Here is a 57,671-nt window from a genome sequence, read left to right on the forward strand (position 1 = left end):
AGTCTGGACCGTGTCTCAGTTCCAGTGTGGCTGGTCATCCTCTCAGACCAGCTAGGGATCGTCGCCTAGGTGAGCCATTACCCCACCTACTAGCTAATCCCACCTGGGCACATCCGATGGTGTGAGGCCCGAAGGTCCCCCACTTTGGTCCGAAGACGTTATGCGGTATTAGCTACCGTTTCCAGTAGTTATCCCCCTCCATCGGGCAGTTTCCCAGGCATTACTCACCCGTCCGCCACTCGTCACCCAAGGAGCAAGCTCCTCTGTGCTACCGTTCGACTTGCATGTGTTAGGCCTGCCGCCAGCGTTCAATCTGAGCCATGATCAAACTCTTCAATTAAAAGTTCGATTTGCTGCAACAAGTGCAGCGATGCTCAAGTGTAAAACGTCATAATGAATTTCATTATGTGTTCACTCTTAAGACTTGATATTTTTTTGTCACCCGGAGGTGACTGATATCAATCCTGCGAGTGCCCACACAGATTGTCTGATAAATTGTTAAAGAGCGGTGCAATCAGTGCCGAAGCTTCCTGTTGCGAGGTGGCGTATATTACGCTTTCCTCCTTCGGAGTCAACTTCTTTTTGAGAAGTTTTTTCCGGCGGTTCAGATGCTTCCTGAACCTCCTGAGCCGCTGGCCGTAAGCCGTTGTGCCGTCTCAGTGGTTGCGCATTATAGGCAGTTCTCGACGGGTGACAAGGGCTAATTTGCGATAATTTGACTGTTTGCTGCAATCCCCAGCAAAACCCCTGCTTATACCCGCTTATGCACAAACTTATCCACATTCGTCGTATGACCACAATTTTGACGAGCATCGCGCAATCGTTTTCGCTACAATGCCCGCGCGTAACGGAAGCCCCTTCAGGGGCGTTACATGAACCTTACTCTCTGTTTTCTTCCTATATAGAAGAAAGAGAAAGTCTAAGCTTCATATAACGCTCTTTATATGCGATCCAAAGCCAAGGGATAAATCATGCAACAACGTCGTCCTATACGCCGCGCGCTGCTCAGCGTGTCTGATAAAGCCGGTATCCTCGAATTCGCTCAGGCGCTTTCTCAACGTGGCGTCGAGCTGCTCTCCACTGGCGGCACTGCACGCATGCTGGCAGATGCCGGCCTGCCTGTTACTGAAGTGTCTGACTACACCGGTTTCCCGGAAATGATGGATGGACGCGTCAAAACGCTGCACCCGAAAGTGCATGGTGGCATTTTAGGACGCCGCGGTCAGGATGATGCCATCATGGCTGAACACAGCATCTCACCGATTGATATGGTCGTCGTTAACCTCTATCCATTTGCCGAAACCGTTGCCCGTGAAGGTTGTTCGCTGGAAGATGCGGTTGAGAACATCGATATCGGTGGCCCAACCATGGTGCGCTCCGCCGCCAAGAACCACAAAGACGTGGCGATTGTGGTCAAGAGCAGTGACTATCAGGCCATCGTTGCCGAACTGGATGCCAACGATAACTCCCTGACGCTGTCCACACGTTTCGATCTGGCGATTAAAGCCTTCGAACACACCGCCGCCTATGACAGCATGATCGCCAACTACTTCGGTAGCCTGGTTCCTGCTTATCACGGTGACTCCACTGAACCTTCCGGTCGCTTCCCTCGGACTCTTAATCTGAACTTCATTAAGAAGCAGGATATGCGTTACGGTGAGAACAGCCATCAGGATGCTGCCTTCTATATAGAAGAGAATGTTAGCGAGGCTTCTGTCGCAACAGCACAGCAGGTCCAGGGCAAGGCACTCTCTTATAACAACATCGCCGATACCGATGCGGCGCTGGAGTGTGTGAAAGAGTTTGACCAGCCAGCCTGCGTCATCGTCAAGCATGCTAACCCCTGTGGCGTAGCAGTTGGCGGTTCAATTCTTGATGCCTACGAGCGCGCCTACAAAACTGACCCGACGTCTGCTTTCGGCGGCATTATTGCTTTCAACCGCGAGCTGGACGAAACCACTGCGCAGGCCATTATCAGCCGCCAGTTCGTTGAAGTGATTATCGCCCCTTCTGCGACTGAAGCCGCACTGAAAGTGACTGCCGCGAAACAGAACGTGCGTGTACTGACGTGCGGCCAGTGGCAGCAGCGTCAGGCCGGTCTGGACTTCAAACGTGTTAACGGTGGCTTGTTAGTACAGGATCGTGACCTCGGAATGGTAAACGAAAGCCAGCTGCGCGTGGTTAGCCAGCGTCAGCCTACCGAGCAGGAACTGCGTGATGCGCTGTTCTGCTGGAAAGTGGCGAAGTTCGTCAAGTCCAACGCCATCGTCTATGCACGTGACAATATGACCATCGGCATAGGCGCTGGCCAGATGAGCCGCGTTTACTCCGCCAAAATTGCCGGTATCAAAGCCGCCGATGAAGGTCTGGAAGTCAACGGCTCGTCTATGGCCTCCGATGCATTCTTCCCGTTCCGCGATGGGATCGATGCCGCTGCTGCGGTTGGCATCACCTGCGTGATCCAACCGGGTGGATCGATTCGTGATGATGAAGTGATCGCTGCCGCTGACGAACACGGCATTGCGATGATCTTCACCGACATGCGCCACTTCCGCCATTAATTACGGAGCTTCAGATGAAAATTTTAGTGATTGGTAATGGCGGCCGCGAACATGCGCTGGCCTGGAAAGCCGCTCAGTCTCCACTGGCTGATACCGTTTTTGTTGCTCCTGGTAATGCGGGCACCGCGCTGGAGCCTGCGTTACAAAACGTGGCGATCAGCCCGACAGATATTCCTGCCCTGCTGGCTTTTGCCCGCGATGAGAAGATCGATCTGACTATCGTTGGCCCGGAAGCACCGCTGGTCATCGGCGTAGTAGATGCGTTTCGCGCAGCCGGCCTGAAGATCTTTGGCCCAACCCAGGCCGCTGCACAGCTGGAAGGATCTAAAGCGTTCACGAAGGACTTCCTGGCACGCCACAAGATCCCAACCGGCGAATACCAGAACTTTACCGAGGTGGAGCCTGCTCTGGCTTACGTTCGTCTGAAAGGCGCACCGATTGTCATCAAGGCCGATGGTCTGGCGGCAGGTAAAGGTGTGATTGTGGCCATGACGTTGCAGGAAGCCGAAGACGCCATTCAGGATATGCTGGCAGGCAACGCTTTTGGCGATGCGGGTCACCGTATTGTGGTGGAAGAGTTCCTCGACGGCGAAGAAGCCAGCTTTATCGTGATGGTCGATGGCGAGAACGTGCTGCCAATGGCCACCAGCCAGGATCATAAACGCGTTGGTGATGGTGATACCGGGCCGAATACCGGTGGCATGGGCGCTTACTCTCCAGCCCCCGTGGTCACAGATGAAATCCACCAGCGTGTGATGGACGAAGTGATCTGGCCAACCGTACGCGGAATGGCGGGTGAAGGGAATGTTTATACCGGCTTCCTGTATGCAGGCCTGATGATCGATAAAAGTGGTCAGCCGAAAGTGATCGAATTCAACTGCCGCTTTGGCGATCCAGAAACTCAACCGATCATGCTGCGTCTGCAATCCGATCTGGTCGATCTTTGCCTGGCGGCCGTTGATGGCAAACTGAATGAAAAAGATTCAGTCTGGGATCCCCGTCCATCACTGGGTGTGGTGCTGGCCGCTGGCGGCTACCCGGGAGATTACGTTAACGGTGAGCAGATCCATGGCCTGCCTCTGGAAGAAGTGGCGGATGGCAAAGTGTTCCATGCTGGCACCACACTGCTGGACGAGCTGGTCGTGACCAATGGTGGCCGCGTTCTCTGCGTTACTGCGTTGGGCGAAGACGTTGCTGCAGCACAGAAACGTGCTTATGAGCTTGCCAAACCGATCTCATGGAAAGGGAGCTTCTGCCGTAAAGATATCGGTTACCGCGCGATAGACCGTAAATAACGCATCGAAGCGGATCGTCGATCCGCTTTGACCGATTCAGCATCAAGGCGATCAACGATCGCCTTTTTTATGCTTAAAATCCCTCTTCTTTCGGTTCCGTCTTGCAGAAGTCACTGGCAGACACCAACAGCAGCTGCGTGCCTGCCGGAGCCTCCAGCCAGGCGATACTCACCGGGCCGGACGTGTCTCGCTGCTGACGGGCGATACGACCCAGCTCAGTCTGATCCAGCTCAGGTCGCACTGTTTTCCCCTGACAGGTGGTGATTGTGCCATCCTGTTGCCAGCTACCCTGCCTGAGCAATACATTCCCTGAGAGCAAATCATCACTGATTTTTAGCATCCGCTGGGCATCAAACTGATACAGCGCAATCTCATCCGCAGAGAGGGCTTCGCGCCGCCCGGACAACTGGCGTTGCATAAAGCTCAGGCTGCCGTCCTGGTCAAAGCGCAGCGTCACATCGTCAGGCTTATCACCGATAACATGACGTTCTACCGAAACCAGCTTGCCCTGCTGCCAGAGATAGTCGCTGGTTTCCGTAGCGGCACCATTAAACGGGGTATATACCGTCATCAGATGTGAAACCTGCTCGTGCTGGTTCTTACGCCAGATGCGCACCGTACCCCGATCGGCAAGATAGCCGCTGGCGGTAAAGTCCGGCAGATCAGAATGCGAACTACAGCCTGCTAACAGAATTAGCATGCCAAGAGAGAGTCGTTGGACTACAGAAGTCAGTTTCATGCGAAAAGAGTATCACAACAGCGGTAAAGCAGAAGAAACCGTTAGCGGGTAAACGGAGGTTTATCGAGATATGGCGGAGGAGCAGCAGGCAGTGAAAGGATACGGAATGATCCACGCAGGGGGAGAGATAAACAAAAGGGGCGAATTCGCCCCCCTGTTTAAACTCTTCACCGTCAGACGATTACTTAACAGCGTCTTTCAGTGCTTTACCAGATACAAATGCCGGTACGTTTGCAGCGGCAATTTTGATCTCATTACCAGTCTGCGGGTTGCGGCCAGTACGCTCAGCACGGTGGTTAACTTTAAAGGTACCAAAACCAACCAGTTGTACAGCATCACCGTCTTTCAGAGACTCAGTAATCGCAGCCAGGGTGGATTCCAGAGCAGCTTTAGCCTGGGTCTTAGACAGGTCCGCTTTGTCCGCAATTACATCAATCAGTTGAGTCTTGTTCATAAGTTATCCTTACAGTGTATTTATCGCTTGCTAAGCATCAAGTGCGAGGGAAAAACCAGATTCTGGCACTCTCCTGCATACACGCACCGATAGCCACATTTTTCAGCCCCCCAAATGTAGACCAGACTGGGGGCGAATGTGAAGCCCAAAGGCGCTACAAATCAGGCCTGAAGTCACGTTTTGTCGCCTTACTGCTGAAAATTTATACCGATGTTACTAATACCGGATTCACGCAGGTCGGATCGTAACCCTTTTATCAGCTCCAGGTCCCTGTCCTCGCAGGCGGCGAGCAGGCGGAATATCTCCCACTGGATGTCCCATTCCTCTTCAACGGCAGGATTCACCTTCAGCTCTTCTTCGGTCATTTCGCGACCTGCCTGGGTCATTTCCAGCATTGCCACCGTCGTAATTGACGTCTCGCTCACGGCAATAGCATGGACCAGCGTTTCACCGCTCAAACGAGAATGCAGCAACTCGCTGAGCGCCACACAGGCATCAATTGCCGGGTAAACGCCATACAGATCGTAGTCGTCGGCTGAAGGGATCGCTTCTTCCAGTTTTTCCAGCTGGCTGTCAAAGTTCACTTTCGCGTCTTTCACCACCAGGGTTTCCCATAAAAGATCGAGAATACGGCGGTAAAGCTGGCCATCACCAAAACCGGTTTGCTGGCAAAATGCACGGTAGTTGGGCACCATGCGTTCACACAGACAAGCCATAAAAGTAACGTGCTGCCAGCTTTCCAGCTTTTCCAGCCGCAGATGAATCGGGTTACGTAACATATCGGGATCTCAGAATTAATGCACTTGCCGCAGTGTACCTGAAAAGCCACAGGGCAGCACGGTTAACCCCGGGACAGCGCGGTAAAAGCCGTGCGGCGCGAGGCAACAGCATCCGCCCAGCGCGTAGGCTCAGGCAGACGATAGCCCTGTAAACAACGCTGCACCCAGTCAAGTGCTGTTGCATGGCTTACGCGGTGTCCGGGAGAGATAAACAGAGGATTACAGCGAGCCTTGCTGCGCAGCACAAAGCCCAGCAACTCATCGTGGTCCATCAGAGGCTGGCAACTGCCCGGTTCTGCTGCCGGGGGGGCGAATTTTCCACACAGGCGTTTTTTCGCCACGCCAATGGTAGGGACGTCGACCAGTAGGCCAAAGTGGCTGGCCACACCAAGACGACGAGGATGAGCCACTCCGTGTCCATCAACGAATAACAGGTCGGGATGATTGGACAGTTGTTTCCACGCCGCTTGCAGAGCAGGTGTTTCACGAAATGACAGGAAACCGGGAATATAGGGCATCGTCGTAGCAACACGCGCCACCTGATGCTCAATAACCTGAAGTGAGGGATATTCCAGAATCACCAGGGCGGCGCGTGTCACCGCACCACTCTGTTCAAACCCCACATCTGCGCCACCAATCAGGCGGGGAGGCATTACATCAAAGTCATCCTGACATCTCACGTCCGCTGCACGCTGACGCTGCTCGTCACGTAATGCTGCAATATCCATATTTCCCCCTAACTGATTACTCCTGGTGGTAAGGACGTGAGAGCTTGTGCACTGCCTCGACGAACACACCGGCGTTTTCTGGTGGTACATCCTGATGAATACCGTGGCCAAGGTTGAACACATGCCCTTCGCCCTGACCAAAGCCCTCAAGAATGCCCGCCACTTCCTGCTCAATACGCTCAGGAGCGGCATACAACATCGATGGGTCCATATTGCCCTGCAACGCGACCTTATGGCCCACACGGCGACGTGCGTCGGCAATATCCGTTGTCCAGTCAAGGCCCAGCGCATCACAACCTGTTGCGGCCATCGCTTCCAGCCATTGCCCGCCACCTTTAGTAAACAAGGTAACGGGTACACGGCGCCCCTCATTTTCATGCAGCAAACCATCAACGATTTTGTGCATGTAGTGGAGCGAAAACTCCAGGTAGTCGCGTCCGGTCAATACGCCGCCCCAGGTGTCAAAAATCATCACTGACTGGGCACCTGCGCGGATCTGAGCATTGAGATACAGCGTGACACTGTCGGCCAGCTTATCCAGCATCAGATGCAGCGTTTTCGGCTCGGCGTACATCATCTTTTTCAGTTTGGTAAACGCTTTGCTGCTGCCGCCTTCCACCATATAGGTTGCCAGCGTCCACGGGCTGCCAGAAAACCCGATCAGCGGCACGTCGCCGTTGAGGTTTTTGCGGATGGTACGTACCGCATTCATCACATAACCCAGCTCCTGCTCCGGGTCAGGAACAGGCAATTTTTCAACGTCAGCGCGGCAGGTGACAGGAGAGGAAAAACGTGGGCCTTCACCTGCTTCAAAATACAGTCCCAGTCCCATCGCATCGGGAATGGTCAGGATATCGGAGAACAGGATCGCCGCATCCAGCGCATAACGCCGCAGAGGTTGCAGCGTAACTTCACAGGCCAGTTCCGCGTTTTTACACAGCGACATAAAGTCACCAGCTACAGCGCGAGTTGCTTTGTACTCCGGCAGATAACGTCCGGCCTGACGCATCATCCATACCGGGGTAACATCCACTGGCTGGCGCAGCAATGCGCGCAGATATCGATCGTTCTTCAGTTCACTCATCACGAGACTCTCTCACCATACAGGCTGCTAGTGTAACATTTATTGGAATTGACGATGATCGACCACTCGAAAAATTGAGCTAACCAGGCACACCCGCCCCTGAATGCATCGTGAACAACGACAGGGGAAAGATGAAATTTAGCGAAATAACAACAGCTTTCCCTTACTTTTAATTGCCAGCCGCCACATTTCTTCCTGGTGAACTATCGATTTTTCCCTGCGTGTTTTCAACAGCGATAAGAGAAGGTGAACTGTCGCCCATAGTGACCATCCGTTTTTTTTCTTTCTTCTCCACCGGCAACTGTGGCTCTTCAATCTGATGAGAATTTCCTATAAATACCCCACCTTTCTCAATGGAGAACTCGGTGGCGAACACTTCACCTTCAATCCTGCCACGCGACATAATAACAACCGTCCTGGCATAACAGCTTCCTTTCAGCAGACCATTGACCACCAGCTTAACGGACTTTACTGTTCCGACAACCTGACCTTCCTTACCAATCTGCGTCATTTTCTGGCTGGTCAGGTCCCCTTCAACAACACCATTGATTGAAATATTGTTTTCGTTGGTCATTTCGCCCCGTAATACAGTACCAATAGAGATCACTGTTTCTTTCGTATTACTGTCATCATACGAAGGAGCAAGGGGTGATACATTTTGTTCCAGCTTGACCTGTGAAGATAAATTCTCATTTGACTGAGGCTCTGCCTTGCGATTGAAATTAAACACGTTTTTAATCGTCCTTTTATTGTATAGAAAGGGGATAGCTAGCAGCATAATCAGGCACACCATAACACCCAGAGAAATTAATAAGGTCGTTCTTATTGATAGCGCAAAGGCAAGTATACTTATGCTCCAGCAAGACCAGATTCCCCACAGATAACATTGTTTTTTCGTCTCAGACATTGTATTCACTCACAACGTACGGAACCTCATGCACAAGACTCAGCCGCTGACGTCATTATTAAGCTGAGGACGTGATCGCGTCATCGTTAACCAGAAAGTCATTTCTGGAAAGCAGCACCGAATTAAATAAATGTGAATAGAAGAAAACACCAGTAAAATTAACGGGTGGAATATCACTTTTTAAGCATTTTTAATGAAACCACTCTTTATTATGATAAGCGGCGCAGTTTATGGCATGGAATGATATTTGAATTCACTGCAAATATAAAGTCGTGTTTGTTTATATTATTTAAATAAAGCAATAACTCTCCTGACTCAAAAAATGAACCAGGAGAATATATCGCTAAAAAACCTTTATCAGAAAAAAACATTAAAAACAGTATTATTCGGCTTCTGCGCGACATATTGCGACAGTGTCTTCAATCAGCCTGCGAGCCACCGTTCCTGCTGGAGGTAACTGCGGCAACGCATCGTAACGATACCACCCCGCAGACAGCAGTTCTTTTGGATCAATATTGATATCACCGCCAGCATAGTCGGCCATAAACGCCATCATCAGTGACTGGGGGAAAGGCCAGGGTTGAGAAGAGACATAGCGCAGATTCTTCACACGGATGCTGCTTTCCTCCATCACTTCACGTGCTACCGTTTGCTCAAGGGTTTCGCCCACCTCGACAAAGCCAGCCAGTACCGTGAAAATCCCGTTACGGTGCCGCGTATGCTGCGCCAGCAAAATCTCTTCGCCCCGGCGGATCGCCACGATAATGCAAGGTGCAATTTGCGGATAGTAACGCTGCCGGCAATGCCCGCAGAGACACGCCCATTCGGTTTTGCTGGGGTGCATTTCATGGCCACAGTAGCCACACCAACGGTGTGAACGATAGAATTCTGATAACTGAATACCGCGTCCGGCAAGTTGGAACAGGCCCGTATCTTGATCGAGCAACTGGCGTAGCGATCCCATATCCTGAGGATACGTACCGCGGATCAGCCACACTTTCTCGCCCTGCCACTCTCCAATCGGCGCCCCTGATCGCCCTGTCAGGCCCAATGAGCCCGCATCACCATGCGGCAGCTCACCTTTTGGTAACCAAATTTTATGTTCCTGGCTGACAACCCACCAGCCAGCGTCTACGCTTAAAATTTCCTGTTCCATCATTTTGCTCATCATCCTCAGCTTAAAGACTGGATTGAGGTCAGACGTTAAAATATAACATTCACGGAGTTGAACATGCTTAACCAGTTAGAAGTCCTCACCGCGCGCGTCGGCGGATGCAGTGAGCTGGTAGACTTCTGCCTGCGCTCCCGCAAGCAGTTGCTGGTTACCTATTACCAAATGGCTGGCATTAAGCCTAACAAGGAAACGCTGACGACGCTCGATGAAAACGCGCTGGATACATTCTGCCAGCATCTGGTGGACTACCTTTCCACCGGTCATTTCACCGTCTACGAACGTTTTATCAAGGAACTGGAAGGGACCGAGCAACTGGCGAAAGCGTCGTTAATCTACCCCTCTTTAAAAGCCAATACCGATCAGATAATGGAGATTTATGATTCGCATCTGGAAACAGCCATCGATGATGATAACTGCGTTGAATTTCAGCGGGCATTATCGGTAGTCGGTGAAGCGCTGGAGGCTCGATTTACGTTGGAGGATAAATTCATCAAGCTGGCTCTAGAAAAAAATGATGATAATCAAAGCGCTGCCAACTCGTGCTCGCTTGCTCGCCCTGCCTGATTCGTTATCAGAATGTGAACTTCTTGTAGTTTCCAAAAAGCCCCTTTATGCTTGAGGGGTAAGGGCGAGGCATGCCTCACCCTTACGTTGACTGAAAAACCAGTCGATATCTTGTCGGAGTGCCCCAGGGCTGAGACCGTTAATTCGGGATCCGCGGAACCTGATCAGGTTAGTACCTGCGAAGGGAACAAGAGTAAATCAGCTATTACGGTGTGATACCGTATTTTGTCACATCGTTCTCATTACTCCCGCCTCCAGGCAAGCAAACTTCCGCATTATTATCAGGAACTTGCTATGTCTACCGTTGAAAAACCTTTCATTGAGAAAAAAAACAGCCGCCGGGAACAGCGTGCAGAAGCACAGCAGTTTATCGACTCCCTGCAGGGCACTGCCTTCCCCAATTCAAAACGCATTTACCTGACCGGCTCGCAGCCGGATATCCGTGTGCCGATGCGCGAAATTCAACTGAGCCCGACCACCGTGGGCGGTAGCAAAGACGAACCGCTGCTGGAAGCGAATGAACCGATACCGGTCTACGATACAGCGGGTCCCTACGGCGATCCGGCGGCGGCGATTGATGTTCACAAAGGGCTAAATCCGCTGCGCAGCACCTGGATCATCAAACGGGGTGATACCGAACAGATCGCTGAACTCAGCTCTACCTACACCCAGCAACGCCTCGAAGATGAAGGGCTGGATCATCTGCGTTTTGATAATTTGCCACGTCCGCGCCGGGCGCTGGAAGGCCGCTGTGTCACTCAGATGCACTATGCCCGGCTGGGCATGATCACCCCGGAAATGGAATTTATCGCTCTCCGTGAAAATATGGGACGAGAACGCATTCGCGGCGAGGTGCTGCTGCAACAGCATCCTGGTCACAGCTTTGGTGCACAGTTGCCTGAAAATATCACTGCTGAGTTCGTTCGCCAGGAGGTTGCTGCAGGACGCGCGATTATCCCGGCCAATATTAATCACCCGGAATCGGAGCCGATGATTATCGGTCGCAACTTTCTGGTGAAAATTAACGCCAATATCGGCAATTCCGCGGTCAGCTCTTCCATCGAAGAAGAGGTGGAAAAACTGGTGTGGTCAGCCCGCTGGGGGGCAGATACGGTGATGGACCTTTCCACCGGGCGTTATATTCACGAAACCCGCGAGTGGATCCTGCGTAACAGCCCGGTGCCGATTGGCACGGTGCCCATCTATCAGGCGCTGGAAAAAGTGAACGGTGTGGCAGAGGACCTCAACTGGGAAATTTTCCGCGACACACTGCTGGAACAAGCTGAACAGGGCGTTGATTACTTTACTATTCATGCGGGTGTGCTGCTGCGCTATGTACCGATGACCGCCAAACGCCTGACCGGTATCGTTTCGCGCGGCGGCTCAATTATGGCGAAATGGTGCCTGTCTCACCATAAAGAGAGTTTCCTCTATCAGCATTTCCGCGACATCTGTGAAATCTGCGCCGCCTACGATGTTTCGCTGTCGCTGGGCGATGGCCTGCGCCCGGGTTCCATTCAGGATGCCAACGATGAAGCACAGTTCGCAGAATTACGCACGTTGGGCGAACTGACCAAAATTGCCTGGGAATATGACGTCCAGGTGATGATTGAAGGCCCTGGGCATGTGCCCATGCAGATGATTCGCGTCAATATGACGGAACAGCTTGAGCACTGTCACGAAGCCCCGTTTTATACGCTGGGGCCCCTGACGACAGATATTGCTCCGGGTTATGACCACTTCACTTCCGGTATTGGCGCCGCCATGATCGGCTGGTTTGGCTGCGCGATGTTATGTTACGTGACACCCAAAGAACACCTCGGCCTGCCGAACAAAGAGGATGTCAAACAGGGATTGATTACCTATAAAATCGCAGCCCATGCCGCCGACCTGGCGAAAGGCCATCCCGGAGCACAGATTCGTGATAACGCCATGTCGAAAGCGCGTTTCGAATTCCGCTGGGAAGATCAGTTTAATCTCGCCCTCGATCCGCACACTGCCCGTGCATATCACGATGAAACCCTGCCGCAGGAATCCGGCAAAGTGGCACACTTCTGCTCAATGTGTGGACCCAAATTCTGTTCAATGAAGATCACCCAGGAAGTGCGTGAATACGCCGCACGTCAGGAGGCCGAAGCACGGCCGATCGAAATAGGTATGGCACAGATGTCTGACGAGTTTCGTCACCGTGGCAGTGAACTGTATCATCGCGCCGACACCCTGAAATCAGAGGAACAAATATGAGTCGTGGAGCTTTTACCCCAACCAATGCCAGATTGGGTCTTTATCCGGTGGTCGATACGGTGGAGTGGATTGAACGCCTGCTTGATGCGGGCGTACGTACACTGCAGCTGCGCATTAAAGACTGTGCAGAGCATGAAGTGGAGCAGCAGATCGTTGATGCCATTGCCTTGGGTAAACGCTATCAAGCCCGCCTGTTTATTAATGACTACTGGCGTTTAGCGATAAAACATCAGGCTTACGGCATCCATCTGGGTCAGGAAGATCTGGATGTTGCCGATCTGGATGCCATTCATGCTGCCGGACTGCGCCTCGGTCTTTCAACCCATGACGATGCCGAACTGGATCGCGCGCTGGCCGAAAAACCTTCCTATATTGCCCTGGGCCACGTATTTCCAACCCAGACAAAAGCCATGCCCTCTGATCCGCAGGGACTGGAAGAATTAACGCGCCACATAAAGCGACTGAAGGGGATCTCTACCGTGGCTATCGGTGGGATCAGTCTGGAACGTATTCCCCAGGTGCTGGCCACCGGGGTGGGCAGTGTTGCTGTGGTGAGCGCGATTACACAAGCCAGCGACTGGCGTGCGGCGACGCATCAGCTACTGGACCTGGTCGAGCCACAGAACACCCCACATTCCTGACATCATTATAAATATCGGTAAAAAGCGTTCGGGCAGGTGCTCGGCACGTTCGAGGCTCAGGGCGCGTTTCGCAATAAAATGCAATCTGCTGCAACACGGAAAAACAGGGCTGAAGACATTACGCAGCCTTGTTTATTCACGCTTTTATCGGGAAATGCAGCCGCTATAGTGGCCGTGCGGGGGCAATCCTGCCATCCGCCAGGGTCAGTAGTTTTCCTTCTCACTGACCCTGCCTTCACCCTCTTCTTGCACCTGCGAGGATACCGGAGCACAGGCCAGCACTGCCCGCTCTACCGCCGCCCCCAGCACCTCCAGAGCACGTTCGGTTTTATCGGTAAACGACTGCGCATAGCTGAGGCGCAGGCAGTTGCGGTATTTACCTGATGCTGAGAACAGCGATCCGACAGCAATCTGAATATGGGAAGCACGTAGATCCTGGTTCAGGCGCAGCGCATCAAAAGGTTCTGGCAGTTCGACCCAAATCAGAAATCCTCCCTGAGGACGAGTCACGCAGATCCCACAGGGAAAGTGATGCCGCACCCGCCGGGTGAACGTCTCCAGGCTACGCTGATAGTAACTGCGCATACGCCGCAGATGAGGCTGGTAATACCCCTGGCGAATAAAAGCGGCGACCGCCATCTGTGTCTGAGTGGCCGTTGAACCCGTGCTGATATATTTCATATGCAAAACACGATCAAAATAACGCCCCGGCACCACCCACCCCACCCGCAGGCCAGGTGCCAGCGTTTTAGAAAATGAGCTGCACAGCAGAACACGACCATCCATATCCAGCGACTTGATGGTGACCGGACGAGGATAGTCAAAAGCGAGTTCGCCATAGACATCATCTTCAATGATCGCGGCATCAAAGCGTTGCGCCAGCGTCAGTAATGCCTGCTTACGCTGCACTGGCATCACAAACCCCAGCGGGTTGTTGCAGTTTGGCACCACCACCACGGCACTAATCGGCCATTGCTCAAACGCCAGCTCCAGCGCTTCCAGACTGATGCCGGTAACGGAATCCGTAGGAATTTCGATAGCGCGGATCCCAAAACCGCGCAGGGTTTGCATGGTGCCGTGAAAGGCTGGTGACTCCACGGCAATAATATCCCCCGGCTGGCATACCGCTCTGATCGATACCGACAGCGCTTCATGGCAACCCGTGGTAATCACAATGTCGTCGGCGGTGACCTGGCAGCCGCTGTCGATCATCAGGCGCGCGACCTGTTCACGCAGTTCCGGCACACCATACAGATTATCGTAACTCAACAGCCTTGGGTCCTGCTGCTGCCCAAGGCGACTGATAATTTTCCACAGCGGCTTGAGCGTAGGAGAATCAATATTCGGCATACCGCTTCCGAGCTGAAGCATATCGTCATCCAGCCGGGCATTGAGCAGATCCATCACCGCATCCCACTGGGTGATCTCCACCGGGCGCTGAACCGGGCGAGTGATCGGCGGCAGCGGCGGTGCCGCCTTGCGTGGGGTGACAAAGTAGCCGGATCTGGGCTGTGGCGTAATCAGCTGTTTCTCTTCAAGCAGATAGTAAGCCTGCTGAACCGTGCTGATGCTGACGCCATGTTCGCCACTGAGTGAACGTACGGATGGCAATCGCTCGCCGGCCTGATACAACCCTTGCTCAATACGTTGAGCCAGCAGTTCTGCCAGCCGTTGATAACGTGTCATCGTATGCTCCACTCCCACTCTATTTTGGATAAACCAGTACAGATAGCGGTAATAATCACCATTCAGTCACACTATCTCGCAATCTGTATGTCAATAAAAGGTGTTTTTTGCATCTGTATCATAACGGTGTTTATCGACAAAATAGTCGTCATACCCGAGGTGATGAGGAGGCAGTGATGGAATTTGATGAGAACAGAGCAGCGAAGCCATTTAGCTGGACGCTGATTAACGCAATCTTTCTTATGCCTTATCATCGCTGGCAGGCAAGACGCATACGTTCCTGCACCCGCAAGATTCTGTCGCGTCTGAGTGATGCGCAACTGAAGGATATCGGACTGACCTGTGAGGATGTCCGCAACTTATAGTGATGTGGCCTGGGTCGAAGGATGTACCCGAGGGCAACGCGGCCGTCCTGCTGCGTTGCCCCTTTTTTATGGCGATGTGGTTATCAGTTACCGCGATAGGTAGAGTAACCGTACTGACTCAGCAGCAGAGGAATGTGGTAGTGGCTGTCACTGTTCTCCACATGAAAGATCACCGGGATCTCCGGGAAGAAAGTCGGCTGCTTTTGCTGTTTGTAGTAATCACCGGTTTTGAAGACCACTTTGTAGTCACCCGCAGCCATCGTTTTCCCAGCCGGATAGAGTGCCGGGATACGTCCGTTTTTATCCGTGACGCCAGAAGCCAGTTTCACCCACCCCTGCTTTTGCTGCTGTTCGAGTTCAACCGTCACACCGGAGGTCGGTACACCGGTCTGCAGGTTAAGCACGTGCACGCTCAGCGGATTCTTCATCCCTTGATCACCGGCAGCCAGTACAGGCAGAGAAGCACTGACCAGGCTGGTCAGTACCAGGGCTTTAACAATCTTCATGTCGGACTCCTTAGTATTAATGTCGGCATGAAGATAGCAGTCGTCGCCTTTAGCGACGACTTTAGCGCCAAATATGTGAAATTTCCCAGAAGCTTAGGGGAAAAGAGGAAGTCAGAATGCTTCCTCTTAAAGAGGGATTATTCAGTTCCTGCCGTCGCCCAAACGGATGGCCAGTCTCCTGGCTCGCCGCCATTGCAGCTCTGCTGATTGTTATAGTGTGTCAGATGGAATGTCTTACCATCATATTTCCAACCGCCATTATCTCCACAGTCAGCAATACCGCGCCCGCGCCCGGAATAATACAGCTCACCCGTTTGCGGATCGTAGCTTGCTTCAGTAAACCAGCTCATCACCCTGGGTTTGCCGTCTTCATCATTTCCGGGTAATGGCAGGGTCAGCTGCTTTGAGTCCTGGGGATTATTGCGCTCACTGATAAACAGCATACTGGAAGACTGATAAGCTCCCAGACCACAATTGACCAGCACCAGAGCCTGCTTGTCATTCAGTGGCTGCGCTTCACTGCGCTCACGTGCTTCTTTGTCCGGCTCACAGCTCTCTTTCGCCAGCAGTTTGCTGTTAGCCTCAATCGCACCGTCGATTAACGCAGCGGCGTTGGTCAAAGGAATGACTCTGGGCACTGGGAAGTTCAGCACCGCCGGGACAGGCCGTGCCGGCACCATCGAAGGTTCATTATTCCCCACTTTCAGCAGCGCGGTCTGATTCCCTAATCGCCCCTGTCGTTCATCCACCAGCAGCAGTGCCGCATTGAGCCCGCCGAGGGAGGCAGCTTCAGAATCGGGTGTACCGGGTGTGAGCGCAATGGTCAGAGCATTTTTAGTGGCCTGAACCCACTGCTGTACATCAGCCAGTTTTTCACTGCCGCCCGCGCTATAGTCATCACTGATTTTTGACGGTGAAATCTCAATGTTGGAATGCCAGGGTTTGCCATCCAGCCAGATCCCTGTCGGTTTCTGATCGCCCCATTGCTGAAAATTGAGGGAAGGCTGAGACTCTGCACCAGCCTTACGCTTGATGATAATCCGCAATACCTCATCGGTATTGCGCACCTCACAGTCATTGAGATTGTTGCAAGTCACCTGCCAGTTTTTAAACGTCTTTTGCACCGGGGCATTAGCCCACTCTTCTGCCTGAGCGCCTGCGCTTAATCCCAGCAGTGCCAGCGCCATCACAACCTTATTATTTTGCATTTTTTATCCATGTGATTTTGTTTAGTCGAAAAAAAACCCCGCCGAAGCGAGGTTTTTTATTATGCCACAGGCCGTTGACGATTAATCGTCATTACCGCCCAGGTTTCCTGCGTTAAGCAGTTCAGCCAGGCTGGCAGAGGCTTCATCGGCAGTCACTACTGGCACGATTGGCGCTTCGCCCGCGGCTTTACGACGCATACGATCCTGATGATACGCGTAACCGGTACCGGCTGGAATCAGACGGCCAACGATAACGTTCTCTTTCAGGCCGCGCAGTTCGTCGCGTTTGCCCGCAACGGCTGCTTCGGTCAGTACGCGCGTGGTTTCCTGGAACGAAGCCGCAGAGATAAACGACTCGGTTGCCAGGGAAGCTTTGGTGATACCCAGCAGATCGCGTGCAAATGTTGCAGAGATCTTGCCGTTAGCTTCCAGTTCGCGGTTAGCGATCTTAACGCGTGAGAACTCAACCTGCTCGCCGTCGAGGAAGTCAGTGCTTCCCGCGCTTGAGATGGTTGCTTTACGCAGCATCTGACGAACGATGACTTCGATGTGCTTATCGTTAATCTTAACGCCTTGCAGACGGTAAACTTCCTGCACTTCGTTAGTGATATAACGGGTCACCGCATGCACGCCACGCAGACGCAGAATGTCATGTGGAGATTCTGGGCCATCGGAAACCACGTCACCGCGCTCTACGCGTTCACCTTCGAACACGTTCAGCTGACGCCATTTCGGAATCATCTCTTCGTAATGATCGCTACCGTCGATCGGCGTGATCACCAGACGACGCTTCCCTTTGGTTTCTTTACCGAAGGAAATGATGCCGCTGATCTCAGCCAGGATTGCCGGCTCTTTCGGACGACGGGCTTCGAACAGGTCAGCAACGCGTGGCAGACCACCGGTGATGTCCTTGGTACCGCCAGATTCCTGAGGTACACGCGCCAGGGTGTCACCAGAACTGATCTTGATGCCATCTTCCAACTGGACGATTGCTTTACCCGGTAAGAAGTACTGGGCAGGCATATCAGAGCCAGGGATCATGACATCATTGCCGTTAGCATCAACGATTTTCAGCGCTGGACGCAGATCTTTACCACCGGCAGTACGTTCAGCACTGTCCAGAATCACCAGAGAAGAAAGACCGGTCAGGTCGTCCGTCTGGCGGGTAATGGTCTGACCGTCAATCATGTCAGTGAAGCGAATGAAACCGCTCACTTCGGTGATGACCGGCATGGTGTGTGGATCCCAGTTTGCTACGGTCTCGCCCGCTGCAACCTGCTCGCCGTCACCTTTCGCCATGGTTGAACCGTAAGGAACTTTATAGCTCTCTTTGGTACGACCAAATTCGTCGATCATTTTCAGTTCAACGTTACGCGAGGTGATCACCAGCTTGCCAGCGGAGTTCGTTACCGACTTGGCGTTGATCAGTTTCAGCGTACCTTTGTTCTTCACCTGAATGCTGGATTCAGCAGCCGCACGAGATGCCGCACCACCGATGTGGAACGTACGCATCGTCAGCTGTGTACCCGGCTCACCGATGGACTGTGCTGCGATAACGCCGATGGCCTCACCTTTGTTGATGATGTGACCACGTGCCAGGTCGCGACCATAGCAGTGAGCACACACACCGAAGTCAGTTTCGCAGCTTACTACGGAACGCACTTTCAGGCTGTCAACAGAGTGTTCTTCCAACAGGTCACACTGCTGTTCGTGCAGCAGAGTGTTACGCGGCAGCAGGATGTCAGCAGTACCTGGCTTGATCACGTCTTCTGCGGTCACACGACCCAGTACACGCTCACGCAGCGGCTCTTTAACATCACCACCTTCGATGACCGGAGTCATCATGATACCTTCGCGTGTACCACAGTCATCTTCAGTCACAACCAGATCCTGCGCGACGTCAACCAGACGACGAGTCAGATAACCGGAGTTAGCTGTTTTCAGTGCGGTATCCGCAAGACCTTTACGCGCACCGTGCGTGGAGATGAAGTACTGGAGTACGTTCAGACCTTCACGGAAGTTCGCGGTGATCGGCGTTTCGATGATGGAGCCATCTGGCTTAGCCATCAGACCACGCATACCGGCCAGCTGACGAATCTGCGCTGCAGAACCACGAGCACCGGAGTCGGCCATCATAAAGATGCTGTTGAAGGAAACCTGACGCTCTTCCACGCCATCGCGGTTGATCACGAGTTCGGTAGAGAGGTTTTCCATCATCGCTTTAGCAACGCGTTCGTTGGCCGCAGCCCAAATATCGATCACTTTGTTATAGCGTTCGCCAGCGGTAACCAGACCAGACTGGAACTGCTGCTGAATCTCAGCCACTTCCGCTTCCGCTTCGGTGATGATTTCCACTTTCTTAGCCGGGATAACCATGTCGTCGATGCCCACAGACGCGCCTGAGCGTGCTGCATAGGCAAAGCCGGTGTACATGGTCTGGTCAGCAAAGATAACCGTTGGTTTCAGACCCAGGATGCGGTAACAGGTGTTCAGCATCTTGGAGATCGCTTTTTTACCCAACGCCTGGTTGACGATAGAGTAAGGCAGACCTTTTGGTACGATCATCCACAGGATCGCACGACCAATGGTGGTGTCGATGATGCTGGTTTTAGCAACCCACTCATCCTGCTCGTTTTTCTCGTGTTCGGTGATACGCACCTTAACGCGAGCGTGCAGAGACGCATGGCCAGAGCGGTAAACACGCTCAGCTTCTTTCGGGCCAGTCAGCACCATGCCTTCGCCTTTGGCGTTAACACAGTCGCGGGTCATGTAGTACAGACCCAGTACAACGTCCTGAGAAGGAACGATGATTGGCTCGCCGTTCGCAGGTGACAGGATGTTGTTGGTAGACATCATCAGCGCACGCGCTTCCAGCTGAGCTTCCAGCGTCAGCGGTACGTGTACTGCCATCTGGTCACCATCGAAGTCGGCGTTGTATGCCGCACAGACCAGCGGGTGAAGCTGAATCGCTTTACCTTCGATCAGTACTGGCTCAAACGCCTGGATGCCCAGACGGTGCAGAGTTGGTGCACGGTTCAGCAGGACCGGGTGTTCGCGGATCACTTCATCCAGGATATCCCAGACGACGGATTCTTCGCGCTCAACCATTTTCTTAGCGGCTTTGATGGTGGTAGCAAGACCACGCAGTTCCAGCTTGCCGTAGATAAACGGTTTGAACAGCTCCAGTGCCATTTTCTTCGGCAGACCACACTGATGCAGACGCAGGTATGGACCTACAGTGATAACCGAACGACCAGAGTAGTCGACACGTTTACCCAGCAAGTTCTGACGGAAACGACCCTGCTTACCTTTGATCATATCGGCCAAAGATTTCAGAGGACGTTTGTTAGAACCGGTGATCGCACGACCGCGACGGCCGTTATCCAGCAACGCATCGACCGCTTCCTGCAACATACGTTTTTCGTTACGTACGATGATATCTGGCGCAGCCAGATCCAGCAGGCGTTTCAGACGGTTGTTACGGTTAATCACGCGACGATACAGATCGTTCAGATCCGACGTAGCGAAACGACCGCCGTCCAGCGGTACCAGAGGACGCAGGTCCGGTGGCAGAACAGGCAGCACGGTCAGGATCATCCATTCTGGTTTGTTACCAGACTGTACGAACGCTTCCAGCAGCTTGATGCGCTTGGTCAGTTTTTTACGCTTGGTTTCGGAGTTCGTTTCGTTCAACTCTTCACGCAGAGTTTCACATTCTTGTTCCAGGTCCATGTTTTTCAACAGAGCCTGGATCGCTTCCGCACCCATTTTAGCGTCGAATTCGTCACCAAACTCTTCCAGCGCGTCGAGATACTGCTCTTCAGTCAGGATCTGGCGCTTTTCGAGGTTGGTCATGCCGCCTTCAATCACTACGTAAGATTCGAAGTAAAGAACACGTTCGATATCACGCAGTGGCATATCCAGCAGTAAACCGATGCGCGAAGGCAGCGATTTCAGGAACCAGATGTGCGCAGTAGGCGAAGCCAGCTCAATGTGGCCCATGCGCTCACGGCGAACTTTGGTCTGTGTAACTTCAACGCCACACTTCTCACAGATCACACCGCGATGTTTCAAGCGCTTGTACTTACCGCACAGGCACTCGTAGTCTTTTACTGGCCCGAAAATACGCGCACAGAAAAGCCCGTCACGTTCAGGTTTGAACGTACGGTAGTTGATGGTTTCCGGCTTTTTAACTTCGCCAAAAGACCATGAACGGATCATATCTGGCGATGCCAGAGCGATCTTGATCGCATCAAACTCTTCGGTCTTAGTTTGCGCTTTCAGAAACTTAAGTAAGTCTTTCACGGATTAGCTCCCGTCGGAGTGAGACTTCTCAGAGACGCCCGGAGTGACCCGGGCGCCCTGTAACCAGTACAGCAGATGCGAGTTATTACTCGTCTTCCAGCTCGATGTTAATACCCAGCGAGCGGATCTCTTTCAACAGTACGTTGAAGGATTCCGGCATGCCCGGTTCCATCTGATGATTGCCGTCAACGATGTTTTTATACATCTTGGTACGGCCGTTCACGTCATCAGACTTCACGGTCAGCATTTCCTGCAGGGTATAAGCGGCACCGTATGCTTCCAGTGCCCATACTTCCATCTCACCGAAGCGCTGACCACCGAACTGCGCCTTACCACCCAGCGGCTGCTGAGTAACGAGGCTGTAAGAACCGGTAGAACGCGCATGCATTTTGTCATCAACCAGGTGGTTCAGCTTCAGCATGTACATGTAACCAACGGTAACCTGACGTTCGAACTGCTCACCGGTACGACCATCAAACAGCGTAATCTGACCAGAAGAAGGCAGGCCGCCGAGCTGTAACAGCTCTTTGATTTCGCTTTCTTTCGCGCCGTCAAACACCGGTGTTGCGATTGGCATACCTTTTTTCAGGTTCTCTGCCAGACGCAGCACTTCGTCGTCGGTGAACGTGTTCAGGTCAACTTTCTGGCGCAAATCGCTGCCCAGATCGTAAGCACGCTGAATAAACTCACGCAGCTTGGACACTTCTTCCTGCTTCTTAAGCATAGCGTTAATTTTCTCGCCAATGCCCTTCGCAGCCATACCCAGGTGGGTTTCAAGAATCTGACCAATGTTCATACGTGATGGAACGCCCAGCGGGTTCAGAACGATGTCGACCGGCGTACCGAACTCATCGTATGGCATATCTTCGATCGGGTTGATCTTGGAGATAACACCTTTGTTCCCGTGACGACCTGCCATTTTGTCACCAGGCTGGATCTGACGTTTAACGGCCAGATACACTTTAACGATTTTCAGCACGCCAGGTGCCAGGTCATCGCCCTGAGTGATTTTGCGGCGCTTAGCTTCAAGTTTTTTCTCAAACTCGTGCTTCAGCTCGTCGTACTGCTCGGCCAACTGTTCCAGCTGGTTTTGCTTTTCTTCGTCGGTCAGGCCCAGTTCCAGCCAGCGCTCGCGTGGCAGCTTGTCCAGTTTTTCCGCTTCAACACCGCCAGCAACCAGCAGGTAGTTAATACGGCTGAACAGGCCAGCTTCGAGGATTTGCAGTTCTTCAGACAGGTCTTTCTTCGCCTGCTTCAGCTGCATCTCTTCGATTTCCAGCGCACGTTTGTCTTTTTCCACGCCATCGCGGGTGAAGACCTGAACGTCGATGATGGTGCCAGACACGCCGTTTGGTACACGCAGAGAAGAATCTTTAACGTCAGACGCTTTCTCACCGAAGATTGCACGCAGCAGTTTCTCTTCTGGCGTCAGCTGGGTTTCACCTTTCGGCGTTACCTTACCAACCAGAATGTCACCGCCAGTCACTTCCGCACCGATGTACACGATACCGGACTCATCCAGTTTAGAGAGCGCAGCTTCACCCACGTTAGGAATGTCGGCAGTGATCTCTTCTGGCCCCAGCTTGGTGTCGCGAGACACACATGCCAGTTCCTGGATGTGGATAGTGGTGAAGCGATCTTCCTGTACCACACGCTCGGAGACTAAGATGGAGTCTTCGAAGTTATAGCCGTTCCACGGCATGAACGCGACGCGCATGTTCTGACCCAGTGCCAATTCACCGAGGTCGGTTGAAGGACCATCAGCCAGCACATCACCACGTTCAATTGGTTCACCCAGGTTCACGCAAGGCATCTGGTTGATGCAGGTGTTCTGGTTAGAACGGGTGTATTTGGTCAGGTTGTAAATGTCGATACCGGCTTCGCCAGAATGCATTTCGTCTTCGTTAACTTTAATAACGATACGTGATGCATCCACGTACTGAACCGTACCACCACGTTTCGCTACGGCAGTAACACCGGAGTCGACCGCTACCGCGCGTTCCATACCAGTACCAACCAGCGGCTTATCAGCACGCAGAGTTGGAACCGCCTGACGTTGCATGTTTGCACCCATCAATGCGCGGTTGGCGTCATCGTGCTCCAGGAACGGGATCAGTGACGCACCGACGGAAACCACCTGCTGGGTGGAAACGTCCATGTAGTCAACCTGGTCACGGTTGAAGAGGCTCGATTCGCCTTTGCTACGGCAGGTCACCAGATCGTCTACGAAGTGACCTTCGTCGTCGAGGTTGGTGTTCGCCTGAGCGATAACGTAGTTACCCTCTTCAATAGCAGAGAGGTAATGAATTTCGTCGGTCACCACGCCTTCGCGAACGCGACGGTATGGGGTTTCCAGGAAACCATACTCATTGGTCTGTGCATAAACAGACAAGGAGTTGATCAGACCGATGTTTGGACCTTCCGGCGTTTCGATTGGACATACGCGACCGTAGTGAGTCGGGTGTACGTCTCGAACTTCGAAGCCTGCACGCTCACGCGTCAGACCGCCCGGGCCCAGTGCAGAAATACGACGCTTATGCGTGATCTCTGACAACGGGTTGTTCTGGTCCATAAACTGTGACAGCTGGCTGGAACCGAAGAACTCTTTCACTGCCGCTGAAATTGGCTTGGCGTTGATCATGTCCTGTGGCATCAGGGTATCCAGATCGCCCAGGGACAGACGCTCTTTCACCGCACGCTCTACGCGCACGAGGCCAACACGGAACTGGTTTTCAGCCATTTCGCCGACGGAACGGATACGACGGTTGCCGAGGTGGTCGATATCATCCACTTCGCCAATACCGTTACGGATACCGATGAGCTTCTTCATCACCTGAATGATGTCGTCTTTGCTCAGGATACCGGAACCTTCGATCTCGTCACGCAGCAGAGAACGGTTGAACTTCATACGGCCAACCGCAGACAAATCGTAGCGGTCTTCAGAGAAGAACAGGTTCTCGAACAGGTTTTCAGCCGCTTCACGCGTTGGTGGCTCACCAGGACGCATCATGCGGTAGATCTCAACCAGAGCGCTAAGGCGATCGCTGGTTGGGTCGACACGTACAGTCTCAGACATGTACGCACCGTGATCCAGGTCGTTGGTGAACAGTGTTTCGATGCGCTTGTGACCGGACTGGCTCAGTTTCGCCAGCAGATCCAGTGACAACTCCATGTTCGCCGCGATCAGCAGTTCACCAGTGCTCTCATCGATGTAGTCTTTAGCGACGACTTTACCGGCAATGTACTCAACCGGAACTTCGATGTGTGCAATGGCATCTTTCTCAAGCTGGCGAATATGGCGCGCAGTAATACGGCGACCTTTTTCGACGTAAACGGTGCCGTTCGATTCAATATCGAATGACGCAGTTTCACCACGCAGGCGCTCTGGGACCAGCTCCATCTGCAGCTTGTTGTCGCGAATTTCGTACACTACTTTTTCGAAGAACAGATCCAGGATCTGCTGAGTAGTATAATTCAGCGCGCGCAGAATGATGGTCGCAGGCAGTTTACGGCGACGGTCAATACGGACGAACAGGTTGTCTTTCGGGTCGAACTCGAAGTCCAACCATGAACCGCGGTAAGGGATAATACGTGCGTTATACAGCACTTTACCCGATGAGTGGGTTTTACCCTTATCGCTGTCGAAGAAGACACCAGGACTACGGTGGAGCTGAGAAACGATAACACGCTCAGTACCGTTGATCACAAAGGTACCGTTATCGGTCATGAGTGGAATTTCACCCATGTAAACTTCTTGTTCTTTGATGTCTTTAACGGTGCCTTCCGGCGCTTCGCGCTCGTAGATCACCAGGCGCAGTTTTACGCGCAGAGGTGCAGAGTACGTGACACCACGAATCTGACACTCTTTAACATCAAATACAGGTTCGCCTAAACGGTAGCTGACGTACTGCAGCTCAGAATTACCGCTATAGCTTTGGATTGGGAATACGGAACGGAATGCTGCTTCCAGACCATATTGACCTTCCGGATCTTGCTCGATGAACTTCTGAAACGAGTCAAGCTGGATAGAAAGGAGATATGGAATGTCCAGAACTTGTGGACGCTTTCCAAAATCCTTACGAATACGTTTTTTCTCGGTATAGGAGTAAACCATAGGGTTCCTCAGCTCGCTGAAATGTAGAACCTCGCTGTCCATCCAGGAGGACAGTTCATGCAACGCTGTTTTGTGTTGTTCGAAAAGCAGAGTGCTTTTCGTAATACCTCTTTCTATCACGCTTAAATCATTTCGCTGCAAGTGTCTGAGCAGGGAACCCAGTCAGGAATGCAGTATATTAAGTCGTCGATAGAGAAAGATATTAAGCTAATCAATGACTAAACAGTGTGAAATATCATTGACGCTGTAGAGCGCAAAAAGGCTGGTGACCAAAAAGTCACCAGCCATCAGCCTAAAAGACTAGGCTGCAACCTGAAAGGTTGGCTTATTTAACTTCAACTTCTGCGCCAGCTTCTTCCAGTGCTTTCTTCAGTGCTTCTGCGTCGTCTTTGCTGATGCCTTCTTTCAGGGCAGCAGGTGCAGACTCAACCAGATCTTTAGCTTCTTTCAGGCCCAGACCAGTTGCGCCACGTACTGCTTTGATCACGGCAACTTTGTTAGCGCCGATAGCTTTCAGTACAACGTCGAACTCGGTTTTTTCTTCTACAGCTTCAGCAGCAGCAGCAGGACCTGCAACAGCAGCAGCAGCTGACACGCCGAATTTCTCTTCCATAGCGGAGATCAGTTCAACGATTTCCATTACAGACAGAGCTGCAACGCCTTCAATGATTTGGTCTTTAGTGATTGACATTTCGTGTTCCTAAATTCAGAAAGTAATTTATACGTAAGCAAGTGAACGGAAAAGAAAGGCTGGCTGATTAAGCAGCAGCAGCTTCTTTCTGATCGCGTACAGCAGCCAGAGTGCGAACCAGTTTGCCAGCAGAGGCTTCTTTCATGGTTGCCATCAGGCGTGCGATTGCTTCATCGTAGGTAGGCAGAGTTGCCAGGCGGTCGATCTGAGCCGCACTGATCAGCTCGCCTTCAAAGGCTGCAGCTTTAACCTCGAATTTTGCATTCGCTTTCGCGAACTCTTTGAACAGACGAGCAGCAGCGCCCGGGTGTTCCATAGAGTATGCAATCAAGGTAGGACCGGTAAACGTGTCTTTCAGGCACTCAAACTGAGTACCTTCAACGACGCGGCGCAGCAAGGTGTTACGAACAACACGCATGTAAACGCCAGCTGCACGTCCTGCTTTACGCAGTTCGGTCATTTTATCTACGGTAACGCCACGAGAATCCGCAACTACCGCAGACAGCGCGCCTTTGGCTACTTCGCTGACTTCAGCAACAATCGCTTGTTTGTCTTGAAGATTTAAGGCCATTAGCTTGTGCTCCTGGATTTTTGGCCGGGGATGGATTTCCCCGGAACTCACTTCGCCTGAACAGTGTTGCCACAGACAGGCGCTAAATCACGGTGAGCAGAATCCAGCAAAGACTATAAAAATATTCTTTTGGTTCTGTCACCGTCTACGCAGGAGATTAAGTTTCTTACGAAACACCTGCGGTCTTGGACGGAGGCCTGGATAAGGCCAGGCTCCAACCTAAAAATTCTTGGAATATGTCGCCACGAATGGCTGAATTCCGGGTTCTGTATATTTACAGAACAACGGGCGTAAGATTCTAGATGAATAATTCGCCCGCGTAAAGCACAAGATTAGTTTGCAGCAGCGTTCAGGCCAGCCTGATCAACTGCAACGCCTGCGCCCATAGTGGTGGACAGGCTAACTTTCTTAATGAAAACGCCTTTCGCCTGAGATGGTTTTGCTTTTTTCAGCGCAACCAGCAGGTGTTCCAGGTTTTCTTTCAGTTTTTCAGAATCGAAATCAACCTTACCGATAGTGGTATGGATGATACCGTTCTTGTCGTTACGGTAACGAACCTGACCTGCTTTAGCATTTTTCACTGCTTCAGCAACGTTAGGAGTTACAGTACCAACTTTCGGGTTTGGCATCAGACCGCGTGGGCCCAGAACCTGACCCAACTGGCCAACAACGCGCATTGCATCAGGAGATGCGATAACAACGTCGAAGTTCATTTCGCCTTTTTTGATCTGGTCAGCCAGATCTTCCATACCTACCAGCTCAGCGCCGGCTGCTTTAGCAGCTTCAGCGTTTGCGCCCTGGGCAAATACGGCAACGCGAACGGAACGGCCAGTACCGTGTGGCAGTACAGTTGCACCGCGAACGTTCTGGTCAGATTTACGAGCATCAATGCCCAGGTTTACAGCTACGTCAACGCTTTCTACGAACTTAGCAGTAGCCAGTTCCTTCAGCAGAGCAACAGCTTCGTTGATGTCATACTGTTTAGTTGAATCAACTTTGTCACGGATCACGCGCATGCGCTTGGTCAGCTTAGCCATTTCTTAGTCCTCTACTACCAGGCCCATGGAACGAGCAGTACCTTCGATGGAGCGAGTCATCGCTTCCAGGTCAGCACCAGTCATGTCCGCAGCTTTGGTTTCTGCGATTTCACGTACCTGAGCACGCGATACTTTACCTACTTTGTCTTTGTTCGGCTTGCCAGAACCAGACTTAATACCAGCCGCTTTCTTCAGCAGTACTGCTGCAGGAGGGGTTTTGGTAACGAAGGTGAAAGAACGGTCAGAGTAAACGGTGATCACAACTGGCGTTGGAAGACCTTTCTCCAGGGATTCTGTTTTGGCGTTGAACGCTTTACAGAACTCCATGATGTTAACGCCCTGCTGGCCCAGTGCCGGACCTACCGGTGGACTTGGGTTTGCCATACCAGCTGCAACCTGCAACTTAACGTAGGCTTGTACTTTCTTAGCCATGATAATTCCTCTATTGGGTGATAACGCTCCTGAAGGAGCTCCCCGTGATTAATATTCACACGCTGAGAACAGCGCATAAAAACAAAAGGCGCGAAATTGTAGTGCAATTTCACGCCTCTCGCAACCACTAGATCACAGTGATTGTGTATTTTTCATGCGCCCCGCAACAAAAGCAGGGGCGTCTTTAAGAAAGGTAATTAACCCTTCTCAACCTGACCGAAGTCCAGCTCAACCGGTGTTGCACGGCCAAAGATGGATACAGAAACTTTCAGGCGGCTTTTCTCATAGTCGACTTCTTCCACCACGCCATTAAAGTCAGCAAATGGACCATCGCTTACGCGCACCATTTCACCTGGCTCAAACATAGTTTTCGGACGTGGTTTATCACCCGCTTGCTGCAAGCGGTTCATGATAGCATCAACTTCTTTGTCGCTAATCGGCGCCGGGCGGTCAGAGGTACCACCAATGAAGCCCATAACACGCGGCACGCTGCGTACCAGGTGCCAGCTGGCATCGTTCATCACCATTTGGACCAGCACGTAACCTGGGAAGAACTTGCGCTCGCTTTTACGACGCTGGCCACCACGGATCTCAACCACTTCTTCGGTTGGAACCATGACATCGCCAAACAGCTCTTCCATGTTGTGTAACTTGATATGCTCGCGCAGCGATTGTGCTACACGGCCTTCAAAACCGGAAAACGCCTGAACGACGTACCAGCGCTTTTTTGGAGCTTCAGACATCTCAGAACCTCAGGCCAGTGATAAACGATACCAGACGAACCAGAATTCCATCCAGTCCCCACAAAATCAGTGACATCACGGCAGTTACCGCGGCAACGATTAACGTGGTGTGCAACGTTTCCTGACGAGTAGGCCAGATGACCTTACGAACTTCAGTGCGCGCTTCACGGGCAAAAGCCAACGTTGCTTTACCTTTGGTGGTCCACAGAGCAATGCCAGCTGCTGCTACCATCAGGACCACGACAGCGAGGGCGCGCAGAGGTAATGTTACATCGCGATAATAGGAGTTACCGGCGATAGCGGCGACCAAAAGCACCACAACACCTAACCACTTCAATACTTCCAGGCCGCGCCCGTTTCCTTGAGCTTCGGTATTAGCACTCATAAACCAACCTGCCACAATAAATCAGAAACACTTTTGCCTCGTCAGACGAGGCAACCGAACCGAATGATGCTGTTAGGCGTAACTCGGCATATCCTTTAATTCCAAGCCGTAGCTTGAAAACTATTGGCTTTAACGCCGTGCTACAGAGCCTGCCTCAGCAATGATTATGGTCGAAAAAATCACTGATGAGTCAGGTTCTATGTTACAGCGTGCAAAAAGGGCATCAAATGATGCCCTTTTCCTGTGCGTTGCGTCAAATATTATCAGCGATTAAGCGATAACTTTAGCAACAACACCCGCGCCAACAGTACGACCACCTTCACGGATTGCGAAACGCAGACCGTCGTCCATTGCGATTGGGTGGATCAGGGTAACAACCATCTGAATGTTGTCGCCTGGCATAACCATCTCAACGCCTTCTGGCAGTTCGATGGTACCGGTCACGTCAGTTGTACGGAAGTAGAACTGTGGACGGTAGCCTTTGAAGAACGGAGTATGACGGCCGCCTTCATCCTTGGACAGGATGTACACTTCAGATTCGAACTTAGTGTGTGGCTTGATTGAACCTGGCTTAGCCAGAACCTGGCCACGCTGGATATCTTCGCGCTTGATACCACGCAACAGGATACCACAGTTCTCACCCGCACGGCCTTCGTCCAGCAGCTTACGGAACATTTCAACGCCGGTACAAGTTGATTTCACGGTATCTTTGATACCAACGATCTCAACTTCTTCACCCACTTTAACGATACCGCGCTCTACACGACCGGTAACAACAGTACCACGGCCAGAGATGGAGAATACGTCTTCGATTGGCAGCAGGAATGGCTTATCAATCGCACGCTCTGGTTCTGGGATGTAGTTATCCAGGTGACCAGCCAGTTCGATGATCTTAGCTTCCCACTCAGCGTCGCCCTGCAGTGCTTTCAGTGCAGAACCACGAACAACCGGGATGTCGTCGCCAGGGAAATCGTAAGCAGACAGCAGCTCACGCACTTCCATTTCAACCAGCTCCAGCAGCTCTTCGTCGTCAACCATGTCGCATTTGTTCATGAATACGATCATGAATGGAACGCCAACCTGGCGACCCAGCAGGATGTGCTCACGGGTCTGAGGCATTGGGCCGTCAGTTGCAGCAACAACCAGAATCGCGCCGTCCATCTGAGCAGCACCGGTGATCATGTTTTTCACATAGTCGGCGTGGCCTGGGCAGTCAACGTGCGCGTAGTGGCGAGTTGGGGTGTCATATTCAACGTGAGAAGTGTTGATGGTGATACCACGTGCTTTTTCTTCTGGTGCGTTATCGATCTGGTCGAATGCACGAGCAGAACCGCCGTAGGTTTTAGCCAGAACGGTGGTGATAGCTGCAGTCAGGGTAGTTTTACCGTGGTCAACGTGGCCGATAGTACCTACGTTGACGTGCGGTTTGGAACGTTCAAATTTCTCTTTAGCCACGACGATATTCCTTACTTTAATGCTCTCACCCTTTGGTGAGAGCATAGGATCAATATTTAAACTGTAGCTTATTTGCTACGAGCTTCAATTACGGCCTGAGCGACGTTGTTCGGCGCATCATCATACTTCAGGAACTCCATGGAGTACGAAGCACGGCCTTTAGTCAGAGAACGCAACTGGGTCGCGTAACCAAACATTTCAGACAGCGGAACTTCAGCATGAATCTGAACGCCAGTAGCGTTTGATTCCTGACCTTTCAGCTGGCCACGACGTCTGCTCAAGTCACCGATAACATCACCGGTGTTCTCTTCTGGAGATTCAACTTCAACCTTCATGATTGGTTCAAGCAGTACCGGCTTCGCTTTCTTAAAGCCGTCTTTGAACGCGATAGAAGCTGCCAGTTTAAACGCCAGTTCTGAGGAGTCAACGTCATGGTATGAACCAAAGTGCAGACGAACACCCAGATCAACAACCGGATAACCAGCCAGCGGGCCTGATTTCAGCTGCTCCTGGATACCTTTATCAACAGCAGGGATGTATTCACCAGGAATCACGCCGCCTTTGATATCGTTGACGAACTCGTAACCTTTAGGGTTAACGCCCGGCTCCAGTGGGTACATGTCGATAACAACATGACCGTACTGACCACGACCACCAGACTGCTTGGCGTGTTTACCTTCGATATCGGTAACTTTCGCGCGAATTGCTTCACGGTAAGCAACCTGAGGTTTACCCACGTTCGCTTCAACGTTGAATTCACGCTTCATGCGGTCAACGATGATGTCGAGGTGCAGCTCACCCATACCAGCGATGATGGTCTGGTTAGTTTCTTCATCAGTCCATACGCGGAATGATGGATCCTCTTTCGCCAGACGACCCAGAGCCAGACCCATTTTTTCCTGGTCAGCTTTGGTTTTTGGTTCAACAGCGATCGAGATTACTGGCTCAGGGAACTCCATGCGCTCCAGAATGATCACGTTGTCCGGGTCACACAGGGTGTCACCAGTGGTCACGTCTTTCAGACCGATAGCTGCAGCGATGTCGCCTGCGCGAACTTCTTTAATCTCTTCACGCTTGTTGGCGTGCATCTGTACGATACGGCCCAGACGCTCACGAGCAGATTTAACCGGGTTGAACACGGTATCGCCTGAGTTCACAACGCCAGAGTAGACGCGGAAGAAGGTCAGGTTACCCACGAATGGGTCGGTAGCGATTTTGAACGCCAGAGCAGCAAACGGTTCTTTGTCGTCTGAGTGACGAACAGCCGGAGTGTCTTTACCGTCGTCTAACATACCGTTAATAGCGGTAACGTCAGTCGGTGCTGGCAGGTATTCAACAACCGCATCCAGCATCGCCTGAACACCTTTGTTCTTAAATGCAGAACCACAGGTGACCAGAATGATTTCGCTGTTCAGTACGCGCTTACGCAGAGAAGTTTTGATCTCTTCTTCGGTCAGCTCTTCGCCACCAAAGAATTTCTCCATCAGCTCATCAGAACCTTCAGCTGCAGCTTCAACAAGCTTCGCACGCCATTCTTCAGCCAGTTCCTGCATATCAGCTGGAATCTCTTCGTAAACGAAGGTAACGCCCTGATCGGCATCGTTCCAGTTGATCGCTTTCATTTTCACCAGGTCAACAACACCGGTGAATTTCTCTTCTGCGCCGATGGCCAGCTGCAATGGCACCGGGTTTGCACCCAGACGCGCTTTCATCTGCTCAACAACTTTCAGGAAGTTAGCACCCATGCGGTCCATTTTGTTAACGAACGCAATGCGTGGAACTTTATATTTGTTAGCCTGACGCCATACGGTCTCAGACTGTGGCTGAACGCCACCAACTGCACAGTAAACCATTACTGCGCCATCAAGCACACGCATAGAACGCTCAACTTCGATAGTGAAGTCAACGTGTCCCGGGGTGTCGATGATGTTTACGTGGTGCGGCTCAAACTGCTTAGCCATACCAGACCAGAAACAGGTGGTCGCAGCGGAAGTGATGGTAATACCACGTTCCTGTTCCTGCTCCATCCAGTCCATGGTGGCTGCGCCGTCATGTACTTCACCGATTTTGTGGTTTACACCGGTGTAGAACAGAACACGTTCGGTAGTGGTCGTCTTACCGGCGTCGATGTGTGCGCTGATACCAATGTTACGGTAACGCTCAATGGGTGTTTTACGAGCCATTTGATTCCTCTGATTCTTAGACGTTCTAAGTTAAAAAAGCCCAGCAGGTGAGTCACTGGGACGCCCGCTGGGTTTATAACAACTACAGTGCTGTTACCAGCGGTAGTGAGCGAACGCCTTGTTGGCTTCGGCCATACGGTGAACGTCTTCACGTTTCTTCACTGCAGTGCCTTTGTTTTCTGCAGCATCAGAAAGTTCGTTCGCCAGGCGCAGAGCCATTGATTTATCACCGCGTTTACGAGCAGCTTCAACGATCCAACGCATTGCCAGAGCATTACGACGAACCGGACGGACTTCAACTGGTACCTGATAAGTAGAACCACCAACGCGACGGGATTTAACTTCCACGGTTGGGCGGACATTGTCCAAGGCTACTTCGAATGCTTCCAGCTCGTTTTTACCAGAACGCTGAGCCAGGGTCTCCAGCGCGTTATAAACGATAGTTTCAGCAGTAGATTTTTTACCATCTACCATCAGGATATTGACAAATTTGGCCAGCAATTCTGATCCGAACTTAGGATCTGGCAGGATTTTACGCTGACCAATGACGCGACGACGTGGCATGGAAATACTCCGTTGTTAATTCAGGATTGTCCAAAACTCTACGAGTTTATTATGACATTTAAGATAAAACGTTTGGCCTTACTTAACGGAGAACCATTAAGCCTTTGGCTTCTTCACGCCGTACTTGGAGCGAGCCTGCTTACGGTCTTTAACACCTGAGCAGTCCAGCGCGCCACGAACGGTGTGGTAACGCACACCTGGCAAGTCTTTTACACGACCGCCACGGATCAGGATCACGGAGTGTTCCTGCAGGTTATGACCTTCACCGCCGATGTAGGAGGTAACTTCAAAACCGTTGGTCAAACGAACACGACATACTTTACGCAGTGCGGAGTTCGGTTTTTTAGGGGTAGTAGTGTATACACGAGTACATACACCACGTTTCTGCGGGCAGGCTTCCAGCGCAGGCACGTTGCTCTTTGCAACTTTGCGTACGCGTGGTTTGCGAACCAGCTGGTTAACTGTTGCCATTAAATAGCTCCTGGGATTTAGCTTTGCTTCGTAAACACGTAATAAATCGCCTCGCGGAATCACGAGGCCGCAGAATTTTAGAGCTGGTCTGAAAAAGAGTCAAGAAATAACCAGGATTACCGCACTTACCAGGTCATTTGTTGCGAATGCCTGACCGCCAGCGTAACAAAACCAGTATAGCTTACTGTTGTTACCCTGGTCGAAATTTGAGCGGCCAGGCCGCGGGCATCAAGATCTTCCTGCAGAACGTACACAGAGATGGGGGCATTCAGCAGCGCTTCAAGGGCGGAACTGCCCTCAAGGGCAGCGATAACCCCATCCTGCAGCAGCAGAACATCATCACCCTCTGCCAGCAAGCGTAGCATGGCCGGCAGGTCACAGTGGAAAGGCGAGGTCATCAAGGTATGCAGCATGGTTTCCTCTAGAAGGTCATGACCCGGTCATAATCATTCAGCATGGTACGAAGGGCATCCGGGGCCAGGACTTCAGCCGACAGCACCCGCACAGCATCAGAAGCCATACCGCGTTCTGCCAGTGCTGCTGCGCACAGATAACAACGATCAACGTCATACAGCGGCAGCACACCAAATGTCGCGATGTAGTCGCGCGCCAAAATCTGCTGCGGCTGCTGGCCTTGAGTGAGTTGCAGCACACCATCGCTGACAAAAAAAAGTGCAATTTCATCGCTGAGCGCTGACGTGGCGAGAACCGCATCCAGCCCTTCACGGCCGGCACTGGAGCCATGCGGTCCCTGAGTGAATACAAATGCAACGCGTGCCATCAGAACTGCACCAGACGATCACAGGTCAGTGCGGCTTCAGCCAGCGCCCCTAACCCCGAAAGCTGAAACCCGTCTGCCAGATTGGCGACAGGTAGCCCCAGATTGCTGGCTTCCTGCTGGTCGGTAATGCCACGGCGCAGGGCAGCAGCCACGCAAATATTCAGCGTCACGCCCTGTTTCTGCTGCAATGATTGCCAATGACGGGTGAGGTCGAACTCATCGCTGGCGGGGGCATTGAGCACGCTGGCATTCAGGACCCCTTCACGATAGAAGAAAACACTGTCAAGCGTATGCCCCTGTTCCAACAGGGCATTAGCAAACAGCCAGGCACTGCTTGCCTGCTGCGTGCCATAGGCTGGCCCGGTGACCAGCAGGGAGAAACGCATTACTTATCCTGCCCGTGGAAATCGCCATTTTTAAACTGACGGATGTAGAGATAGACAGTGTGCTTGGAGATATTGAGACGATCCGCCACCTGATTGATGGCATCTTTGATATCAAAGATACCCTTCTCATACATATTGAGAACAATCTGGCGATTTTTGGCATTGTTCGACACATTACGGTCGGCACTAACTTCTTCAATCGTAAACTCCAGCGTCTGCATCACCAGATCTTCCACCGAAGAGGCAAAGTTCACTGAGGAGGCAACTTCCTGGGTTTCCGGCGGCATAAACGTCGCCATGATCTGTGAGAAAGGCACATCAAGGTTCATGTTGATGCACAGCAGACCAATCACACGCTGTTGGCGATTGCGGATGGCAATCGTCACCGACTTCATCAGCACACCGCTTTTCGCCCGAGTAAAATAGGCTTTGGAAACGTTACTGTCCGCCCCGGTCATATCGTGCAGCATACGCAGGGCAAGATCGGTAATCGGAGAGCCAATTTTACGCCCGGTATGTTCACCGTTAGCAATGCGCACCGCAGAACATTTTAGATCCTCCAGCGAGTGCAGAACGATCTCACAGTGCGAGCCAATCAGCATCGCGAGGCCATCAACGACGGACTCGTAAGATTTTAAAATTTCGAAATCACCGGGCGTAAAGGGGTGCTGCTCCAGCAGCTCCGAATCCGCAACATCACCGGAGAAAAGTGAATTAGACATGAACGACACCACCCTTTGACAAGAGCCTGTCACACGGCGCCAGGGGCAGACTCATTCTTATTAATTGCGCGCGGGTTAGTCTAGCAAATATGGGAAAGGCGTGTCCCGCCCTTTGTCGTTAAATACAACCTGGCGCAAAGAAGGAGTGTAAACTGGGGTAAAACAAAAAAAAACGCCACCCGAAGGTGGCGATTATCAAATTATTTCTTGGCTTTCGCATCAGCGGCGGCAGGAGCTGCCTGCTCTGCATTATCATCCGCTTTCGCTGCTGGCTTGATGTCGAGCAGTTCAACATCGAAGACCAGGGTGGAGTTAGCCGGGATGCCTGGAACGCCATTTTTGCCGTAAGCCAGATTCGGTGGGATCACCAGCTTGATCTTGCCACCTTTTTTAACGTGCTTCAGACCTTCGGTCCAACCCGGGATAACACCATCCAGACGGAATGACAGTGGCTCACCACGAGTGTAAGAGTTGTCGAACTCAGTACCATCAATCAGCGTACCTTTGTAATTCACAACAACCGTGTCGCTGTCTTTTGGCGCATCACCCGTCCCTTCTTTCTCTACCTGGTAGAGAAGACCGGTTTCGGTTTTCTTCACGCCTTTTTCTTTCGCGAATTTCGCCGCATAAGCATCACCTTTCGTGGTGTTCTCTTTTGCGTCTTTTTCCATCTTCGCCTGCGCTGCACCTTTCACACGACCTTCGAAAGATTGCAGTGTTTGTTCAATTTCCTGGTCAGAGAGCTTGCTCTTACCGGCAAACGCATCCTGTACACCCGCGATAAGCTGGTCTTTATCCAGTGCGATGCCCAGTTTTTCCTGCTCCTTCAGGGAGTTCTCCATGTAGCGACCCAAAGACGCGCCCAGTGCATAAGCTGACTGCTGGTCGTCATTTTTGAATGCGGCATTTTTTGGTGCCTGCTGCTGCGCAGTTGGCTTAACCGGAACAGCATCAGCAGCCATAACCAGAGGAGCATTCAGTGCAACAGCCATAGTGGTAGCTAACATTGTGACTTTAAACAGTGATTTCATCCATTTCTCCAAAACCGAAGCATCTCACCTCGGAAATCGTTTGCAGACCTGCGGTCTGTAATATAACCGGGGGCGGGATCACAAAACAATCTCGCCATAAAAACTCGAAGTTAACTTCCGACCGCGTGATTATCCGAAAGTTTCAACACAAGGAATGGTGATTCGTTCGCGCCTTTTCAACCTCTGGTGGCCAATTTAAGCCAATACTCTTACTTCTGCCTGCATTTTACCGTTAGAATCGGACAATTCGCGAGCCCGGAAGACGGGCCGGTAGTAACAAGAGGAAACAGAATGCAACAATCACTGCTGGAGCAACGGCTGGAGATAATGGAGAGTAAGCTGGCGTTCCAGGAGCACACCATTGAGGAACTTAACCTGACGGTGGTGCAACACGAGCTGGAAATGGCCCGACTGCGTGAATTGATGCGCCTGCTGACCGACAAGCTCAAAGCCGCTGCGCCATCGATGCTGGCGGATCCCTCCGAAGAAACCCCACCCCCTCACTATTGACACCGGGTCGAGGCGTGCCTCAGCACTACGATGGTTCTTCGGAAGGCCAGGTATGCCTCGCCCCTATGTTGATTCTTCGCAAGGCTCGGCATGGGTGCTTCGTAGGGGGCGGGCATGCCCGCCCCAATCCCCCCAGGCAAAGCAAAAAGGCCACCCGAAGGTGACCTTTTATCGCTGATATTCCTCAGTATGTCGTGCAATAGCCAACGCAGCTACAGCACGAAAGACGACGGAATATTAGTGGCTGCAGCCGCAACCGCCAGTCCCGCAACCGCCCTGACCATGGTCGTGATCATGGTCGTGGTCGTGGTGATGGCCGTCTTCGCCGTGAACGTGGCCGTGGGCCAGCTCTTCTTCCGTTGCTTCGCGAATAGCGATAACTTCAACGTTAAAGTTCAGGTTCTGACCTGCCAGCATGTGGTTACCATCAACCACTACGTGCTCGTCTTCCACTTCGGTAATTTCTACCGGCACTGGACCCTGGTCGGTTTCTGCCAGGAAGCGCATGCCAACCTGCAGTTCATCAACACCCATAAATACGTCTTTTGGGACGCGTTGTACCAGATTGTCATCGTAGGCACCGTACGCATCGTTTGACTCGATATTCACATCAAACTTATCGCCGACCACATGATCTTCCAGTGCTTTTTCCAGCCCGGAGATCAGAGAACCATGACCGTGCAGGTAGTCCAGCGGTGCACTCACCGGGGATTCATCAACCAACACACCGTCTTCTGTACGCACCTGGTATGCCAGGCTGACCACGAGGTCTTTTGCTACTTTCATGATTACTCCTAACCGTTGAGAGCTTGAGCCCTGATTCATTGACTGCCATTGTCAGCCTTAGTGGCTCTAAGTGGCGACGATTGTATCGAATTTCAATGCGGCTGTAAGGAACAACGTAAAAAAAGCTGAATCAGCGCGTTACTCCGGATGGAAAATACCGATAACTTGCTCATTTTCGCGCACCTGCTCACGAGCCTGTTTATCCGCTTCACGCATCTGATGGCCGCACTTTACGCACTCCACCACATCAATATTATTTTCCCGCCACAGGGCGAGGGTGTCTTTTGCCTGGCACTTTGGACAAGTCGCACCAGCGATAAAACGTTTACGCATAGTATTATTCCATATGAAATTTGGCGTTATCGGCGATGAGCGTTCGATTACGATAGCCAAAAATTAATCCGCCTCATCCCAGCCATCATATTGCCGCTTCTCATGCTGCATCTCAGCCTGGAAGATATCTTCCAGCTCGCGTCTGGCCTCTTTCACTCTTGAAATCTGCTGGCTGTCGGTATGATTTGGCATCAGCTCACGCAACATTCTCATATCCAGACGGCGGAAATGTTGCTGGGCACGGAACGCCTGATGCGGATGCATACCCAGCGTCATCAGAGTCTTACGCCCCAGTTCCAGCGCACTGCTGAACGTTTCACGGGAGAACTGCGTCACCCCCGCCTGCAACAGTTCATGTGCTTCAACACGGCCACGTGCACGCGCCAGGATCTGCAAGTGCGGGAAATGATGCTGACACAGATGAACGATCTCCATCGCATCTTCCGGGCCGTTGCAGGTTATCACGATAGACTGCGCCGTTTCTGCTCCCGCGGCACGTAATAACTCCAGCTCGGTGGCATCACCGTAATACACTTTGTAACCATATTTACGCATCAGGCTGACTGCACTGATATCACGTTCCAGTACCGTAATGCGCTTTTCATTGGCCATCAACAAACGCGCCACAACCTGACCGAAGCGACCAAAGCCCACCACAATTACCTGAGGCTTATCATCTTCAACAAAGGGTTTTTCCTGGCTGTCATCCACTTCATTAAAGCGACGCTCAAGAATTTTATCCACGCCCTGCATCAACAGCGGTGTGGTCATCATCGACAACGTAACCGTGACCAGCAGCAATGGCATCTGATCGCCACTGAACAGCTTTGCTGACGCTGCCGCAGAGAACAACACAAAAGCAAATTCCCCGCCCTGGCTGAGCACCCCGGCAAACTGCAACCGCTCAGAGCTGCGCAGGCCATAGATGCGTGACAGCAGATAGAGCACCGCCGTTTTCACCGCCACCAGGGTCACAACGCCTATCAGAATCTCAACAATATGGGTATAGAGCACACCGAGGTTTAACGCCATGCCTACCGAAATAAAGAACAATCCGAGCAGCAGTCCTTTAAAGGGATCGATGGCAATTTCCAGCTCGTGGCGATACTCACTCTCCGCCAGCAGGATACCGGCAATAAAGGTGCCCAACGCCATCGACAGACCGAGCGCATCCATAAACAGCGCCGACCCAAGCACCAGTAGCAATGCCGCCGCAGTGAAGACTTCGCGCACACCGGAGGCCGCAATAAAACGGAAAATGGGCCGCAGCAGATAGCGTCCGCCGACCAGCATTCCGCCAAACGCCAGTACTTTCATGCCGACCTTCATCCAGTCGGTATGACCACTGTCGCCGCCTGCCAGCAGCGGCACCAGCGCCAGCGCCGGGATCACCGCAAGGTCCTGGAACAGCAACACGGAAAAACCGAGCTGGCCTGACTCATTGCGGTTCATCGCTTTATCGCGCATGAGCTGCAACGCCATTGCCGTTGAGGACATCGCCAGGCCGATCCCGCCAATGGTCGCCGCCTGCCAGGAGAAATCGGTCAGCCACAGCAGCCCGCCCAGCACCAGCGCACTGAGGATCACCTGAGCAGCACCGACACCAAATATCGAACGCCGCAGCTCCCATAGTTTGGAGGGTTTCAACTCCAGCCCGATGATAAACATCAGGAACACAACGCCCAGCTCGGAGAAGTGCAGGATCTCATCGACGTCGCTGATGAAACCCAATCCCCAGGGCCCGATAGCGATCCCCGCCAGCAAATACCCCAGCACCGCGCCAATCCCCAGGCGAGCGGCGATAGGCACTGCAATCACCGCCGCAAACAGATACACCACGCCTGCGGTCAGAAGACTTTGACCTTCCATCTACACTCCTCCGTGTGGCAACGGGTTGGACAACCAGTCGCCATAGGCACGGGCATAATTTTGCATGACATCAGCGGACTGGCGACGCGCCCAGTAAATGATCATAGGCGTCATCCAGTGCATATTGCACATCTGTGCGGTCAACTCGAAAGGACGCATAATGTCCGACATCGGATAACGGTTCAGCCCTTCCTGATGGTAAGCCGCTTCCGGTTCTCCAGTAGTGATCACGCTGCGCCAGTATTTGCCTTCCAGCACATTACCGCCCACCCCGCTGGCAAAGCCACGTGACAGCACGCGGTCCAGCCACTCTTTCAGCAACGCAGGGCAACTGTAGGTGTAAAGAGGATGTTGAAAAACGATGATATCGTGTTCACGCAGCAGTTGCTGCTCACGGTGAATATCAATAAAAAAATCCGGATAGTGTGCGTACAGGTCATGCACCGTCACATGCTCAAAATGACGCGCCGGCTGCAACAAAACGCGATTAGCAATCGAATCCTGAGACTCCGGATGGGCGTACAACAGCAGGACTTTAGGCAGCTGCGACATCATTCCCCTCCAAATCGTCGTCATGGCGGGATATTTCCGCTACCATGCTCGACGCAACGGAACTACTTGATTCCGCAAAACTGATTATGATGGTGTAATTTAACATACTCTGAACTTACGGCGCTTATGATTGTATTCTCCTCGTTACAAATTCGTCGCGGTGTCCGCGTACTGCTGGACAACGCAACAGCCACGATCAACCCCGGTCAGAAAGTCGGCCTGGTCGGCAAAAACGGCTGTGGCAAATCGACGCTGCTGGCCCTGCTGAAAAACGAGATAAGCGCCGATGCCGGTAGCTTCAGTTACCCGGGTAACTGGTCGCTGGCGTGGGTCAATCAGGAAACGCCAGCGCTGGACGTTCCGGCCATTGAGTATGTTATTGATGGTGACCGCGAATTTCGTCAGCTTGAATCTTAATTAGCCCATGCAAATGAAATTAACGACGGCCATGCCATCGCCACGCTGCATGGCAAGCTGGATGCGGTTCAGGCCTGGACCATTCAGTCACGCGCCGCCAGTCTGCTGGACGGCCTCGGTTTCAGCCAGGAACAATTACAGCGACCGGTGAGTGATTTCTCTGGCGGCTGGCGTATGCGCCTTAACCTTGCGCAGGCACTAATCTGCCGCTCAGACCTGCTGCTGCTGGATGAACCGACCAACCACCTTGATCTTGATGCCGTGATCTGGCTGGAACGCTGGCTGAAAAGCTACAGTGGTACGCTGATCCTGATTTCGCACGATCGGGACTTCCTTGACCCGGTGGTCGACAAGATCCTGCACATAGAGCAGCAGTCCATCTTCGAGTACACCGGCAACTACAGCTCGTTCGAAATTCAGCGTGCGACCAAGCTTTCACAACAGCAGTCGATGTTCGAACATCAGCAGCAAAAAGTGGCGCACCTGCAAAGCTTTATCGATCGGTTTAAAGCGAAAGCCAGCAAGGCGAAACAGGCACAGAGCCGCATCAAAATGCTGGAACGTATGGAGCTTATCGCCCCGGCTCACGTTGATAACCCGTTTACCTTCAGCTTCCGCGAGCCTGAAAGCCTGCCGAATCCCCTGTTGAAAATGGAAAAAGTCAGCGCGGGTTATGGCGACAGAAAAATCCTTAACTCGATCAAACTCAACCTGGTACCCGGCTCACGTATTGGTCTGCTGGGGCGTAACGGCGCAGGTAAATCAACGCTGATTAAGCTGTTGGCCGGTGAACTGGCCCCGCTGGAAGGGGATATCGGGCTGTCGAAAGGCATTAAGCTTGGCTACTTCGCCCAGCATCAGCTAGAGTTTTTGCGCGCCGATGAGTCCCCCATTCAGCACCTGGTGCGCCTGGCACCGAAAGTGCTGGAACAACAGCTGCGCGACTATCTTGGCGGCTTTGGTTTCCAGGGCGATAAAGTCACGGAAGAAACACGCCGTTTCTCCGGTGGCGAGAAAGCGCGCCTGGTCCTGGCCTTAGTGGTCTGGCAACGTCCCAACCTGCTGCTGCTGGATGAACCGACAAACCATCTTGACCTCGATATGCGTCAGGCACTGACCGAGGCACTGATCGATTTCGAAGGCGCTCTGGTTGTTGTGTCGCATGACCGCCATCTGCTGCGCTCCACCACCGACGATCTCTACCTGGTGCACGATGGCAAAGTCGAAGCCTTCGAAGGAGACCTGGAAGATTATCAGCAGTGGTTGAGTGACCTCCAACGTCAGACCAGCGCAGAGGCCGCCCCGAAAGCCGACAGCGCCAACAGCGCTCAGGCCCGTAAAGACCAGAAACGCCGCGATGCCGAACTGCGCACCCAGACTCAGCCACTGCGTAAGCAGATTGAGAAACTGGAGAAGCAGATGGAAAAACACAACGCCCAGCTGGCTGACGCGGAGAGTAAACTGTCTGAAAGCGCCATTTACGATCAGAGCCGCAAAGCCGATCTGACCGCTGCACTGCAACAGCAGGCAACGGCGAAATCAGCATTGGAAGAGTGCGAAATGGAATGGCTGGAAGCGCAGGAAGAATTAGAGTCGATCATGAACGCCTGATGCAGCAGTCCGGGCGCGGCATGCCACGCCCCTACGACACTGATTTATCGGGATAACGCACTCTGGGACACAACCGGGCGCGGCATGCCACGCCCCTACGACACTGATTTATCGGGATAACGCACTCTGGGACACAACCCGACGCGGCATACCGCGCCACTACGACACTGATTTAACGGGATAACGCACTCTGGGACACAACCCGACGCGGCATGCCACGCCCCTACGACACTGATTTATCGGGATAACACATTCGTAGGGGTCGGGCATGCCCGACCCGCATCTCGTTACTGCGCCGCCAGACGCTGGCGAAGCGCGGTCAGATCTTCAACGTTATGCAGCTTTCCATCCAGGAAACGGATTTTCAGCTCCCCACCCTGCTCCTGCTGCCAGCTCTGACCGTCCAGCAGACGATATTTCCCTTCATCATCTTTTTCCACCCGTAACAGGCCCCGCGCAGAGTTTTTCATGCCATTGTCCGTTTTCGGCTGTTTGAAGATCTCACGCCCCTCACCGTTCACTTCGCCATAGGTCGCTTTCATCGCGAAACCAAAGGTGTCACGCGTGTTGTACTGATAAGTATAAGACCCGACGCCGAACACCACATTGCTGCTGGCAAAACCTTTGGCCTCCAGACGGCTCAGGATCAGATTGGCACGCTCAAGCGTAATCGAGTCGCCGTAAATCAGGCCAACATGCGGGTCCAGCACCTTGTAGCCCTTCGCATTGATCGTGCCGCCGAAGATCTCCCACAGCACTTCGACGGAGCCTTTCTGTTGTGCACTGCGTGCCGGATCGCGGTCGGCATCGTCGCCGCTGCCGCACAGTATCTCCACCGGGTCACCGCTGTCAGGGCGGAACACCAGACGGCCTTCACGCGCCATGATCTCGGGTTTGAGCTCGCGGCTGTATTCGGTCAGTACTTTCCAGTAATCCCAGGTATCGGACACCACCGAAACAAACCCGGCAGGATAAAGCTCCGTCAGCAGACGACGGAAGGTGGCGATCTCACCCTGCTCCTCACCCATGCACATCACGCTGTGCTCGGTGGCAGGAATACTCCCGGCAATAAACGTCCCTTCTGCCGGGCGGTAGTACTGCTGCGCATAGAGAATAGAAGGCAGACTGTCAGTACCGGTAAAACTCAGCAGGTGGCCCACCCCCGATTGTGCAGCATCATGCAGGCCTGACATGCCGCGGAACGAGAAGTCATGACACTGAAAATCGACATGTGTCATATCGTCACAGGTCCGTTCCGCCCACTGCTGACAAATCTGGCGATAGTGGTGCGCCACGGTAGCATTGGTGGAAGACTTCCACAGCTCTGCCGACATCACGCTCTCAAGGTAGTTAACCAGCCAGAAAAACTCATCCACGGTATTGGTGATGGTCAGCACCGGAATTTTCATTGACACTTTGCTGCCTTCATCCAGGCTTTTGATCGCCAGCGGCAAATAGCCCAGGCGATGCAGTGCGCGGATATGCTCCACGCTGACGCTATTTTTTCCCAGGTAGCTGTCCATCAGTTGCTGATACTCGCCCACCACCTGCTCTTCCGGCTGGGCAAAGAATTTGTCGTTAAACAAATCGACCATAAACCACTGTAAAAAACCCTGCAGGCCGAAAAACACCAGCGCATCATCCGCCAGCGGTGAGTGGAAATAACGATTTCCACGCGGGGTAAAGTTGGAGTACACGCGGTTCGTTCCCGCCGGGTACTGTTCGCGATGTGTGGTTTTGTAGCCGTCGATAGCCAGAATCGGATTAATTTGCATGGGATGCTCCTTCACTGCGGTAAATGGTCTCGATATCAATCAGTTCTACACGTTCCTGCGCCAGTTCATGTCCCGCCAGTGATGTGGTGGTCCATATGCGGTCGATCCCCTGGCTCAGCAGGTGATCCACTCCTTTGCTGAACAGCCCGTGCGTGACATACAGGCTGACCGAACGCGCACCGGCAGCACGTAACACCGCAGCTGAACCGATAAAGGTGCCCCCTGCATCGCAGAGGTCGTCAGCAATCAGCACATCCCGGTTCATCACATTGCCTTTCAACAGCTCGAATCCGCTCAGTGCACCGCTGGCAATATCACGGTGTTTGCCCAGAATGCCGTATTCCATGGCGTTAACCTGCTGCGCCAGCGCATGCACCTTCTTCAACGCACCTGCATCGGGCGCAACCAGCATCATGCCTTGCGCCAGTTCAGCGCGCAGCGTAGGGCTGTGGATCAGAGCGCGATGCTGTGGGATCGCCACCAGACGGTCAACAACGCCTGCGGCCACATCGCTATGCGGATCAAGCACCACTACGCGGTCAAAGCGCAGTTGATTAAGAAAACCGGCAAACACTTTCAACGCAAAACTGTCACCGTCACGCATGGTGCGGTCCTGGCGGGCATAGGGCAGCCACGGCAGCTCAAGAGTCGTCTGGCGCAGCAGGCAGCGCTGGCGTACCGCATCCAGTACCTGCGCGACCAGCATCAGGTCATCCAGTGTCTGCATCGCACTGGCACGCAGCGTCAGAATGGTGGCCTGCGGATCAAGCGACGACAGCACACGTCCCCAGACCGCACCGTCAGGAAAGCGACCGCTTTCCAGCGCGGCCTCCTGACCATCGAGTGTTAATTGCAGTTTCATCATCGCAGACTCCTATTTACCAGTTAATGTCTCAAGGACATTTATATAATTGTCCAAGAGACACTAATTAACAAGTAAAAAATAACTCGCGGAGAGAAAAACTGGTTAACACCATGATTTTAAATCAAATAAATCTCATCAAAAAAGCGGCATGATTGAATCATTACGCCGGGGCTGGTAGTGTGTCCCAGCGACACTTCCTGCAGGAACCCTATGATGTCATCAGAAGAAGAGTATCTGGCGCAGTACGATGCCTCACGCTATGCCGCACCGCTTGTCACCGTCGACAGCGTGCTGTTTACCCTATGGCAGGAACAGCTGTGCGTGTTACTGGTACAACGTGCTAATCATCCGCAACGGGGATGGTGGGGGCTACCGGGAGGGTTTATTGATATGCAACAGGATGAATCCACGCGTGCCACGGCGCTGCGTAAACTGCGTGAGAAAACCACGGTCAATCCTCCGTGGCTTGAACAGCTGGCAACCTGGTCAGGGCCAGATCGAGATCCCCGCGGCTGGAGCCTGACCACTGCCTGGTATGCGCTGATCGCCGCGGAAAATTGCCGCGCAGAAAGTGAGGACGTGAGCGATGTGCAGTGGCAACCGCTGGCCGGGCTGGCACAGCGCAGCGATATCGCCTTTGACCACCAGCTGATTATTGCCGAAGCCCTGCAACGGCTGCGGCAAAAAACGCTCTACTCCCTGCTGCCCGTCTACTGCCTGCCTGCCGCCTTTACCCTCACGCAGTTGCAGGACGTAACCGAAACGATCCTCGACCGCCCGGTGCAGCGTAAAAGCCTGATCCGTCGTTTTGAGGCCTCAGCGATGTTTGAGGAAACCGGGGAAAGCGTGGCGACGGGCGCGCGAAAGGCCAAACTGTATCGCCTTAAGCCGGGTGCGGATGTTCATACCTTCTCCCGCAACCTGATGATCGACAATTAAAACGGCCTTGTACCGGGCTGCGACTGTGTTGCTGCGTCTCCTCGCGCCTTGTCTCGCTCCGGTACAATCCGTTTTGTTAAAAGGGCTTGTCCCCTAATATCGTTGCTCTGTGCATGATGCGGCGCGCCGGTAAATAATCCGCATTGGCATAATGTTGCGTCACGCGGTTATCCCAGATGGCCACATCACCCACCTGCCAGCGCCAGCGCACCTGGAAGTCAGGTTTGGTGACATGGGCAAACAAGAAATGCAGCAGCGCATCACTCTCCTTCTCTGTCAGACCGACAATACGCGTGGTAAAGCCTTCATTAACAAATAACGCCTTTTTACCGCTGACCGGATGGGTGCGGATCACTGGATGTAACACGGGCGGATTCTTCGCCACCGCCTGCTGCCAGCGCTGATGTTCTTCCTCACTGCCGCGATATTTGTATTCCTGGAAGGCTTTGCGGAAATCATGCTCGGCCTGTAACCCACCCAGCAGCACCTGTAACGGTTCAGACAGCGCGTTATACGCAGCGATCCCACTGGTCCACAGCGTATCGCCCCCGGTTTCGGGTAACTGCTTCGCCGCGAGGATCGCCCCGGCTGGAGGGGTTTCAATAAACGTCACATCGGTATGCCAGTTGTCGTTATCCGGCGGGTTATCGTCATGGGTATCCAGCACGATAATCTCCTCCACATCCGGCGCATGCGGATAAACCGGGTGAATATGCAGGTCGCCAAACCGTGCCGCCAGCTGGCGATGCTGCTGCGGGGTTAACGGCTGGTCACGCAGGAACAGTACCTGATGGCGGATCAGCGCATGATAGAGCTGCTCAAACTGCGCATCGCTTAACGGGCGGGTCAAATCTACATCGCTGACCTGGGCACCAATATAGGGGCCAAGCGCCTGAATTTTAATACGTTCGTTCATTGTTGTACTCCATGCCAGGGGGTAAGGCGGCGCTGCAAGGCGCGTAGCCCCAGCTCCAGCGCAAAAGCTATCAGGGCGATCACCGAGATACCGGCCAGCACCACATCGGTGGCGAGAAACTCGCCAGCTGACTGCACCATAAAGCCCAGTCCGCGGGTGGCGGCGATCAGTTCAGCGGCCACCAGCGTCGACCAGCCGACGCCAAGACCAATACGAATGCCTGTCAGGATTTCCGGCAGCGCACCGGGCAGAACCACATGCCACAGCACCTGCCAGCGGCTGGCACCAAGTGAGCGGGCGGCACGCAGACGGACCTGCTGAGCACTTTTTACCCCGGCCACCGCCGACATCGCGATCGGCGCAAAAATCGCCAGGTAGATCAGTAAAATTTTTGAGGTCTCGCCAATACCAAACCAGATCACCATCAGTGGCAAATAAGCCAGCGGCGGCACAGGACGGTACAGCTCAATCAACGGGTCGAGAATGCCGCGCACGGTGTCATTCAGCCCCATAAAAATGCCGACCGGAACGCCAATCAACGTCGCGGCCAACAGCGCAATCACAATGCGCGTCAGGCTCGCACCCAAATGCTGCCACAGCGTGGCATCCATAAACCCGACCGGGCTGGCGATGATCAGTAACTGGTGTAAGACCTTCTGCGGCGGCGGCAGAAACAGTGGCTCAATCAGCTGTAAGGCGGTCACGGCCCACCACACGGCCAGCAACACCAGAAGTGTACCCACGCTGAGTGTCAGCTGACGCGACAGCGGCCAGCGCCATTTCACACGGCGCACCGTGCTTTTTTCGTTAATCAGGGAGCTCATGCAAATACCTCACGCTGCTGGAACACCCGGCCGAGTACGTATTCACGGCGTTCAATAAAGGCAGGATCGGATTTAATCGCGCGGCAGGCTTCCCCCGCTGCATAGCGGCGGCCAAAGTCGAGTGACAGGCGTTCGACAATACGGCCCGGCCCCGGAGACAGTAGAATCAGTTCGCTGGCGAGGAATACGGCTTCCTCAATATCGTGCGTAATCAACAGAATCTGTTTGCCACTGTCGCGCCATAACGTCAGCAACAGTTCCTGCATCTGCTCGCGGGTAAAGGCGTCAAGTGCGCCGAAGGGTTCATCGAGCAGCAGCAGACGCGGGTCAGCCGCCAGTGCGCGGGCAATGCCAACGCGTTGACGCATACCGCCCGAAAGCTGCCAGATAAAGCGTTTTTCAGCACCCTCCAGCCCGACTTTTTTCAGCATCTGGCGTGCCACTGCCCGGCGGGCATTTTTTTCCACTCCTGCCAGCTGGAGCCCGAATGCAACGTTATCCAGTACATTGCGCCATGGCAGCAGCCCTTCATGCTGAAAGACCACGCCCCGGTCGGCGCCCGGTCCACTCACCGGCTGGCTGTCCAGCGTAATGCTGCCACCGTCTGCCGGAATAAATCCGGCAATCAGGTTCAGCAGCGTGGTCTTGCCGCAGCCCGAAGGCCCCAGAACCACTACCAGCTCTCCATTGCCGATCGACAGGTTGATATCCTGTAATGCCAGTTGTCCTGCATAGCTGGCGCGAAGATGAGAGACTGACAGCATGATTCTGGCTCCTGTTATTGTGCGAGAGGTTTCACAAAGCGGTCGGTGACGTAGCTGCTGTAATCCGTTGCGATTTCCGGCACTTTGCCCTGCTCTTTCAGGAACTGGGCCGTATCCACAATCGCCTTGTTCACCGGGCCGTTAAGCTGCTCCACCTGCTGCTTCGCTGTCAGATAGGTATTTCCTTTCACCAGAACCGGAACGTCAGCATTCGGCACACCGCTGAAGCGCGACAGCTTGGTCAGGTTATCGTCCTGCTTCAGCCACTGCTGTGGGTTATCAAGATAGGCTTTCTGCGCGTCCAGTGCGCTGCGGGCAAAGGCAGTCACCACTTCCGGATGCTGCTGGGCAAAGTCTTTACGCACTACCCACACATCCAGCGTTGGCGAACCCCATTTCCCGACCTGGGCGGAATCGGTCAGCACCTTGCCGTCTTTCTCCAGCTGATTCACTGCCGGAGCCCAGACGTAAGCACCATCGATGTCACCACGCTGCCAGGCTGCAAGAATGGCCGGGGGTTGCAGGTTAATGATCTGTACCTGGCCCGGCTTAATGCCCCAGTGCTTCAACGACGCCAGCAGACTGTAATGCGTGGTTGAAATAAAGGGCACGGCGATGCGCTTGCCAATCAGGTCTTTCGGACTCTTGATGTCTTTTTTCACCACCAGCGCTTCGGAGTTGCCCAGTTGGGAAGCCAGCAGGAACACCTCGATAGGCAGTTTTTGACTGGCGGCGACCGCCAGTGGGCTGGAACCGATATTGCCGATCTGTACGTCGCCGGAAGCCAGTGCGCGGATCACGCTGGAGCCGCTGTCGAATTTACGCCAGTCGACTTTCGCCCCGCTCTCTTTGGCAAAGGTGCCGTCAGCCTGAGCGACTTTTGCCGGTTCTGCTGATGTCTGATACGCGATGGTGACATCGACTGCCTGAACGCTGAGTGCTGTCAGTGACAATGCCGCTGCCAATATTGAAAGTGTGAATTTACCCGCCATAGCCCGCTCCAGAGATTATTGTTATTGGTGAACACCTCCTTTGTAACCGGGCGCGACTATCGTAATAAAGTAATTAAAAATTCTTTTTTATATCAAAAATTGCTTAGGAAGAATTGTGAATTGATTTGCCAAAAAATGGTAAAAGCCTTAGTTAAGCGTATTTTCAGAATAAGCAGGGTTTACGCACTGCGCATTTCCCTTGCACCACAGTCTCAACGCCAGGCGACTGCCCTGCAAAAAGAGATGGCCGATACCATCAATCAAATGCTGAAACGCAAAGCCTGACGGCCATCAATAGCGGAAAAACTACCGACATATGCGTTACAAGCACTGAACTCCGCCTTCGCCCAGCAGCATTTGCGCCTGCTGGAAAACGATACGCTGGCGTTCGAGACCGACCTCACCGTGCTGAACAGTCTGCTGAAAACCGATGGGTTTAAGCCGTAATCGGGCCGGGTATGCCCGGCCCCTACGGAAAATGAAGAATATCGTAGGTCCGAAGCACGACGTAGAGGCGGGGAAGATCGTAGGTCCGAAGCAAATACCGTAGGGGCGAGGCACGCCTCGCCCGCGGTTTTAGTGCCAGATCAGCAATACGCAGGCCGCGGTTAACAACCCCATAAAAACATTGAAAAGGGTCCAGGCCCGGCGACTGCGCAGAATGCGGCCTATCAGCGTGCCGAAGCCTAACCAGATCACCCCGGAAACCACATTGACCAGCGCCATGCCAATACTGATGGCAATCACCGAGTTTTTGTAGGCTTCACCGGCCAGACTGAAGCTGGCCACAGCACCCAGTGCCATTAGCCAGGCTTTCGGGTTAATCAGTTGCAACAGACCGCCCTGCCAGAACGGCATCGGCGCTGCGGGTGCGTTACCCGTTTCCAGTTTTTCGTATTCCGCGCTGCCGATTTTCCACGCCAGCCAGAGCAAATAGGCACTGCCCGCTATTTTCAGGAACAGATGGAGGGAAGGATAAAGCAGAATCAAACCACCCACGCCAAAGGCCACCATCAGCAGCATCACCTGCATCCCGATCATAATGCCGATCAGTAACATCAGAGAGCGCAGAAAACCAAAGTTAGCACCTGAGGCGGTGAGTAACATATTATTAGGGCCTGGCGTAATCGCCGCGACCCACAGAAAGCCCAGCATTGATAAAAACAGACTCAGTTCCATAGAACGGGTGCTCCCCACCCCTCTGAAAAATTAACAACCTGACGAAGCTAACAGCGTGCTATGGATCCTACAAGCTCTAACCCGATAAATTTTAGCCCCCTGACGGATAACGCTTTTCGTCCACTAATGGGCACCAGCAATCCGCATCTGCAAACCATTCTGCCGCGCCTGATCCGTCGCCGCATTACCCTGCAACCCCACTGGCAGCGCCTGACGTTACCGGATAGCGATTTTGTCGATCTGGCATGGAGTGAAGATCCGGCGGCCGCACGCCACAAACCCCGAGTGGTCCTGTTCCACGGGCTGGAGGGCAGTTTTCACAGCCCTTATGCGCACGGCCTGCTTCAGGCGTGGAAAGATCGCGGCTGGCTTGGCGTGGTGATGCATTTTCGCGGTTGCAGTGGTGTACCGAATCGGCTCAACCGTATCTATCACTCCGGTGAGACAGAAGACGCCAGCTACTTTTTGCAGTGGTTGCGCGATGAATGGGGACAGGTTCCTACCGCCGCGGTGGGGATTTCCCTGGGCGGGAATATGCTGGCCTGTCTGATGGGCAAGCAGGGCGAGGGCTGCCTGCTGGACGCGGGCGTGGTGGTTTCCGCCCCGCTGATGCTGGAACCCTGTAGTCTGCGGCTGGAGCAGGGATTTTCACGCATCTATCAGCGTTATTTGCTGGGATTGCTGAAGCAGAATGCCGAACGCAAACTCCGCGCGTGGCCGGGAACACTCCCTGTCGACCTGGCTCAGCTTAAATCGCTGCGCCTGCTACGCGACTTTGACGATGCGATCACCGCGCGCGCGCACGGCTTTGCGGATGCCAGCGACTACTATCATCGTTGCAGCGCCATGCCGTTGCTCCCCGGCGTGCGTAAACCGTTATTGGTGATACACGCGAAAGACGACCCTTTTATGACCCCTGAGGTCATCCCTGATCCGGCATTACTGCCCGCCTGTGTTGAGTATCAGCTGACGCAGCACGGTGGACACGTCGGTTTCGTCGGCGGCACGCTGCGTAAACCTGCGATGTGGCTGGAACAGCGCATCCCTCAGTGGCTTAACACCTGGCTGGAGAAATGATGATTATCCCCTGGAAAGACCTTGATACCGAGACGCTCGACAATTTGATTGAATCCTTCGTGCTGCGTGAAGGCACCGACTATGGTGAACAGGAGCGCTCGCTAAAACAGAAAGTCGACGATGTCCGTCGCCAGCTCAACAGCGGCGAGGTGGTGCTGGTGTGGTCGGAATTGCATGAATCCGTCAACATCATGCCGCGCGGCCAGTTTCGTGAATAAATAGTCGTGAATAAGTAAACGTGAAGCCATAATGACTTGGACGGGTAAAACATGTTACCAATGATCCGTCCGTCCGACCTTTATCAGGGAGTTGCACGCCATGTCAGCCAAACATCCGGTCATCGCCGTCACCGGCTCCAGTGGGGCAGGAACCACCACCACCAGCCTGGCTTTCAGGAAGATTTTTCAGCAACTTAATCTGCGGGCAGCCGAGGTCGAAGGGGACAGTTTCCACCGTTTTACCCGCCCGGAAATGGATATGGCAATCCGTAAAGCGCGCGATATGGGAAAGCACGTCAGCTATTTTGGCCCTGAAGCCAATGACTTTGGCCTGCTGGAGCAAACGTTCAGTGAATATGGTCGCAGCGGTAAAGGGCAGTCGCGCAAATATCTGCACACCTATGATGAAGCCGTACCCTGGAACCAGGTGCCGGGTACATTTACCCCGTGGCAGCCGCTGCCTGAACCCACCGATGTCCTGTTTTATGAGGGTTTGCATGGCGGCGTAATGACTCCGCTGCACAACGTGGCAGACAAGGTGGACCTGCTGGTCGGCGTGGTGCCTATCGTTAACCTGGAGTGGATACAAAAACTGGTGCGCGACACGGGTGAACGCGGTCACTCGCGTGAAGCGGTCATGGATTCAGTGGTGCGTTCCATGGAGGACTACATTAACTTTATTACGCCGCAGTTCTCACGCACTCATATTAACTTCCAGCGCGTCCCCACGGTGGATACCTCTAACCCCTTTGCTGCTCGCGGCATCCCCTCTCTGGATGAAAGTTTTGTCGTCATCCACTTTCAGGGGCTGGAAGATATCGACTTCCCCTATCTTCTCTCCATGTTGCAAGGTTCGTTTATCTCGCATATCAAAACCCTGGTGGTACCAGGTGGAAAAATGGGACTGGCAATGGAGTTGATTATGGGGCCACTGGTCAAACGCCTTATCGAAGGCAAAAAAATCGGCTGACCCCATTTATCCTGTTATCGCTTCATCAGCAGGCGGTGGATAAAGCCGGTATGCAGCCTCACCCCGATTTTTAGCGCATCTTCGTCAAGGCGAAAATGGGGGTTATGCAGCCCCCGGCAGGTCCCTTTTTCCGGGTTGCCCGACCCGACCCACAGGAAACAGCCCGGCACTACCTGCTGATAGGCTGAGAAGTCCTCGCAGCCAAACATTGGATGCAGCATAACCTGCAAGGCATCATCCCCCAGCGTGGCAATCACATTATCCACTGCAATACGGCAGGCGTCCGGGTGATTAACCCCGGTGGTGTAACCCGGCGTCCATTTCAGCACGTAGCTGGCCCCTGCTCCCTGCGTCATTCCGTCCAGCTGCTGTGACATCATCTGCGGGATAGTGTTACGCGCACTCTGGCTGAGCGTGCGCAGCGTGCCGCGCAGATGCGCCGTGTCAGGGATAACGTTATAGCCGCCGTCAGCCTGAAAACTCGCGACCGTCAGTACGGCACCTTCGTTAGGATCAAGACGACGTGAGACAATCTGCTGAAGTGCCTGCACCACTCCTGCGCCCAGCGTCACCGGGTCGATACTCTCCTGCGGCATCGCTGCGTGGGCGCCTTTTCCCTGCAGGGTCAGGTCGAAGTTATCGCTGGCAGCGCTGAAGACGCCCTCTTTCACAGCCACCTGGCCGGTAGACAGTCCAGGGAAAACATGCAGACCGAAGATCATTGATACACCGTTCAATACGCCCAGCTTAATCAGCTCGCTGGCCCCGCCTGGTGGCACTTCTTCCGCATGCTGGAAAATAAAGCGCACTTTGCCGGCAAGCTTACTCTGCTGCTGGCACAACACCCATGCCGCCCCCATCAGCATTGCCGTATGCGCATCATGCCCGCAGGCATGCATCACACCGCGATTGCGCGAGGTGAAAGGTTCACTGTTCAACTCCTCAATAGGCAGCGCATCCATATCGGCCCTCAGGGCAATGCAGTCACCACTACGCGGCCCCTCAAGTTCAGCCAGTACGCTATTTGGCGTCGGGCGACTAAGTGTTAATGGGCCAAACTTTGCCAGTTCAGCGGCAACATAGTCTGCGGTGCCATGCTCGTGGAAAGAGAGTTCGGCATTCGCGTGAATATGCCGCCGCCATTGCAGCACCTTTGGTGTGACATCCTGAATCAGCGTCTCGATAGTCATCATGACTCCTGGTTGATTAAATCTGACAACGGCAGACCAGGCAGCAACAGAGAATCATGGGCAAACGCCGGACATTCAGCTGTTGTTTCGCCAGCCTGCAGCAAATTAAGAAAGGAATGTAGAACGAGGGAAATATACCGCTGATGTTATTCGCCTGCCGTGGCGTGAAATGCGGGTAGAGAGAGGAATAGCAGGATGTGTACGCTACGTTCTGTCAGCTGTGGGTAACGACAACGAACATCGTTACCCATAAGAAACCAGCTTCAGGTCAGATCTGTCACTTCATAGCTGTGCGTCATTTTCACCGCGCTCCCCAGCATAATCGCCACCGAGCAGTATTTCTCCGCAGAGAGGTCGACCGCACGTGAAACGGCTTTATCCGTTAACGCCTTGCCGCTGACAATAAAGTGCAGGTTAATATGGGTGAAAATACGCGGTGCCTCTTCACGACGTTCCGAGGTCAATTTAACTTCACAGTCGGCGACATCGTGACGGCCTTTTTGCAGAATAGACACCACATCAATCGCACTGCATCCCCCGGCAGCCATCAGCACCATCTCCATCGGGCTGGGTGCTTTATCCCCCGCGTTGCCATCCATCAAAATCTGATGGCCGGATGAGGATTCTCCCAAAAACGTCATCCCTTCAACCCACTTAACTCGTGCTTGCATCACAAAATCCTCTCATTGAATCAGTTACCGCAGAGTACGCTGCACTCACAAAAACGGCAACGTTGCCTTTTTCGAACTATGCTGAAGCGAGACAACAGAAGACAGTCTTGTAAAGCTGTGCTACAAACGAAGCTGCAATATTTTACTGGCATAACAATGCACGGTAAAAACGGGACGACAGCACGAGCCATGCTCTTAACAGAGGCCCGTATAATTTCCCTATGGGAACGCTTGAATATTTCAACGCCTGGCAGGGATACATCCCCTGATACCCAAAAATATTTCGCGCTTCAGGCCAGCGGCAACGCATCTGCAGCACGCAGAATACAGGGTATATTTAGGCACGATTACAACAGAGGATAACAGCGAATGGTTCTCGGCAAACCGCAAACAGACCCTACACTCGAATGGTTCCTGTCACATTGCCATATTCACAAATATCCATCCAAAAGCACTCTGATTCATCAGGGTGAGAAGGCGGAAACCCTCTATTACATCGTTAAAGGATCAGTAGCGGTGTTAATCAAGGATGAAGAAGGCAAAGAGATGATCCTCTCCTACCTCAATCAGGGCGACTTCATTGGCGAGCTGGGCCTCTTTGAAGAAGGTCAGGAGCGCAGTGCATGGGTACGTGCGAAAACAGCCTGTGAAGTGGCTGAAATTTCCTACAAAAAATTCCGTCAGTTGATTCAGGTGAATCCTGACATCCTGATGCGCCTGTCTTCACAGATGGCGCGTCGCCTGCAAGTCACATCAGAGAAAGTGGGTAATTTAGCTTTCCTTGATGTGACCGGACGCATTGCCCAAACGTTGTTGAATCTGGCGAAACAACCGGATGCCATGACGCACCCGGATGGGATGCAGATCAAAATCACCCGTCAGGAGATCGGCCAGATCGTCGGCTGCTCCCGCGAAACGGTGGGTCGTATTCTGAAAATGCTGGAAGATCAAAACCTGATCTCAGCACATGGTAAAACCATTGTTGTTTACGGAACACGTTAACCGGCTCTGAACCCACGGCGCGACGCCCAGTCGCGCCGTTTTTATTTGGTGTGGCTCATGTGGCGGAGAATTATCTATCACCCCGAAGTTAACTACGCACTCAGGCAAACACTGGTGCTGTGTTTACCCGTGGCGATCGGCTGGATGCTCGGCAACCTGCAAAACGGCCTGCTGTTCTCATTAGTCCCCGCCTGTTGTAACAATGCCGGTCTTGATACTCCACACAAACGCTTCTTCAAACGTCTGATCGTAGGCGGTTGCCTGTTTGCTTTCAGTAGCTTTTTGATTCAGTACGCCGGGGCAGAAGAGGTGCCACTGCCCGTGATCCTGCTGGTCATGGCACTGCTGCTTGGCGTCACCGGTGAAATCAGTCCGCTGCACGGTCGTCTGCTACCGGCATCGCTGATTGCCGCCATTTTCACCCTCAGTCTGGCCGGACGCATGCCCATGTGGCAGCCACCGCTATTGTTCATTCTCGGTACCGTCTGGTATGGCGCGTTTAACTGGTTCTGGTTCTGGCTGTGGAAAGAGCAGCCGATGCGCGAAACCCTCAGTCTGCTCTATCATGAACTGGCTGATTACTGCGAAGCGAAATACAGTCTGCTAACCCAGTTGACCGATCCCCAAACCGCCCTGCCTCCCCTGTTGGTGCGCCAACAGAAAGCCGTCGATCTGATTAACACCTGTTACCAGCAAATGCATATGCTGGCCGCCAATCGCGACCATTATCAGCGACTGACGCGCGCATTTCAGGTCGCCCTCGATCTACAGGAACATATCGCCGTCAGCCTGCATCAGCCCGAGGAAGTACAGAAGCTGGTAGAGCAGAGCCACGCCGAGGCGGTGATCCGCTGGAATGCGCAGACCATTGCCACACGCCTGCGGGTACTGGCTGACGATATCCTCTATCACCGCTTCCCTGAACGTTTCACGATGGAAAAACCGCTTCAGGCACTGGAAAAAATATCCCGTCAGCACCCCGATAATCCGGTTGGCAACTTTTGCTATTATCACTTCAGCCGTATCGCCCGCGTGCTACGCACCCAGCACCCGTTGTACCGTCGCGACCTGATGGCGGACCGCCAGCGCCGCCTGCCGCTGTTTCCTGCGTTGAAGAGTTATCTGTCGCTGAAATCCTCTGCCCTGCGCACCGCCGCACGCTATGCAGTCATGCTGACCTTCGCCAGTTCACTGGCCCTGTTCTTCAATCTGCCGAAGCCTTACTGGATACTGATGACGGTGATGTTTGTCAGCCTCAACGGTTACAGCGCTACTCGGGTACGTATCCAGCACAGGGCGCTGGGAACGCTGGCCGGGTTGGCCATTGCCGCTGCCACGCTCGGTTTACATGCCCCGGAATCCTGGGTGCTGCTGGTGATGCTACTGATTACCCTGGTGAGCTATC

General features: G+C 53.1%; 54 protein-coding genes, 1 rRNA gene, 1 pseudogene and 1 riboswitch (1 of these 57 running past the window's edge). Of the genes and pseudogenes, 15 read left to right on the forward strand and 41 right to left on the reverse strand.

Annotation, left to right across the window (positions count from 1 at the left end):
- Positions 1-340, reverse strand: a 16S ribosomal RNA gene (locus tag WH277_RS22990); the annotation flags it as partial.
- 631 nt (positions 341-971) lie between these two features.
- On the opposite strand from WH277_RS22990, the gene purH reads away from it, so the two are divergent.
- Together purH and purD are read left to right on the forward strand one after the other, a co-directional pair.
- Complete coding sequence (gene purH / locus WH277_RS22995; protein WP_159338613.1) at positions 972-2,561, forward strand: bifunctional phosphoribosylaminoimidazolecarboxamide formyltransferase/IMP cyclohydrolase; 1,590 nt, start codon at positions 972-974, stop codon at positions 2,559-2,561.
- Positions 2,562-2,575: 14 nt separating this feature from the next.
- Positions 2,576-3,856: a phosphoribosylamine--glycine ligase gene (gene purD, locus WH277_RS23000; protein ID WP_133846985.1), complete on the forward strand. Its 1,281-nt coding sequence runs from the start codon at positions 2,576-2,578 to the stop codon at positions 3,854-3,856.
- Positions 3,857-3,929: 73 nt separating this feature from the next.
- Here the strand turns inward: purD and WH277_RS23005 are convergent, their stop codons facing one another.
- From WH277_RS23005 to nudC, 7 genes are all read right to left on the reverse strand, one after another.
- Complete coding sequence (locus tag WH277_RS23005; RefSeq protein ID WP_420361232.1) at positions 3,930-4,556, reverse strand: DUF1481 domain-containing protein; 627 nt, start codon at positions 4,554-4,556, stop codon at positions 3,930-3,932.
- 220 nt (positions 4,557-4,776) lie between these two features.
- Complete coding sequence (gene hupA, locus WH277_RS23010; RefSeq protein WP_133846987.1) at positions 4,777-5,049, reverse strand: nucleoid-associated protein HU-alpha; 273 nt, start codon at positions 5,047-5,049, stop codon at positions 4,777-4,779.
- Positions 5,050-5,237: 188 nt separating this feature from the next.
- Entirely contained in the window at positions 5,238-5,828 is a 591-nt protein-coding gene (locus tag WH277_RS23015; protein ID WP_133846988.1) for a YjaG family protein, read from the reverse strand.
- A gap of 62 nt (positions 5,829-5,890) precedes the next feature.
- Positions 5,891-6,556 carry a deoxyribonuclease V gene (nfi, locus tag WH277_RS23020; RefSeq protein WP_167864942.1) on the reverse strand — a complete coding sequence of 222 codons (666 nt, stop codon included), beginning with the start codon at positions 6,554-6,556 and terminating at the stop codon, positions 5,891-5,893.
- Between the two features lie 16 nt (positions 6,557-6,572).
- Complete coding sequence (hemE, locus tag WH277_RS23025; RefSeq protein ID WP_133846990.1) at positions 6,573-7,640, reverse strand: uroporphyrinogen decarboxylase; 1,068 nt, start codon at positions 7,638-7,640, stop codon at positions 6,573-6,575.
- Between the two features lie 169 nt (positions 7,641-7,809).
- Positions 7,810-8,547 (reverse strand): bactofilin family protein, encoded by a 738-nt coding sequence (locus tag WH277_RS23030; RefSeq protein ID WP_133846991.1) that lies wholly within the window; start codon positions 8,545-8,547, stop codon positions 7,810-7,812.
- Positions 8,548-8,929: 382 nt separating this feature from the next.
- On the reverse strand, positions 8,930-9,703 hold the full coding sequence (nudC, locus tag WH277_RS23035) for an NAD(+) diphosphatase (RefSeq protein ID WP_133847005.1): 774 nt from the start codon (positions 9,701-9,703) through the stop codon (positions 8,930-8,932).
- Between the two features lie 75 nt (positions 9,704-9,778).
- Between nudC and rsd the strand changes: the two genes are divergently transcribed.
- The 3 genes from rsd to thiE all read left to right on the forward strand — a co-directional run bounded on the left by rsd (position 9,779) and on the right by thiE (position 13,170).
- Positions 9,779-10,285: a sigma D regulator gene (gene rsd / locus WH277_RS23040; RefSeq protein ID WP_133846992.1), complete on the forward strand. Its 507-nt coding sequence runs from the start codon at positions 9,779-9,781 to the stop codon at positions 10,283-10,285.
- Positions 10,286-10,390: 105 nt separating this feature from the next.
- Positions 10,391-10,489: riboswitch (TPP riboswitch) on the forward strand.
- 90 nt (positions 10,490-10,579) lie between these two features.
- The gene (thiC, locus tag WH277_RS23045) at positions 10,580-12,529 is read left to right on the forward strand and encodes a phosphomethylpyrimidine synthase ThiC (protein ID WP_339507085.1); all 1,950 of its coding nucleotides are present in this window, start codon (positions 10,580-10,582) and stop codon (positions 12,527-12,529) included.
- Complete coding sequence (gene thiE, locus WH277_RS23050; RefSeq protein WP_339507087.1) at positions 12,526-13,170, forward strand: thiamine phosphate synthase; 645 nt, start codon at positions 12,526-12,528, stop codon at positions 13,168-13,170. The genes thiC and thiE overlap by 4 nt, the downstream gene beginning before the upstream one ends.
- A gap of 204 nt (positions 13,171-13,374) precedes the next feature.
- Here thiE and WH277_RS23055 read toward each other — a convergent pair whose 3' ends face one another.
- Positions 13,375-14,856, reverse strand: coding sequence for an aminotransferase-like domain-containing protein (locus tag WH277_RS23055; RefSeq protein WP_339507089.1), 1,482 nt, complete (start codon positions 14,854-14,856; stop codon positions 13,375-13,377).
- A 176-nt stretch (positions 14,857-15,032) separates the two neighbouring features.
- Between WH277_RS23055 and WH277_RS23060 the strand changes: the two genes are divergently transcribed.
- Positions 15,033-15,221, forward strand: coding sequence for a DUF1127 domain-containing protein (locus tag WH277_RS23060; protein ID WP_167864937.1), 189 nt, complete (start codon positions 15,033-15,035; stop codon positions 15,219-15,221).
- An 83-nt stretch (positions 15,222-15,304) separates the two neighbouring features.
- Here the strand turns inward: WH277_RS23060 and uraH are convergent, their stop codons facing one another.
- From uraH to fkpA, 19 genes are all read right to left on the reverse strand, one after another.
- Positions 15,305-15,727, reverse strand: a complete 423-nt coding sequence (uraH, locus tag WH277_RS23065) for a hydroxyisourate hydrolase (RefSeq protein WP_339507091.1) — start codon at positions 15,725-15,727, stop codon at positions 15,305-15,307.
- 137 nt (positions 15,728-15,864) lie between these two features.
- Complete coding sequence (locus WH277_RS23070) at positions 15,865-16,935, reverse strand: DUF1176 domain-containing protein (protein ID WP_133846998.1); 1,071 nt, start codon at positions 16,933-16,935, stop codon at positions 15,865-15,867.
- 81 nt (positions 16,936-17,016) lie between these two features.
- A complete protein-coding gene (gene rpoC / locus WH277_RS23075) occupies positions 17,017-21,240 on the reverse strand; it encodes a DNA-directed RNA polymerase subunit beta' (protein WP_133846999.1) in 4,224 nt (1,407 codons plus the stop codon).
- Positions 21,241-21,325: 85 nt separating this feature from the next.
- Positions 21,326-25,354, reverse strand: a complete 4,029-nt coding sequence (rpoB, locus tag WH277_RS23080) for a DNA-directed RNA polymerase subunit beta (protein WP_133847000.1) — start codon at positions 25,352-25,354, stop codon at positions 21,326-21,328.
- Positions 25,355-25,679: 325 nt separating this feature from the next.
- Positions 25,680-26,045 (reverse strand): 50S ribosomal protein L7/L12, encoded by a 366-nt coding sequence (gene rplL / locus WH277_RS23085; RefSeq protein WP_048914311.1) that lies wholly within the window; start codon positions 26,043-26,045, stop codon positions 25,680-25,682.
- 67 nt (positions 26,046-26,112) lie between these two features.
- Positions 26,113-26,616: a 50S ribosomal protein L10 gene (gene rplJ, locus WH277_RS23090; RefSeq protein WP_133847001.1), complete on the reverse strand. Its 504-nt coding sequence runs from the start codon at positions 26,614-26,616 to the stop codon at positions 26,113-26,115.
- Positions 26,617-26,948: 332 nt separating this feature from the next.
- Positions 26,949-27,653, reverse strand: a complete 705-nt coding sequence (gene rplA, locus WH277_RS23095) for a 50S ribosomal protein L1 (protein ID WP_133847002.1) — start codon at positions 27,651-27,653, stop codon at positions 26,949-26,951.
- 3 nt (positions 27,654-27,656) lie between these two features.
- Complete coding sequence (gene rplK, locus WH277_RS23100) at positions 27,657-28,085, reverse strand: 50S ribosomal protein L11 (RefSeq protein WP_062749165.1); 429 nt, start codon at positions 28,083-28,085, stop codon at positions 27,657-27,659.
- Between the two features lie 197 nt (positions 28,086-28,282).
- Positions 28,283-28,828: a transcription termination/antitermination protein NusG gene (nusG, locus tag WH277_RS23105; RefSeq protein WP_062749168.1), complete on the reverse strand. Its 546-nt coding sequence runs from the start codon at positions 28,826-28,828 to the stop codon at positions 28,283-28,285.
- Position 28,829: 1 nt separating this feature from the next.
- Positions 28,830-29,213 carry a preprotein translocase subunit SecE gene (secE, locus tag WH277_RS23110; protein WP_200644090.1) on the reverse strand — a complete coding sequence of 128 codons (384 nt, stop codon included), beginning with the start codon at positions 29,211-29,213 and terminating at the stop codon, positions 28,830-28,832.
- 270 nt (positions 29,214-29,483) lie between these two features.
- On the reverse strand, positions 29,484-30,668 hold the full coding sequence (tuf, locus tag WH277_RS23115; RefSeq protein WP_167864269.1) for an elongation factor Tu: 1,185 nt from the start codon (positions 30,666-30,668) through the stop codon (positions 29,484-29,486).
- A 68-nt stretch (positions 30,669-30,736) separates the two neighbouring features.
- The gene (gene fusA, locus WH277_RS23120; RefSeq protein WP_133846701.1) at positions 30,737-32,851 is read right to left on the reverse strand and encodes an elongation factor G; all 2,115 of its coding nucleotides are present in this window, start codon (positions 32,849-32,851) and stop codon (positions 30,737-30,739) included.
- Between the two features lie 93 nt (positions 32,852-32,944).
- A complete protein-coding gene (rpsG, locus tag WH277_RS23125; protein WP_004160604.1) occupies positions 32,945-33,415 on the reverse strand; it encodes a 30S ribosomal protein S7 in 471 nt (156 codons plus the stop codon).
- A gap of 96 nt (positions 33,416-33,511) precedes the next feature.
- Positions 33,512-33,886 carry a 30S ribosomal protein S12 gene (rpsL, locus tag WH277_RS23130; protein ID WP_003852912.1) on the reverse strand — a complete coding sequence of 125 codons (375 nt, stop codon included), beginning with the start codon at positions 33,884-33,886 and terminating at the stop codon, positions 33,512-33,514.
- Positions 33,887-34,011: 125 nt separating this feature from the next.
- Positions 34,012-34,299: a sulfurtransferase complex subunit TusB gene (gene tusB, locus WH277_RS23135; RefSeq protein WP_133846700.1), complete on the reverse strand. Its 288-nt coding sequence runs from the start codon at positions 34,297-34,299 to the stop codon at positions 34,012-34,014.
- An 8-nt stretch (positions 34,300-34,307) separates the two neighbouring features.
- Positions 34,308-34,667: a sulfurtransferase complex subunit TusC gene (tusC, locus tag WH277_RS23140; protein WP_133846699.1), complete on the reverse strand. Its 360-nt coding sequence runs from the start codon at positions 34,665-34,667 to the stop codon at positions 34,308-34,310.
- Positions 34,667-35,053 (reverse strand): sulfurtransferase complex subunit TusD, encoded by a 387-nt coding sequence (tusD, locus tag WH277_RS23145; RefSeq protein ID WP_133846698.1) that lies wholly within the window; start codon positions 35,051-35,053, stop codon positions 34,667-34,669. Before tusD ends, tusC begins: the two co-directional genes overlap by 1 nt.
- Entirely contained in the window at positions 35,053-35,775 is a 723-nt protein-coding gene (locus tag WH277_RS23150) for a helix-turn-helix transcriptional regulator (RefSeq protein ID WP_133846697.1), read from the reverse strand. The genes tusD and WH277_RS23150 overlap by 1 nt, the downstream gene beginning before the upstream one ends.
- Before the next feature lie 200 nt (positions 35,776-35,975).
- Entirely contained in the window at positions 35,976-36,806 is an 831-nt protein-coding gene (fkpA, locus tag WH277_RS23155) for an FKBP-type peptidyl-prolyl cis-trans isomerase (RefSeq protein WP_159337879.1), read from the reverse strand.
- Positions 36,807-37,097: 291 nt separating this feature from the next.
- Between fkpA and WH277_RS23160 the strand changes: the two genes are divergently transcribed.
- Positions 37,098-37,316, forward strand: a complete 219-nt coding sequence (locus WH277_RS23160; protein ID WP_133846695.1) for a SlyX family protein — start codon at positions 37,098-37,100, stop codon at positions 37,314-37,316.
- A gap of 237 nt (positions 37,317-37,553) precedes the next feature.
- Here the strand turns inward: WH277_RS23160 and slyD are convergent, their stop codons facing one another.
- From slyD to kefG, 4 genes are all read right to left on the reverse strand, one after another.
- Positions 37,554-38,102: a peptidylprolyl isomerase gene (slyD, locus tag WH277_RS23165; protein WP_133846694.1), complete on the reverse strand. Its 549-nt coding sequence runs from the start codon at positions 38,100-38,102 to the stop codon at positions 37,554-37,556.
- A gap of 138 nt (positions 38,103-38,240) precedes the next feature.
- Positions 38,241-38,435 carry a YheV family putative zinc ribbon protein gene (locus WH277_RS23170; protein WP_133846693.1) on the reverse strand — a complete coding sequence of 65 codons (195 nt, stop codon included), beginning with the start codon at positions 38,433-38,435 and terminating at the stop codon, positions 38,241-38,243.
- A gap of 63 nt (positions 38,436-38,498) precedes the next feature.
- The gene (gene kefB, locus WH277_RS23175; protein ID WP_133846692.1) at positions 38,499-40,304 is read right to left on the reverse strand and encodes a glutathione-regulated potassium-efflux system protein KefB; all 1,806 of its coding nucleotides are present in this window, start codon (positions 40,302-40,304) and stop codon (positions 38,499-38,501) included.
- Positions 40,305-40,856, reverse strand: a complete 552-nt coding sequence (gene kefG, locus WH277_RS23180; RefSeq protein ID WP_133846707.1) for a glutathione-regulated potassium-efflux system ancillary protein KefG — start codon at positions 40,854-40,856, stop codon at positions 40,305-40,307. It abuts the gene before it with no gap.
- 126 nt (positions 40,857-40,982) lie between these two features.
- Here kefG and WH277_RS23185 point away from each other — a divergent pair.
- Positions 40,983-42,884: pseudogene (locus WH277_RS23185) on the forward strand (ABC transporter ATP-binding protein).
- Between the two features lie 287 nt (positions 42,885-43,171).
- On the opposite strand, the gene WH277_RS23190 reads toward WH277_RS23185, so the two are convergent.
- Both WH277_RS23190 and prs read right to left on the reverse strand, forming a co-directional pair.
- Positions 43,172-44,659 (reverse strand): nicotinate phosphoribosyltransferase, encoded by a 1,488-nt coding sequence (locus tag WH277_RS23190; RefSeq protein WP_339507096.1) that lies wholly within the window; start codon positions 44,657-44,659, stop codon positions 43,172-43,174.
- On the reverse strand, positions 44,649-45,524 hold the full coding sequence (gene prs / locus WH277_RS23195; protein WP_339507098.1) for a ribose-phosphate diphosphokinase: 876 nt from the start codon (positions 45,522-45,524) through the stop codon (positions 44,649-44,651). Before prs ends, WH277_RS23190 begins: the two co-directional genes overlap by 11 nt.
- A 213-nt stretch (positions 45,525-45,737) precedes the next feature.
- On the opposite strand from prs, the gene WH277_RS23200 reads away from it, so the two are divergent.
- Positions 45,738-46,463: an NUDIX hydrolase gene (locus tag WH277_RS23200; RefSeq protein WP_159337889.1), complete on the forward strand. Its 726-nt coding sequence runs from the start codon at positions 45,738-45,740 to the stop codon at positions 46,461-46,463.
- A 76-nt stretch (positions 46,464-46,539) separates the two neighbouring features.
- On the opposite strand, the gene tauD is transcribed toward WH277_RS23200, so the two are convergent.
- From tauD to tauA, 4 genes are read right to left on the reverse strand one after another with little or no spacing between them, the layout of a single operon-like run.
- The gene (gene tauD, locus WH277_RS23205; protein WP_133846688.1) at positions 46,540-47,379 is read right to left on the reverse strand and encodes a taurine dioxygenase; all 840 of its coding nucleotides are present in this window, start codon (positions 47,377-47,379) and stop codon (positions 46,540-46,542) included.
- The gene (gene tauC / locus WH277_RS23210; protein WP_159337873.1) at positions 47,376-48,203 is read right to left on the reverse strand and encodes a taurine ABC transporter permease TauC; all 828 of its coding nucleotides are present in this window, start codon (positions 48,201-48,203) and stop codon (positions 47,376-47,378) included. The genes tauD and tauC overlap by 4 nt, the downstream gene beginning before the upstream one ends.
- Complete coding sequence (tauB, locus tag WH277_RS23215) at positions 48,200-48,967, reverse strand: taurine ABC transporter ATP-binding subunit (protein ID WP_339507102.1); 768 nt, start codon at positions 48,965-48,967, stop codon at positions 48,200-48,202. The genes tauC and tauB overlap by 4 nt, the downstream gene beginning before the upstream one ends.
- A 14-nt stretch (positions 48,968-48,981) precedes the next feature.
- On the reverse strand, positions 48,982-49,959 hold the full coding sequence (gene tauA / locus WH277_RS23220; RefSeq protein ID WP_133846685.1) for a taurine ABC transporter substrate-binding protein: 978 nt from the start codon (positions 49,957-49,959) through the stop codon (positions 48,982-48,984).
- A 27-nt stretch (positions 49,960-49,986) separates the two neighbouring features.
- Here tauA and WH277_RS23225 point away from each other — a divergent pair, with 27 nt between their 5' ends.
- Positions 49,987-50,244, forward strand: coding sequence for a hypothetical protein (locus WH277_RS23225; protein WP_159337867.1), 258 nt, complete (start codon positions 49,987-49,989; stop codon positions 50,242-50,244).
- Between the two features lie 291 nt (positions 50,245-50,535).
- On the opposite strand, the gene WH277_RS23230 is transcribed toward WH277_RS23225, so the two are convergent.
- On the reverse strand, positions 50,536-51,138 hold the full coding sequence (locus WH277_RS23230) for a LysE family translocator (protein ID WP_133846683.1): 603 nt from the start codon (positions 51,136-51,138) through the stop codon (positions 50,536-50,538).
- Between the two features lie 60 nt (positions 51,139-51,198).
- Between WH277_RS23230 and WH277_RS23235 the strand changes: the two genes are divergently transcribed.
- The 3 genes from WH277_RS23235 to WH277_RS23245 all read left to right on the forward strand — a co-directional run bounded on the left by WH277_RS23235 (position 51,199) and on the right by WH277_RS23245 (position 53,403).
- A complete protein-coding gene (locus tag WH277_RS23235; RefSeq protein WP_339507105.1) occupies positions 51,199-52,215 on the forward strand; it encodes a hydrolase in 1,017 nt (338 codons plus the stop codon).
- On the forward strand, positions 52,215-52,433 hold the full coding sequence (locus WH277_RS23240) for a YheU family protein (RefSeq protein WP_133846705.1): 219 nt from the start codon (positions 52,215-52,217) through the stop codon (positions 52,431-52,433). Before WH277_RS23235 ends, WH277_RS23240 begins: the two co-directional genes overlap by 1 nt.
- Positions 52,434-52,533: 100 nt before the next feature.
- Positions 52,534-53,403 (forward strand): phosphoribulokinase, encoded by an 870-nt coding sequence (locus WH277_RS23245; protein ID WP_133846681.1) that lies wholly within the window; start codon positions 52,534-52,536, stop codon positions 53,401-53,403.
- Positions 53,404-53,417: 14 nt separating this feature from the next.
- On the opposite strand, the gene WH277_RS23250 is transcribed toward WH277_RS23245, so the two are convergent.
- Both WH277_RS23250 and WH277_RS23255 read right to left on the reverse strand, forming a co-directional pair.
- The gene (locus WH277_RS23250) at positions 53,418-54,596 is read right to left on the reverse strand and encodes an amidohydrolase (RefSeq protein WP_159337863.1); all 1,179 of its coding nucleotides are present in this window, start codon (positions 54,594-54,596) and stop codon (positions 53,418-53,420) included.
- A gap of 260 nt (positions 54,597-54,856) precedes the next feature.
- Entirely contained in the window at positions 54,857-55,264 is a 408-nt protein-coding gene (locus WH277_RS23255; protein ID WP_133846679.1) for an OsmC family protein, read from the reverse strand.
- Positions 55,265-55,633: 369 nt separating this feature from the next.
- Here WH277_RS23255 and crp point away from each other — a divergent pair, with 369 nt between their 5' ends.
- A complete protein-coding gene (crp, locus tag WH277_RS23260) occupies positions 55,634-56,266 on the forward strand; it encodes a cAMP-activated global transcriptional regulator CRP (protein WP_000242758.1) in 633 nt (210 codons plus the stop codon).
- 57 nt (positions 56,267-56,323) lie between these two features.
- Positions 56,324-57,671, forward strand: the 5' portion of a protein-coding gene (locus WH277_RS23265) for a YccS/YhfK family putative transporter (RefSeq protein WP_159337861.1). It continues 728 nt past the right edge of the window; only the first 1,348 of its 2,076 coding nucleotides appear in the window; the start codon lies at positions 56,324-56,326; its stop codon lies off the right edge, out of view.

Origin of the sequence: Erwinia sp. MYb416 (assembly GCF_037479575.1) — a bacterium.
Lineage (GTDB): Bacteria > Pseudomonadota > Gammaproteobacteria > Enterobacterales > Enterobacteriaceae > Erwinia > Erwinia rhapontici.

Bases quoted from the DNA above. Each gene is read 5' to 3' on its own strand.
- crp (WP_000242758.1), top strand. From the start codon at position 55,634: ATGGTTCTCGGCAAACCGCAAACAGACCCTACACTCGAATGGTTCCTG.
- WH277_RS23015 (WP_133846988.1), bottom strand. From the start codon at position 5,828: ATGTTACGTAACCCGATTCATCTGCGGCTGGAAAAGCTGGAAAGCTGG.
- purH (WP_159338613.1), top strand. From the start codon at position 972: ATGCAACAACGTCGTCCTATACGCCGCGCGCTGCTCAGCGTGTCTGAT.
- tusB (WP_133846700.1), bottom strand. From the start codon at position 34,299: ATGCTGCATACCTTGATGACCTCGCCTTTCCACTGTGACCTGCCGGCC.
- WH277_RS23005 (WP_420361232.1), bottom strand. From the start codon at position 4,556: ATGCTAATTCTGTTAGCAGGCTGTAGTTCGCATTCTGATCTGCCGGAC.
- rplJ (WP_133847001.1), bottom strand. From the start codon at position 26,616: ATGGCCTTAAATCTTCAAGACAAACAAGCGATTGTTGCTGAAGTCAGC.
- hemE (WP_133846990.1), bottom strand. From the start codon at position 7,640: ATGAGTGAACTGAAGAACGATCGATATCTGCGCGCATTGCTGCGCCAG.
- nfi (WP_167864942.1), bottom strand. From the start codon at position 6,556: ATGGATATTGCAGCATTACGTGACGAGCAGCGTCAGCGTGCAGCGGAC.
- rplL (WP_048914311.1), bottom strand. From the start codon at position 26,045: ATGTCAATCACTAAAGACCAAATCATTGAAGGCGTTGCAGCTCTGTCT.
- thiC (WP_339507085.1), top strand. From the start codon at position 10,580: ATGTCTACCGTTGAAAAACCTTTCATTGAGAAAAAAAACAGCCGCCGG.
- fkpA (WP_159337879.1), bottom strand. From the start codon at position 36,806: ATGAAATCACTGTTTAAAGTCACAATGTTAGCTACCACTATGGCTGTT.
- WH277_RS23200 (WP_159337889.1), top strand. From the start codon at position 45,738: ATGTCATCAGAAGAAGAGTATCTGGCGCAGTACGATGCCTCACGCTAT.
- WH277_RS23230 (WP_133846683.1), bottom strand. From the start codon at position 51,138: ATGGAACTGAGTCTGTTTTTATCAATGCTGGGCTTTCTGTGGGTCGCG.
- rplK (WP_062749165.1), bottom strand. From the start codon at position 28,085: ATGGCTAAGAAAGTACAAGCCTACGTTAAGTTGCAGGTTGCAGCTGGT.
- rpsG (WP_004160604.1), bottom strand. From the start codon at position 33,415: ATGCCACGTCGTCGCGTCATTGGTCAGCGTAAAATCCTGCCAGATCCT.
- secE (WP_200644090.1), bottom strand. From the start codon at position 29,213: ATGAGTGCTAATACCGAAGCTCAAGGAAACGGGCGCGGCCTGGAAGTA.
- WH277_RS23250 (WP_159337863.1), bottom strand. From the start codon at position 54,596: ATGATGACTATCGAGACGCTGATTCAGGATGTCACACCAAAGGTGCTG.
- nudC (WP_133847005.1), bottom strand. From the start codon at position 9,703: ATGGAACAGGAAATTTTAAGCGTAGACGCTGGCTGGTGGGTTGTCAGC.
- thiE (WP_339507087.1), top strand. From the start codon at position 12,526: ATGAGTCGTGGAGCTTTTACCCCAACCAATGCCAGATTGGGTCTTTAT.
- rpoB (WP_133847000.1), bottom strand. From the start codon at position 25,354: ATGGTTTACTCCTATACCGAGAAAAAACGTATTCGTAAGGATTTTGGA.
- WH277_RS23160 (WP_133846695.1), top strand. From the start codon at position 37,098: ATGCAACAATCACTGCTGGAGCAACGGCTGGAGATAATGGAGAGTAAG.
- tusD (WP_133846698.1), bottom strand. From the start codon at position 35,053: ATGCGTTTCTCCCTGCTGGTCACCGGGCCAGCCTATGGCACGCAGCAG.
- WH277_RS23055 (WP_339507089.1), bottom strand. From the start codon at position 14,856: ATGACACGTTATCAACGGCTGGCAGAACTGCTGGCTCAACGTATTGAG.
- nusG (WP_062749168.1), bottom strand. From the start codon at position 28,828: ATGTCTGAAGCTCCAAAAAAGCGCTGGTACGTCGTTCAGGCGTTTTCC.
- tauD (WP_133846688.1), bottom strand. From the start codon at position 47,379: ATGAACGAACGTATTAAAATTCAGGCGCTTGGCCCCTATATTGGTGCC.
- uraH (WP_339507091.1), bottom strand. From the start codon at position 15,727: ATGAAGATTGTTAAAGCCCTGGTACTGACCAGCCTGGTCAGTGCTTCT.
- WH277_RS23170 (WP_133846693.1), bottom strand. From the start codon at position 38,435: ATGCGTAAACGTTTTATCGCTGGTGCGACTTGTCCAAAGTGCCAGGCA.
- slyD (WP_133846694.1), bottom strand. From the start codon at position 38,102: ATGAAAGTAGCAAAAGACCTCGTGGTCAGCCTGGCATACCAGGTGCGT.
- WH277_RS23240 (WP_133846705.1), top strand. From the start codon at position 52,215: ATGATTATCCCCTGGAAAGACCTTGATACCGAGACGCTCGACAATTTG.
- WH277_RS23245 (WP_133846681.1), top strand. From the start codon at position 52,534: ATGTCAGCCAAACATCCGGTCATCGCCGTCACCGGCTCCAGTGGGGCA.
- WH277_RS23255 (WP_133846679.1), bottom strand. From the start codon at position 55,264: ATGCAAGCACGAGTTAAGTGGGTTGAAGGGATGACGTTTTTGGGAGAA.
- tusC (WP_133846699.1), bottom strand. From the start codon at position 34,667: ATGGCACGCGTTGCATTTGTATTCACTCAGGGACCGCATGGCTCCAGT.
- WH277_RS23150 (WP_133846697.1), bottom strand. From the start codon at position 35,775: ATGTCTAATTCACTTTTCTCCGGTGATGTTGCGGATTCGGAGCTGCTG.
- WH277_RS23070 (WP_133846998.1), bottom strand. From the start codon at position 16,935: ATGCAAAATAATAAGGTTGTGATGGCGCTGGCACTGCTGGGATTAAGC.
- WH277_RS23060 (WP_167864937.1), top strand. From the start codon at position 15,033: ATGGAATTTGATGAGAACAGAGCAGCGAAGCCATTTAGCTGGACGCTG.
- WH277_RS23190 (WP_339507096.1), bottom strand. From the start codon at position 44,659: ATGCAAATTAATCCGATTCTGGCTATCGACGGCTACAAAACCACACAT.
- tauC (WP_159337873.1), bottom strand. From the start codon at position 48,203: ATGAGCTCCCTGATTAACGAAAAAAGCACGGTGCGCCGTGTGAAATGG.
- kefB (WP_133846692.1), bottom strand. From the start codon at position 40,304: ATGGAAGGTCAAAGTCTTCTGACCGCAGGCGTGGTGTATCTGTTTGCG.
- WH277_RS23030 (WP_133846991.1), bottom strand. From the start codon at position 8,547: ATGTCTGAGACGAAAAAACAATGTTATCTGTGGGGAATCTGGTCTTGC.
- prs (WP_339507098.1), bottom strand. From the start codon at position 45,524: ATGATGAAACTGCAATTAACACTCGATGGTCAGGAGGCCGCGCTGGAA.
- fusA (WP_133846701.1), bottom strand. From the start codon at position 32,851: ATGGCTCGTAAAACACCCATTGAGCGTTACCGTAACATTGGTATCAGC.
- tauA (WP_133846685.1), bottom strand. From the start codon at position 49,959: ATGGCGGGTAAATTCACACTTTCAATATTGGCAGCGGCATTGTCACTG.
- rsd (WP_133846992.1), top strand. From the start codon at position 9,779: ATGCTTAACCAGTTAGAAGTCCTCACCGCGCGCGTCGGCGGATGCAGT.
- tauB (WP_339507102.1), bottom strand. From the start codon at position 48,967: ATGCTGTCAGTCTCTCATCTTCGCGCCAGCTATGCAGGACAACTGGCA.
- purD (WP_133846985.1), top strand. From the start codon at position 2,576: ATGAAAATTTTAGTGATTGGTAATGGCGGCCGCGAACATGCGCTGGCC.
- hupA (WP_133846987.1), bottom strand. From the start codon at position 5,049: ATGAACAAGACTCAACTGATTGATGTAATTGCGGACAAAGCGGACCTG.
- WH277_RS23235 (WP_339507105.1), top strand. From the start codon at position 51,199: ATGGATCCTACAAGCTCTAACCCGATAAATTTTAGCCCCCTGACGGAT.
- rplA (WP_133847002.1), bottom strand. From the start codon at position 27,653: ATGGCTAAGCTGACCAAGCGCATGCGCGTGATCCGTGACAAAGTTGAT.
- kefG (WP_133846707.1), bottom strand. From the start codon at position 40,856: ATGTCGCAGCTGCCTAAAGTCCTGCTGTTGTACGCCCATCCGGAGTCT.
- rpsL (WP_003852912.1), bottom strand. From the start codon at position 33,886: ATGGCAACAGTTAACCAGCTGGTTCGCAAACCACGCGTACGCAAAGTT.